Origin of the sequence: Mammaliicoccus sciuri, from assembly GCF_002901825.1 — a bacterium.
Classification (GTDB): domain Bacteria; phylum Bacillota; class Bacilli; order Staphylococcales; family Staphylococcaceae; genus Mammaliicoccus; species Mammaliicoccus sciuri.
The window spans coordinates 325,755-383,425 of record NZ_PPQD01000034.1 but is presented as its reverse complement, the minus strand read 5'-3'; the positions used below and the strand labels follow the sequence as shown (position 1 = coordinate 383,425).

Here is a 57,671-nt window from a genome sequence, read left to right as displayed (position 1 = left end):
ACGATTCGTTCTTTATTTCCTTTACCAAAGACTCTAATAAATCCCATCGTTAAATTGACGTCTTCTACATTTAATTGAATCAATTCACTTACACGAACGCCCGTGCCATATAAGAGTTCAAGCATCGTACGGTCTCGTTCATCTCTAGGATTTGTAATATGTGTAAATGTTAATAGTTGATTCACTTCATCTTCACTCAATACATCTGGAAGTTTTTGTTCGTATTTAGGTGTTTCAATCAATATTGTTGGGTCTTTAACGGCGTATTTTTCTCTAATCGCAAATTGATGAAAGCTTCTAATCGTCGCTGCCAATCTCGCAATTGTTTTAGCTGACTTACCTTCTTGTTTAAGATGTGCAAAATATTTTTGTATCACTATACGATCAATGTTGTCTATATGGCTAATTTTATGTTCTGTTATGTATTGGTTATATTGTTTTAAATCTCTTTGATACGATTGGATTGTATTTTGACTCAAGCCTTTTTCTAATCTAATAAAATCTATAAACTCATTTATGATTTGTTCCATGAATTCACCTCATTGTTGTCATTATTTTACCATAAAAAAAGACATCACTAAAATCAGTATAAAACTTCATTTAGTAACGTCCATTATAGATTTATTCTTCGTGACATCTATGACAAATACCATGAAAAGTTAATCGATGGTCTAAAATTTTAAAGTTAAATTCTTTTTCAACTCGACGTTCTACGTCTTCTAATAAATCTTCTTCGATTTCATCAACTGCACCACATTCCATACATACCATATGGTGGTGGAAATGTTTTGCCCCTTCTTTTCTTAAATCGAATCTAGCAACACCATCGCCAAAGTTAATTTTGTCGACTACTTTTAATTCTGCTAAAAGTTCTAATGTACGATACACTGTTGCGAGACCAATCTCAGGTGCCTTATCTTTAACTTTTAGGTAAACATCCTCTGCACTTAAGTGATCGGCTTCATTCTCAAGTAATACTCTAACTGTCGCTTCTCTTTGCGGAGTTAGTTTGTAGGAAGCTTTGTGTAATTGTTCTTTCACACGTTGTATGCGTTCTTCCAACTTGACACCTTCTTTCTAAAAAATAATCATTATCAATTAGTAATGTATTCGTATACTAAAATACCAATAATCTTCTCAAAAAGCAAGAAAAAATATCTTTTTATTTAGAATGATTATAATTTAATAATAAGTATTGGAAGGCAATCATTGTTTTGGCATCTTCAATTTTATGTTCTGATAATAATGACTGTATTTGATTGATTGAAATTTTAGTTAAATTTAAGAATTCATCTTCATCTAAATTTACTTTTCCTTCTTTTAAATCTTTAGCGATATAAATACTTACTTTTTCATTACAGAACCCTGGGCATCCATAAACTTCACCAATAAGTTCGAGTTTATCTGCGACGTATCCTGTTTCTTCTTCTAATTCTCTAAGTGCAGCTGACTCACGTTCCTCACCTATTTCTAATTTGCCAGCCGGAATTTCGATTAATGTCTTTTCCATTGCCTTTCTATATTGTTCCACCACTAATACTTCGTTTTCTGGTGTTATAGCTAATACAGATACTGCACCATTATGTAATACGACTTCGCGTTCACTCGTTTGACCATCTGGAAGTGATACTTGATGTTTTTCTAGCTTAATAATACGACCATCATATATCGTTTCTTTCGAAATCGTTTCTTCAGTTAGTTTCATTATAAGTGTGCCTCTTTTCATTAAAATAATTTATCTGGTAAACTTAATAAATAAAGTGTAGCGAAAGGAGCTTCAATATGCAAAAAAATACATTGAAAAGTGGCATTGAAATTTCAGAAGTCGGATTAGGTTGTATGAGTTTAGGAACAGATATTAACCATGCAGAAACAATTGTTGATGAAGCAATCAAACAAGGTATAACATATTTTGATACTGCTGATTTATATGATTACGGTGAGAATGAAAAAATCGTAGGTCAACTTTTGAAAAAATATCAAAATCAACATGATATCGTCATTGGATCAAAAGTCGGTAATCATTTTGATAAAGATAAACAAGAACACTTTTGGGATCCTTCTAAAGAACACATTATGAAAAGCATTAAAGAATCGTTACAAAGATTGGATCTTGAACAATTAGATTTATATATGTTACATGGCGGTACTATTGAAGATAATAAAGATGAAACGATAGAAGCATTCGAAAGATTAAAAGAACAAGGTCTCATAAAAGCATATGGCATTTCGTCAATCAGACCCAATGTAATCGATTATTACTTAAAAAACAGTCATATTGAAACGATTATGATGCAGTTTAGTATTTTAGATAATCGTCCTGAAAATCTATTAGAAAAAATTAATGATCATGGTGTCAAAATATTAGCAAGAGGTCCTGTTTCTAAAGGTTTATTAACACATAAATCAAACGAAGTGTTAGATCGTAAATTTAAAGACGGATTGTTAGAATACAATTATAACGATTTGTCCGATACCATTTCTCAACTAAATAAAGAATATGATGACTTATCTAGTGTTACATTCAATTATTTGAAATCATTTGATGCACTTGGCTCTATTATTACGGGTGCAAGTTCACCAGAGCAATTGGCAGAAAGTATTCAAAGTTATAATGGAACATTATCAGAAGCTCAAATTAAGCACGCCCGTTCAATCGTTAAAAATATTGAATACACAAATCACTTACAATAAAAGAAAAGAGTCTGGGAGAGTATAAATTTTCCAGACTCTTATTCTATCTTTTTACTTAAAAAACTTTGTTTAAATAATTTTTCAAATGTACGAGGTGCTAATTGATAAAATCTCAATCCTAAATCCATCCATTTCGGTTCGTTTATTTCTATTTTTCTTTTAATCATACTTTTAACAATTTGTTCGCTCAAATCTTCAACATTAAGTTGTATTTGAGATGCGAGCTTTTCAAAGTGACCTGAAGGATCTGCTTTAGCATGAAATTGTGATTTGAAAGGTCCCGGATTTACTGTGAGTACATGTAAATCTTCCCGTTCAAGTCTGAATGCATTTGTAAAACTACTCAAAGCTGCTTTTGACGCTGCATAATGGCTACCATATGGCGTTGTCACTTTAGAAGAAATCGATGATATATTAACGATTGATGCCCCTCTTTTTAAATAAGGTAATATACGGTTCAAAAGAATAATTAAATTGACGAGATTTGTATGATAAATGTCTTTAATTTCATTACTTGTATGCGCCTCGTTAGATTTAAAGTAACCTAACCCAGCGTTATTAATAATCCCGTCATACATGTTGTTATGTGAAAGACTATATTGTTCGACTTGCGCCGTGTCATTCATATCTAATATAAAGACTTCTTTAATATTTTTATATTTAGTAATTAAATGATTGGCCTTATCCTCATTTCTTACAATTATGGAAACAAAAGCACCATGATTATTCATTGATTGTATCAAGCTCTCCCCTAGTGAACCTGTGGCACCAGTTAATAAATAATGTTTACCGATCATTTAACTCACCCTTTATTCATTGTTATGTATAATGTATCATAACACTTCAAAAAAACTAAATACGATACAAGCAATTTTGACATAAGATTATATTTCTTTATAATTAAAATGAATTCATATGGAAGTGAGTGATTTTATTATGAAAATTGTGTTTTATGGATCTGGTAATATGGCAAACGCGATATTCACTGGAATTGTTAACAGTAAGTCGATTGAACCTGAAAATATTTATTTAACAAATAAGTCGAATCAAGAAGCATTGGAAAATTATCATGAAACTTTAGGCGTAAGCTATAGTTATGATGATGAAGAATTGTTAAAAGATGCAGATTATGTATTCTTAAGTACAAAACCTTATGATTTCTTAAAGTTAGCTGAACGGATTAGACCTTTTATAACGAGTGATAATAAATTCATTTCAATTATGGCTGGTTTACCGATTAGTTATATTAGAGATAATTTACAAGTTGATAATCCAATTGCTAGAATTATGCCAAATACGAATGCGCACGTTGGTCATTCAGTAACGGGTATCAGCTTCTCTACAAACTTCGATCCTAATTCTAAGCAAGAAGTATTGATGCTTATTGAAGCTTTCGGTACAGCATTAGAAGTTAAAGAAGACCACTTACATCAAGTGACAGCTATCACAGGTAGTGGACCAGCATTCTTATACCATGTATTTGAACAATATGTAAATGCAGGTACTAAATTAGGTATTGAGCAATCTCAAGTTGAAGAATCCATTAAAGAACTGATTATTGGTACTGGTAAAATGATTGAACGTTCTGATTTAAAAATGGATCAATTAAGAAAAAATATTACGTCTAAAGGTGGTACAACGCAAGCAGGATTAAATGCGTTAAGCAACCATGATATAGAAGCTATTTTCTTAGATTGTTTAAACGCAGCTGTTAAGAGAAGTATCGAACTAGCAGAAGCGGATGAAGATTAATTGAATATTCTTTTAAAAAACATCTCATCTTATATATATTTTAAGATGAGATGTTTTTCTATATTTGGAATTGATCATAATCTTTTACAAATTTAAAGTCATGATTAACTGCTGACTGTAATGATGATTCAACTGATTGAATATCTTCTAATTCATATCGATTAGATAAATGTGTGAATAGACCTTTTTTTACATGAACATCAGACATTAATTGAAAGACATCTTCAATATGGCTATGATAATATGAATTTGCTAAATTTTTATCGCCTTCGATATATGTTGTTTCATGAACAATAACGTCTGCATCTTGTGCAAGGATATGTTCATTTTGGCATGGCATCGTATCACCAAAGATTGTAATCACTTTACCCTTTTTCTTAGGACCTTTGAAATCTTTAGACTGATAAGTTTGATTTTCATATTCAAAAGTTTCATTTGCTTTCACTTCTTGATATTTGGGACCAGGCTCTATGCCGATAGCTTTAAGTTTTTCAACATCTAGCTTTCCTTCAATATCAGGTGCTGTGATTCGATAACCGACAGATAATATACCATGTTTTAAAGGTAAAGCTTTAATATGAAAGCCATCGATATTAAGTTCTGTTTCAGTGTTGAATTCATTTACAGTTATCGGATAATTTAAATTTGATTGAGAAATTTCTAATGCCGTTTGTATAAACTTGGCTATACCTTTAGGACCGATTATTGTTAAAGGTTTATCTTTACCACCTTGGAAGGAACGACTTGTTAATAATCCAGGTAATCCAAATATATGATCACCATGTAAGTGCGTAATAAATATATGACTTATTTTGCCAAGTTTAATGCCAGTATGTAATATTCTATGTTGCGTTGCTTCACCAACATCAAACAACCATAGTTGATTTACGTGAGGTAGGCAATTAAAGGCAATTGATTGTGTATTTCTTTCTTTAGTCGGTAATCCGGCACTTGTGCCTAAAAATGTGAGTTCCATCGTCTTCCTCCTTACGTTATTATTATAACATGTATCGTACAATGATTTATAAAAATACATAAAAATGATGTTGATTATACAACTTACTGAATAAATTGAAAATTTAAAAGTTCAAATTGAAGAATATCAATCACTAACATGTTATAATAATTAATATTGTAAATTGTGAAAAAGTTAGAGAATCGAGGTAAATAAATGACAACCGAAACTAGAAATATTCCATGCTTAATTACAATATTTGGGGCTACAGGTGATTTAAGTCACCGTAAATTATTCCCATCTATTTTTCATTTATATCAACAAAATCAATTAGACGAACATATCGCAATAATCGGTGTTGGTCGAAGGGATTGGACTAATGAAAAGTTCAGAAGTGAAATTAAAGCTTCAGTAGAGAAACATGTACAGAATACAGAAAAGTTAGATGAATTTATGGAACATGTGTTTTACCAATCGCACGATGTTAGTGACCCTTCTAGTTATGAAGAATTATTAGCTTTTTCAAATGAGTTAAACGAACAATATCAATTAGAAGGTAATCGATTATTTTATTTAGCAATGGCACCTCAATTCTTTGGTACTGTTACAGATTTCTTAAAGTCTTCAGGTTTAACAGATACTGACGGTTTCAAACGCTTAATTATTGAAAAACCTTTCGGCACAGATTTAGCATCTGCCGAAGAATTAAATGAACAAATTAGACGTTCATTTAAAGAAGAAGAAATTTACAGAATCGACCATTATTTAGGTAAAGATATGGTACAGAACATCGAAGTGTTAAGATTTGCCAATGCGATGTTCGAACCATTATGGAATAATAAATATATTTCTAATATTCAAGTAACATCATCTGAAATATTAGGTGTAGAAGATCGAGGCGGATACTATGAAAATAGTGGCGCATTAAAAGATATGTTCCAAAACCATATGTTACAAATGGTTGCATTATTAGCAATGGAACCACCTATTAGTTTAAACAGTGAAGATGTTAGAAATGAAAAAGTAAAAGTATTGCGTTCAATTAGAGCTTTAGATGAGTCAGAAGTCAAACAGAACTTTGTTAGAGGGCAATATGATAAAGGCAAAATTGAAGGTGAAGAAGTTAAAAGCTATAGAGAAGAAGATAAAGTAGCAGATGACTCTAATACCCCTACTTTCGTCGCAGGTAAATTAATGATAGATAATTTCAGATGGGCTGGCGTACCATTCTTTATTCGAACTGGTAAAAGAATGAAGAAAAAAGGTATTCAAGTAGTTGTTGAATTCAAAGAAGTACCAATGAATTTATATTACCAACGTGATTCAGAATTAGAATCTAATTTACTTGTTATAAATATTCAACCTAATGAAGGACTTTCACTACACTTAAATGCTAAAAAACAAGTTCAAGGTATAGAAACAGAACCTGTACAATTATCATACGCAATGAGTGCACAAGATAAAATGAACACAGTTGATGCATATGAGAACTTAATCTTCGATTGCCTTAAAGGTGATTCAACAAACTTTACACATTCGGAAGAATTAAAAGCGACATGGAAATATGTAGATGTGATACAAAATGTGTGGGACAATGATAAAGCACCGTTCCCTAATTATAGAGCTGGCACTAATGGACCGATTAAGAGTCAATTATTATTGTCAATTGATGGATTTAAATGGTGGGACGATATTAACTAATCTTTCTGCCAACAGGAGTGACTGAACATTGGAAGTAATTAAAGATTTACAAAGAGCAATTGTGTACATTGAAGATCATCTATTAAGCGATATCGATTTACAAACTTTGAGTGATCACGTTGAAAAGTCCCCTTTTCACTTGAATCAATCTTTTACAATGGTTATTGGTATGACGCCTATTGAATATCAACTTGCTAGAAGAATGACTGAAGCGGCATTTGATATTTTAAGTGGTCAAACACGTATTTTAGATATTGCCTTAAAGTATGGATACAGAGATGCACATGCATTCGCTCATGATTTTAATGCATATCATGGCATAAGTCCGCTACAAACGAAGACACATCAATCTATGCTTAAAATTAAAAAAAGAGTCTCTATTAAATTAACTTCTACAGAAACAGAACCGTTAAATTATTCGTTACAATACAAAGATGATTTAAAGTTAGTTGGTAAAAATCACCATTATCATTCAAATGAATTAGATAATCATTTTTTAATACCTGACTTATTAGAAATGTTATTAGAGAATAATTACATAGAAGACTTTATTAAATATAATGATGTTAAACCTAACCAACTATTTGTTGTTCGAAGACCACTAGTAGATGGACTTGAAGTTTTTGTAGGCGTACCTAGCGAAAGATATCCAGGTCATTTAGATAATTATTATTTACCTGGACATCATTTCGCGACGTTTAATTTACAAGGTGAATTAGATTTTGTAGTGAGTGAAGCTTGGCACCATATTGAAAATCAATGGCAACTTAAAATGCCTTATTTACATGATGATTTTTATGTTGAGGTTTATCCTCTTGATGTTAATTTTGATCAAGAAACTTCTAAAGTCCAACTTTGGATACCTATTGATCATAAAAGTATGAATTAAAAAACACCCCACTATCTTATTTAGATAACGGGGTGTTTCGTTATATCAAATTATTTAGTCCATTCAGTATGGAAAATACCTTCTTTATCTTTACGTTCATAAGTATGCGCACCAAAGTAATCACGTTGTGCTTGAATTAAGTTGGCAGGTAAATCTTCTGAACGGTAACTATCAAAGTAATTGATTGCTGAAGAGAAACCAGGTGTTGCAATTCCTGCTTTGATTGCAGTTGCTGATACTTCTCTTAATGAACCTTGATATTTTGCAATGATGTCGTTGAAATAAGGATCTAATAATAAGTTTGTTAATGATGAATCATTATCGTAAGCGTCTTTGATTTTTTGTAAGAATTGTGCACGGATGATACAACCCTCTCTCCAAATCATAGCTAACTCACCTAATTTTAAGTTCCAGTTATTTGTTTCACTAGCAGTTTTCATTTGAGCAAATCCTTGTGCATAACTACATATTTTACTCATATAAAGAGCTTGTCTGATTTGCTCTAAGAACGCTTCTTTATCACCAGTAAACTCAGTTACTTCTGGACTAAACGCTGTGCTTGCTTTAACTCTTTCATCTTTAAATGAAGAAATAAATCTAGCAAATACGGATTCAGTAATAATTGTTAATGGAATACCTAATTCTAAAGCATTAATTGAAGTCCATTTACCAGTACCTTTTTGTCCAGCTTTATCCATAATTTTTTCAACTAATGGTGTACCATCTTCGTCTAATTTATTAAAGATTTCGCCAGTGATTTCAATTAAGTAACTTTCTAATTCGCCAGCATTCCATGATTTGAACGTTTCAGCAATATCTTTATGATCCATGTGTAATACACGTTTCATTAAGTCATAACTTTCAGCGATTAATTGCATATCTGCGTATTCAATACCGTTATGCACCATTTTTACATAGTGGCCAGCACCATCTGGACCAACATATGTTACGCATGGAGAACCATCGCTTGCTTTAGCAGAAATGCTTTCTAAAATTGGTGCTACCAATTCATAAGCTTCTTTCTGACCACCAGGCATAATTGAAGGACCAGTTAATGCACCTTCTTCCCCACCTGAAACACCTGTTCCAATGAAGTTTATTCCACTTTCATCTAAGTATTGGTTTCTACGAATCGTGTCTAAATAGTTAGTATTTCCGCCATCGATAAGGATGTCGCCTTTATCTAATAATGGTAATAAGCTATCGATTGTTTTATCTGTTGCTTCACCAGCTTTTACCATAAGTAAAATTTTTCTTGGTTTTTCTAATGAATCTACAAACTCTTCAATTGAATAGTTTGGATGTATATTTTTACCTTGTGATTCTTCAACCATTTGGTCGACTTTCTCTTTTGAACGGTTATACACTGAAACTGAGTAACCACGTGATTCAATATTCCAAGCTAAGTTTTTACCCATTACAGCTAAACCAACTACACCTATTTGTTGTGTCATGAAATTAACCTCACTTTTTTTCATTTTCTAGTACATTTTAACATAGTTTGAATACGTTTTTCGTCTATAAAGTCTTTAATTTCAAATGAATACGTTTACATACTGAATTTTTATGCAAGTTCAGCAATTGCAACGATTTGTTCTGTAATTTTTTGTAATTCTTCAACTGGCATACGTTCATTTGTTGTATGAATATATTCATATCCAACACCTAAAATAACAGTAGGTATACCAAATCCACTAATTACATTTCCGTCAGATCCGCCACCTAGTTTAACAAGGTCTGCTTTACGTCCAATTTTTTCAGAAGATTTAACAGCTAATTGAACAACATCGTCTTCTTCAGTTAAGTTAAAGCTTGGGTACATAATTTGTACATTAACTTCAGCAGAACATCCGAATTCTTCAGCAGTTTTCTCGAATGCTTCTTTCATATGTGTGACTTGTTGGTTCATTTTTTCGTCATCTAAAGATCTAGCTTCTGCTAAAATATATACATGATCACTTACGATATTTGTTGCTGTTCCACCTTCGAATCTACCGATATTAGCAGTCGTTTCTTCATCGATACGTCCCAAGTTCATATGACTAACAGCTTTAGCAGCGATATTAATAGCAGAAACACCTTTTTCAGGTTCTAATCCAGCGTGTGCTGTTTTACCTTTAATAATTGCCTCTATTTTAGCTTGTGTTGGAGCCGCTACAACAGTTGTACCTACTTTACCAGGCGCATCAATAGCAAAACCATATTTCGCTTGAATATCATCTGGATTTAAAGCTTTAGCACCAACTAAACCAGATTCTTCACCTACTGTAATGATAAACTCGATATCACCATGTTGAATATTGTTATCTTTAATAACTTGAATAGCTTCTAATATGGCAGCTAAACCAGCTTTATCATCAGAACCTAAGATTGTTTCACCTTTAGAATAAATGTAACCATCTTCACGTAATTCAGGTTCAATATTATTACCAGGCGTAACAGTATCCATATGGCTTGTAAAATAAATCGGTGTCTTGCTAGTATCTTCACCTTTTAATTTACAAATTAAATTACCAGCACCATAACCAGTCTCACTTTGAGAGTCATCCTCTTTAACATCTAAACCTAAATCCGTAAACTTTTGCTTTAATAAGTCAGCAATCTTTCTTTCATTTTTAGATTCAGAATCTACCTTTACAAGTTCTATAAAAGTATTCAATAATCTTTCTTCATTAATCATGATTGTCCCTCTTTTCATTTATTTAAATATCTCATAATCTAGTGTATAATAGTTGATAAATATATACAAAACTAATGTTTAAAGAGAGGGTTATCATGCAAAATAAGAATATACGTAAAATCATAATCATCGTAATGTTAGTAGCAATCGTAGCTGCACTTGTATTATCAGGTATCTTACCATTCCTATTAAATTAATAATATAATTTAAAAGCGCTAGCTCATGATGAGTAGCGCTTTTTTTGGGTAAGCTATACTAGAAAATGAGGTATGTCATGGCTTAAGTCTACCATTAAGCCAAGAGTTCGGTTATTTCGTGGCTTAAGTCCTTCGTTAAGCCAAGAGTTTGGGTATATCGTGGCTTAAGTCTACCATTAAGCCAAGAGATTGGTCATTTCGTGGCTTAAGTCTGCTATTAAGCCAAGAGATTGAGGATTTCATGGCTTAAGTCCTTCATTAAACCATGAGTTTCATTAGTTCATAGTTTAGATTTCAAACATTAACTCACGTCTCCCCCACTATATACACAAAAAAACGCAATGCTGAATAGCATTGCGTTTTTACTTCTTAAGGCTACCGAATTGTGATTTGATTAGTAAGTACTCTTCTACTTCGTTTAATAGTTGAAATAGTGCTGCTATACTTTCTAATTCTTGTTGTGTTTTTGGTAGCTCTATAGACTGTAATTTTATTTTAATGTCATATAGATTATGCAATCTCATAAGTGAGTAATCATTGCCTTGTACGTTTTGTGATACTTCTAATAACAATTGACTACATAAATGATGTGCGTGTTGACTGTGTTGCATTGATTCAATTAAATTTTTCATTCTTTTTAATAAAGTCAATTGTTCTTCTCTCATATCAAAGTAATGATAATAAGAATTTTCATTTCTCACAAAATGATTTTTAACTTCTCTAAATGCTAATGATTTAGCTTTTCTAATATTTTCTGAAACTATATCAAATGACGGTACATTAATTTTCTTATTTGGATCTTGTAAACATTGACTATAAATAAAGGTTATTAATATAAAGTCGTCTTCTATTTTGCGCTTATAGTTGTTGAGTTTGTAATCTAAACTTGGCATAAACATATTCATTATTAAGGCGATGCCTATACCAATTATAAGTAATAAGATTTCATTTATGACGACATTCATATCGATTGTTTTAGCCATATACAAATGTAGTATAATAACACAGCTTGTTACGATACCTTCTTGTACACCAATCATGACTGTTACAGGTATAAATAAAAGTACCATAATACCAAGTATAATGGGTGTGCTTCCAAAATAAGTGAAAAATAATGAACCTATCAAAATTGCAATAAAACATGCTACAAATCTATATATTGCAGCTTCAAATGATTTTACTCTTGTATCCTTAATACATAATACAACAAGAATAGCACTGGATGCATAGTTGTCTAAGCCGATTAACCTAGAAAGGATGACAGCTAATGTCATCCCTAGGGCAGTTTTTAATGTTCTATATCCTATTCTGTACGGTTTTATTTGCATAAGAAATGAACCGTTCCTTTACACTTCTTCGCAATACTCTTCGAATAGTGCTTGAATGTTTGTAATAACACTCATTGGATCGTGACCTTCGATTTCATGTCTTTCAATCATTTTGACAATTTTGCCATCTTTTAGAAAAGCAAATGATGGACTTGATGGTGGATAACCTTCGAAGTAATCACGTGCTGTTTCTGTTGCTTCTTTGTCTTGACCAGCAAATACAGTTACTAATTGATCTGGTAATTTATCATAGTGTAACGCATGTTGTGCTGCTGGTCTTGCGATACCGCCTGCACATCCACAAACTGAATTAACCATAACAAATGTTGTACCTGGTTTGTTGAAAGTTTCTTTAACTTCATCTTTAGTTGTTAATTGTTTGTATCCAGCTGCTTCTATTTCATTTCTCGCAGAATTGACTACGTCATTCATATATAAATTGAAATCCATTTCCATAAAAAAAGCCTCCTGTAATAATAGATAAGTCTATTTTACAGGAGATTTAAGGGTAAAACAATGAGAAGCTTTTATTAATATATAGATGTATTCTCGATTGTCATACTTTGTAATCTTTCTTTTACATATTTTAAGAATTCACCGGCCATTAAACCATCTAATATTCTATGATCAATTGATAATGATAAATTAACCATATCACGAATACCAATCATATCATTGACAACTACAGGTCGTTTCACAATGGATTCTACTTGTAAAATAGCTGCTTGTGGATGATTGATAATACCCATTGATGATACAGAGCCAAATGAACCCGTGTTATTGACTGTAAATGTACCACCTTGCATATCTTGAGAAGTTAATTTATGCTGTCTTCCTCTAGTTGCTAGATCATTAATTTCACGAGCGATACCTTTGATTGATTTATCATCAGCATTTTTAATAACAGGTACATATAATTTATCTTCACTTGCTACTGCGATTGAAATATTAATATCTTTATGAATTTTAATTTCATCGCCAGCCCAAGTGCTATTTAACATCGGATATTTTTTCAATCCTTCTGCAACAGCTTTTACGAAAAATGCGAAGAATGTTAAGTTATATCCTTCGTTTTGTTTAAAAGATGATTTATGATGTTGTCTTGTTTTAACAAGATCTGTAGCATCAACTTCGACCATCATCCAAGCATGTGGAATTTCATGAACACTTTGTAACATTTTATTAGCAATTGCTCTTCTAACTCCATTAACAGGAATTGAATCTCCAGGTAATGAAGTCGTTTCTGGTTCTGGTTGAACTGTGTTTTCAGTGATTGCTTCAGATGTTGCATCTACTTGTTTAGATGGTGTGTTTTCAGTTGAGACACCATTTTCGATAGCATTTAAAATATCTTTTTTAGTGACTCTTCCTAAATTGCCAGTACCTTTAACTTTATTTAAATCAATATTATTTTCACTTGCTAATTTAAAGACAACAGGTGAATATTGACCGTTATTCATTGGACCTTCTTGTGGTTCATTAGATACAGGTTTTTCAGCTTTTACAGGTTGATCTTCTTTAGATACTTCTGATTCAGTTTGTTCATCAGTACTATTATTGTTATCCTCTGATGTTTCACCTACTACGTCCATTCTACAAATGATTGTACCAACATCAACTGTTTCGCCAGCTTCTACAACAATTTCTTTAATTGTTCCATTAAATGTTGAAGGCACTTCAGCTGTTACTTTATCTGTAATCACTTCGCACAGTGCATCGTACTCTTCAATTGTGTCGCCTGGTTGAACGAGCCATTGTTCGATTGTACCTTCATGAACACTTTCTCCAAGTTTCGGCATCTTTACGTCCATAATTTAACCTCCTAAAATTCAGCTAATGTTCTCATTTTTTCTTCTATTTTTACAGGATTCATCATAAAGAAATCTTCCATTGGTGGTGAAAATGGCATAGCTGGTACGTCTGGACCTGCAAGTCTTGCAATTGGTGCATCTAAATCAAATAAGCAATTTTCAGCTATTATGGCAGATACTTCACTCATGACACTACCTTCTAGATTATCTTCAGTTACAACCAATACTTTGCCAGTCTTTTTCGCACAATTAATAATTGTTTCTTTATCTAGTGGATATAATGAACGTAAATCTACTATTTCTGCATCTATACCTTCAGTTGATAATATTTCAGCTGCTTGAAGTGCGTAATTTACACATAATCCATAAGTGAATACTGTAATATCTGAACCTTCTCGTTTAACATCTGCTTTATCAATTGGTACAGTATAATATTCTTCAGGTACTTCTTCTTTTAATAATCTATATGCTTTTTTATGCTCGAAATATAATACAGGATCATTATCTTCAATTGCCGCAAGAAGTAAACCTTTAGCATCATATGGCGTTGATGGAATAACCACTCTTAAGCCTGGTGTTGAACAGAATATACTCTCAATACTTTGAGAATGATATAATGCGCCATGAATTCCGCCACCAAATGGACTTCTAATTGTTAAAGGACAATCCCAGTCATTATTAGAACGGTATCTTATTTTAGCTGCTTCATTGATGATTTGGTTTGTTGCTGGAACGATATACTCTGCAAATTGAATTTCAGATACCGGTCTTTTACCCATCATAGCAGCACCAATTGAAGCACCAACGATATTTGATTCTGCTAACGGTGAATCGATCACGCGTCCTTCACCATATTTGTTGTATAAATTTTTAGTTGCGCCAAATACGCCGCCTTTTAGACCAACATCTTCGCCGATAACAAATACATTATTGTCTTTTTCCATCGCTTGGTCCATTGCTTGATTAATCGCGTCAAGATAGGATAACTTAGGCATTCTTTTCGCCTCCTTGATCATATACATGTGTTAAAGCTTCTTCCGGTAATGGATAAGGTGCTTTTTCTGCATTTTTAGTAGCAGTATTGATTTCTTGTTTAATTTCTTCTTCAACTTGGCTGAACCACTCGTCGTTTGTCACTTGATGTTCAACTAAATATTCTTTGAATTTAATCATACAATCATTATCTTTTTCTTCTTTCATCTCATCTGCTGGACGATAAGTATCGTTATCGTCTGAAGAATGAGGTGTTAATCTACTACATAATGCTTCAATTAATGTAGGTCCTTCACCATTAATTGCACGTTCTCTTGCACGTTTAACTGCTTCATAAACAGCTATAGGATCATTACCATCAACTTGTTCACCAAATGCACCGTAACCTGCAGCTCTAGATGATAAATCATCTGTAGCGTACTGTAAGTGAGTTGGTACGGAAATGGCATATTTATTGTTTTCAATAATACAAATAAATGGCAATTTATGAACACCAGCGAAGTTCATTGCTTCATGGAAGTCACCTTGGCTTGTACTTCCTTCACCTAAAGTAGCTAGTGCAATCGCTTCTTTGCCATCCATTTTAAGCGATAAACTTGCACCAACTGCATGTAATACTTGAGTTGTTACACAAGAACCTTGCGTTAAAATAGATAACTCCTTTTTACTAAAGTGAGATGGCATTTGCTTACCACCACTTGAAGTATCACCTTGTTTAGCAAATGCAGCTAACATAGATTCTTCTGCAGAAATACCACGTGCTGTAACTAAAGCTAAATCTCTATAGTAAGGTGCTAATACGTCTTCGTCTTTTAGTGCATAATATGTGCCAATCTGCGTTGCTTCTTGACCTTGACAACTAATGACAAACGGTAGTTTACCTGCTCGATTGAGTAGCCACATTCTTTCGTCAATTTTTCTACCTAATAACATCCATTTATAAATTTCTTTTAAGTCTTCATGCGTTAATCCGACAGTCTTATAATCTAACATCTAATCTCTCCTCTTTAGACGTGAATAGCACGATTCTCAGATTTTAACCCTAGTTCCATGAGCACTTCTCCAATTGAAGGATGTGCATGTACAGTAGTTGCTAGTTCTTCAGTAGAGCCATTCATAAATGTAAATAGAGCTGCTTCATTAATTAATTCAGTCACTTTTGCACCAATCATATGAATGCCAAGCACTTTTTCATTGTCTATATCTTTGATTAAAATACATTCACCAAGTCCATTATTTTCGATGACGGATTTTCCAATTGCTTTAAATGGCACTTTAAATTTTTTGAAATTAATATTTTGTGCTTTAGCATCTTGTTCAGTCATCCCTATCGAAGCAATTTCAGGATTTGTATATATACATCTCGGAACTGTTAAATAATCTAACATAATAGGATTTTGATCAAACATATGCTCTACTGCAATTGTGCCTTCTTTAGTTGCAACGTGTGCTAACTGATAATTACCGATGACATCTCCAACCGCATAAATATGTTTATCATCAGTTTGATAAACATCATTTGTTTGAATATAGCCTTTATTATCGGTCTTTATTTTTGTGTTGTTCAAACCTAAATCTTCAGTATTCGGTGTTCTACCAACAGCGACTAATACTTTTTCAAAAGTTTGTTGCTCATTTTGAAGTGTTACATCTACGTGTTGATCATGTATGCTGACATCTTGTTCAGATAAAGGACAATTCTCATGAATGTTTATACCATTTTCTTCAAAGCTACGTTTAATCGTCTTACTGATTTCACGTTGTTCGTTAGGGATAATAGATTGCCCTGCTTCAACAACTGTTACTTTTACACCTAAATCATTTAATAAAGATGCAAATTCAAGTCCTATAACACCGCCACCGATAATTAACATGCTTTTAGGCAATGTTTCTAATTGCATCATATCATCACTTGAAATGACGGTTTGATGGTTAAACTTTAAGAATGGTAATTCAATTGGTCTTGATCCTGTTGAAATTAATACATTTTGATTAACGAGTAGTTCCGATTCGCCATTTTCAAATTCAACAGATACAGTTCCAGCTTGAGGCGAGAACAATGAAGGCCCTAGAATTCTGCCATTACCTTCATAAATGTCAATTTTGTATTTTTTCATCAAACTTTGTACACCATTGTACATCGTAGAAACTGTTTCATCTTTCTTAGCAACAACATCCGACATTTCAAAATCAGCTGAAGCAGTTTTAATACCATATTCGTTTGAATGTTGTATGTATCTTAAAATTTCTGCAGTTTTTAAATATGATTTTGTAGGTATACAACCTTTATGTAAACAAGTTCCACCTAACTTAAATTTCTCTACAATTGCGACTTTTTTTCCTAGTTGTGAAGCACGAATTGCTGATACATAGCCCGCCGTACCGCCACCTAGAATGACTAAATCATATTCTTTAGACATAGTATTACTCCTTATTCATATGACTTGGTACTAATTTTACCGTGTAAGAGGTCCATTACGCCAATATTTAAGGCGTGCATTTCTTTTTCTCCTTCATATATAGTAACATTTTGTAGCCAAGATACATATTGTTTTACTTTATTTGTGATATATTTTGAATAACTTAACCCACCAGTTATGATAATTTGATCGATTTGACCTTCTAAAACGATCGCGCAAGAACCTATAGATTTAGCAATTTGATAACACATGGCATCTAAGACTAGTTTAGCAGTTTTATCGCCATTTTCCATCATTTGTTCTACTTTTAAACAATCATTTGTACCAAAATATGATAATAACCCAGATTTTTTACTTAATTCATTATTAGCTTCTTTAGCATTTAAATCGTGATCAATAACCCATTTAATTAACGCATCATTTGGTATTGAACCAGCTCTTTCAGGACTAAATGGCCCCTCACCTAATAAGCCGTCATTAACTTCGATGACTCTTCCTTTTCTATGAGCACCTACACTTATACCACCACCGAGATGTGCAACGATAACATTAATATCTTCATATGCTTTGCCAATATTAGTTGCATATTGTTTAGCGACAGATTTCTGGTTTAATGCATGGAAGATGCTGCGTCTTTCAATACCTTTTATACCAGTAATTCTAGCTTCAGGTATTAATTCATCTACAACGACAGGATCAACAATATATGCTTGTATATTTAATTCTTTAGCAAATGTATAGCCGATAATACCACTTAAATTTGAGGCATGAAATCCATACTTAAAAGATTTCAAATCTTGATACATGATGTTATTAACAAGATATGTTCCACCCTGTATAGGCTTTAAAACACCACCCCTACAAGCAATAGCATCTATTGCTTGTAGTGAGATATGATGTTGGTTTAATGAGTTCTTGATACTTTCAAGTCGAAATGGGACTTGTTCAATTAATGTAAGATTAGTTTGTTCGATATCATGCCTAATAACATCTTCAAATAACATATCATAGTTATCAAATACAGCAACTTTAGATGATGTGCTTCCTAAATTAAGTACAAGAATTTTTTTCATTATTTTTTACCTCTAGAAATGATAGATCTTTCAGTTTTTAAGAAATTACTTCTTACATTTTTAAGTTGTTCAATACGTTCTTCAGCTAAAATTTCAGCTGCACGTGCAGAAGTAATTTGATCTCTTTTACTAATTTCAAATACTTTATCCATTTGGTCATAGATTTTCTCAATGTTTGAAATAGCGCGTACTTCATTGTATCCATCTAATTCATCAGCAACATTGATAACACCACCAGAGTTAGCAACGAAGTCAGGCGCATATACAATACCTTTATCTTCTAATTGAGAACCGTGTAAATCTATGTCTTGTAATTGATTGTTTGCACTACCACATACAACTTTAACTTTTAAGCGTGCGATAGTATCATCATTTAATACGCCACCTAAAGCACAAGGTGCAAAGATATCAGCATCTACATCATAAATATCATTAATACCTACACTTTGAGCGTTGAAGTCATTTACAACTCTATCAACTGCTTCTTGGTTAATATCCGTTACAACTAATTGAGCACCTGCTTCATGTAAATAACGACATAGTTCGTAAGCAACGTGTCCAACACCTTGAACGGCAACTGTTTTCCCGTTTAAATCATCTGTTCCAAATGCTTCTTTAGCTGCACGTTTCATAGAAACAAATACACCTAATGAAGTTTTAGGACTTGGGTTACCACTAGATTGGTGACTTTCAGATAAACCAACTACGTAATCAGTCTCTTCAAAGATAATATCCATATCGTCTTCAGTCGTTCCAACATCTTCAGCAGTAATATAACGACCATTTAAACTTTCTACATATCTACCTAAAGCTCTAAATAAAGCTTCTGATTTATCTTTTTTAGGATCGCCGATAATAACTGTTTTACCGCCACCTAAGTTTAAACCAGCTGCAGCATTTTTATATGTCATACCTCTTGATAAGCGTAATGCGTCATTAATAGCTTCTTCTTCACTTTCATATGGCCACATTCTACAACCACCAAGTGCTGGTCCTAATGTTGTATCATGAATCGCAATGATTGCTTTTAATCCTGAACTTTTATCGTGACAAAATACTATTTGCTCATAGTCATATTTTTCTATCGTTTCGAATAACATAATAATCCCCTTTTCACTTTTTATATAATAACTTCATTTCTAATTTTACATGAAATGTTTTATTTATCAAATAAATTGACGAAAAATGATAGCGCTTACAAAAAGTAAAAATTTTTAGAAAATTCAATCTTTATTGATATAAAAGCATTGTAAGCTCTTTCAATACTTTGAAATAAAGAGTATAGTTATTAATTTGTTATTATAATATACTAAATAAGCATTAACGCACTACAAATAGAATGAAATTTATCTTGTGATGAATCTGATCTAGAAGTTAAAATTATGGGTATTTTTGCTCCAATTATAACAGATGCTACATCAGCGTTCGATAAATAAACGAGTGATTTATATAAAATATTGCCACTTTCAATTTGAGGGACGATTAAACCATCAACGTTACCTGATATTTTTGAATCTATTTTTTTAATAATGGATGCCTTTTTATTAATTGCAGCATCAAATGCAATTGGACCTTCTATTTCAAGGTCTAGTTTTTCTTGATTAAAATAAGACACGACTTCATGCGCATCAACCGATGACTGCATTTTCGGATTCACATTTTCAATTGCAGAAAGTACGCCTATTTTGGGCGAGTCGATACCAATTTTTTTGAGTGAATATACCAAATTCGATGTAATTTCAATTTTTTGTTCGATAGTTGGTGCAATGTTCATCGCAACATCTGATACGGTTAACATCTTGTGATACTCCGGTATATTAAATATTGCGATATGGCTCATTCTATAGTTAGTCTTCAAATTATATTTATCTTTTAATACTTCTTTCAACAATTCTGATGTTGAAATTAATCCTTTCATTATTAAGTCTGCTTTTCCATCTGCTACAGCTTGTACACATTGAGATACAGTATGTTCTTCGTTAAGTGTTTGAATAATTTCTACTCTATTTAATTCTTCATGCGTTAAATTAAATGATCTAATCAGCTCATCTTGTGGTCGTTCATCAAACAACATGAATGTAGCTTTTGTATGTTTAATCGCTTTAACAATTGCTTTAATGACACCTTCATCATTTGATTTACATACAGCAATTGTCGCCGATATATTTTGACCGTTTTTTATCATATCTTTAAAAAGCATTTAATCCCCTCCTATTACTATCATAATCAAATTGTACCGTTTATTCCATTTTTTCAATGTTTACTTTTACTCATTATCTCATATATAATATAAGTTATTAATTAATAGGAGTTTTAACTTATGCAAAAGTATATTGCATTACTTATTTTGGTTATACCAGGTATTATTGCAGGACTAGGTATTAAATGGATGAGAGATGCTGTTTTTGGACAACTCGTTTCACAATTACATTTTATTTGGTTGCAGTTTTTATTAGGCTTTATATTCTTTGTATTTGGTGTAGTGTTCATTGGGGGGTATATACTACATCGTGAAAAGAAAAATAAACGTGCACAAGAACATTTTATGAAGAAACAAAACGCCAAAAAAAGAGACTAGGAAAGCCTAGTCTCTTTTTTTAAACTTTTCATATAGATGTAATAAAAATTCACCGTTTGTAGGTCGTACATACAATTTTTCACTATTATACCAATAGGACTTTAATTCTTTATCCCAAGCTAATTTAATAGCATGCCGTATAGACCTTTCAACATTATTCGCTTGTATATTATAATTTTGAGAAATTAAAGGATAAAGTTCTTTAGTTAATGGCATCTTACGGTTATATTGAAGCATAAGATGTACACCATACTTAATATATTCATATCCGTTTAAATTTGATGAAAATCCAATCTTTTCAAGTAATAAATCTAAAGCGTCCATTTCTTCAATATTAGAATCTGTTGTTGTTATTACACGTTGTATTGTGTCTAATAAGACATCAAACTCAACAGGTTTAATTAAGAAGTAATATACTCCTAATGAAACAGATTCTTTTAAGACATCATCACTAACAAAAGCACTCATACAAACCACTTTAAATTGCTTATTTTGTTTTATATATTTTTTAAGCAAAGTCATGCCATCAATGTGTGGCAAGATTAAGTCTAATAGAAGAACATCGAAAACTTCTCCATTTAAAATGTCGAGTGCTTCTTTACCGTTGTATCCAATATTAACAATTTCAATATCGTGTTCTTTTAAATATTGTGCCATTTCACTAACATACGCTTTCGAGTCTTCTATTATTGCAACCTTAATTACCATGCTTAACACCCTAACGAATCATTCTATTTTTAATTTTTGTTTTGTATAATCATTTCTTTAGCGTGTTGTCGAGTTAATTCAGTAACTTCAACACCTGATATCATTCTTGCTATTTCATCTATTTTATCTTTACCATCTAATTGTTTTATAGAAGTCGTTGTTCTATCATTTACCGTTTCTTTAGCAATATACAAATGATTATCACTAATTGCAGCGACTTGAGGTAAATGTGAAATACATATCACTTGAAGTGTTTGCGCAATCTGATGCATTTTTTCAGCCATTTTTTGAGCGACTCTTCCAGATACACCTGTATCTACTTCATCAAATAAAATTGCTGTTTGTCCTTTTGAAGAAACAAATATACTTTTCAACGCAAGCATTATTCTCGATAGTTCACCACCAGAAGCTATTTTATTTAAACTTTTTAATGGTTCGCCTTTATTTGGACTAATTAAGAATTCTACTTCTTCTAAGCCATATTGAGTAGGCTTCGTTTTAGTGAATGTAATTTCTATATTCGCATCTTGCATATGCAAATTCTGTACTTCTTCAACTAATCTATCTCTAAGATCCAACGCAACTTGTCTTCTTTTAGTAGATAGTGCTTCTCCGTATTTTAGAACGTTTGTATAAAGATCGTTAATTTCTTCACGTAATTGAGAAGTACTTTGTTCGTAGTTCTCAATTTTATATATTTCATCATCAATTTTATCTCTATATTTGATTAATTCAGGTATGCTTTTACCATATTTACGATTGAGGTCAGTGAGTACATTTAATCTAGACTCGTACTCATTTAGTAAAGATTCATCAAAGTCATTAGATGTTAGTTCATTATATAGTTCATGTTTGTAATCTTCTAAAGTGTAATACATTTGATCTAATTCTTCACTAAAAGCAGTATATTTATCCGGAATAATATCGTTTATATGTTGAATTTCTTGATTAAGTTCATAAATTTTATCTGTAATGTTTTCTTCACTACTCAATAACATATGGGCTTTATTAAGACTTTCATTTATTTTTTCATGATTTTGAAGTTTTTTAATTTCTTGATTTAAAAACTCAATTTCATCTTCTTTTAAATTCGCGTCATGTAATTCATCACGTTGGAATTTTATTAAATCTAATCTTTGTAATAATGCTTGGTCTTGAGATTCTAACTTTTCAAGTTCTTGTTTTTTCAAACGATAAGATTGAAAAATTTCTTCATATTGATCAATTTCAGATTGATATGTGCCATCAGCATAATTATCTAACAATGATAAATGATATTTAGGTTTAAGTAATATTTGCGTTTCATGTTGACCATGTATATCAAGTAATTCTTGCATGACAATTTTTAAATCAGATAGTGTTACATTCTGATTGTTCAATTTACAAATGCTTTTTCCTGAAGAAAATATTTCTCTTTTTACAAACAAGAAATCTTCGTCAAAATCGATATCTAACTCACTTAAGATTTTATTGACATTAGGTACATTATCGATATCAAACACGCCTTCAATTGTCGCCTTCTGTTCGCCATGTCTAACAAAACTTTGTGAGGCTCTTGCACCTACTAACTGACCAATAGCATCTATAATAATAGATTTACCAGCACCAGTTTCACCGCTTAAAACAGTCAGTCCACCTGAAAAATTAATTTCTAAAGATTCAATTATAGCAAATTGTTTAATTGTAAGAGCTTGTAACATTGTATATTAAATCTCCTTTAAAGCATATTAAAAATTCTATCTGTAATAACTTCAGCTGCCTCAGTATCTTTACAAATAATTAAGCATGTGTCATCACCGCATATCGTACCAATGACTTCTGTCCAATCTATTTGGTCAATAATTGCACCAATTGATTGCGCATTACCTGGTAATGTTTTAAGAACTAATAAATTATCTGCTCCATCAATCTTTACAAATGAATCCATTAAATATCTACCTAATTTATCAATCGGGTGATATTTACGATCTCTAGGTAAACTATAGATATATTGACCAGAAGGTGCTGGAACTTTAATTAATTGAAGCTCTTTAATATCACGAGATATTGTAGCTTGTGTGATATTCAAATCATATTCATTTAGTCTTTTGACTAATTCTTCTTGTGTTTCAATTTGTTCGTTAGAAATTATTTCTCTTATCTTAATCTGACGCATTGTTTTGTTCGCCATTACATACACCTCTGTTAATGAATATTTATACACTTATAATAGCATAAAATTGATAAAAATAGTAATGTAAGCGCTATAAACAATTTAAATGACGCTTTAGATATACTAAAGCGTCTTTTTCAACATAATTATTCATATATTTATCAATTACTTAATTAACGATTTGACAGTAGACATGATATTTGATTTAGAGATACCAATATCTTCTAATAATAAACCTACATCACCATGCTCAATGTATGTGTCATTTATGCCTATTCTTCTTACATTATTATGATAATCATTGTCTTTCATAAAAGTAGCTATTTGACTTCCTAAACCACCAGTCAACATGGCTTCTTCAACTGTAATAATCGGTTTCGACGCTTTACCGAGGTTATGCAGCATTTCAAAATCCATAGGTTTTATAAACCGAGCATTAACAATATTGATATGGATGTCTTCTTTTAATAATTCGTCTGCTACATCTGTTACAAGTGAGACTGTTGGTCCATAACTAATAATCGTTAAATCATCACCGTTTCTTTCAACATTCCAAGATCCTAATTTTATTAATTCACTATCTTTAGTATCATCCAGTAACGGAGCATTACCTCTCGGATACCTGATTGCCATTGGACCATGTTTAGTTTCAAAAGCAGTTTTGATCATATTTTTCGCTTCATTACCATCTTTAGGCATCATGATTGTAAAGTTAGGAAATTGACTTAAAAAGCCAACATCAAATACACCTTGATGAGTTTCTCCATCTGCCCCAACAAGTCCTGCTCGATCAACACCAAACAATACGTTTAAGTTTTGACGGTCTACATCGTGTAACAATTGATCATATGCACGTTGCATAAATGTTGAATAGATTGCGACATATGGTTTCATGCCTTGTGTTGCAAGTCCTGCTGCCATCGTAACTGCATGCTGTTCGGCAATACCTACATCAAAAAATTGTTCAGGTAACGTTTGTTGAAATTTAGTTAATTTTGATCCAACAGGCATAGCTGGCGTGATTGCAACAATTCGTTTGTCTTGTTGCGCATATGCTAATACTTCATCACTCATTAATGCACTCCATGCCGGCCCTTCAGCACTTCCTTTTATCACTTCACCAGTCTCAAGCTTATATGGTCCTAAACCATGCCAAGTCCCAATTATATCTTTCTCAGCAGGTTTATAACCTTTACCTTTTTTAGTCACAACGTGTATGAGAACAGGTTTGTCCATTTGTTTTGAAACTGTTATAGCTTCATCTAATGCTTTAAAATTATGGCCATCTACAGGTCCAATATATTTAATGCCAAGTTCTTCAAAGAAGATGCCATCTACGACTAAATATTTTAAACTGTCTTTAATTTTATCAGCAGAGTCTTTTAACAAATCTCTACCAGGTAATCTATTAATTAAACTTTCAGCATCAAATTTAAAGCGATTATAATTTTGGTTAGATCGAATTCTCGCAAACATATTATGCATTGCACCAACATTTGGTGCGATACTCATTTCGTTATCATTTAAAATAATCGTTAAATTCGTTTTGTCATGTCCTATGTGGTTTAATGCTTCTAGTGCCATACCACCTGTCAAAGCGCCATCACCAATTACAGGTACAACATGATGATCTTGTCCTAATATATCTCTTGCTTTTGCCATCCCCACAGCAGCAGATAAAGAAGTTGAACTATGTCCAGCTTCCCATACATCATGTTCTGATTCTTTCATTTTAGGAAAACCACATAATCCTTTATATTGTCGTAAAGAACTAAATTCATGGCCTCTACCGGTTAATATTTTATGAATGTATGTTTGATGTCCAACATCCCATAATATCTTATCTACAGGGCTATTAAAATGTTTATGTAGACTCAATGTTAATTCAACCACACCTAAATTTGCCCCTATGTGTCCGCCAGTTACCGAACATGTTTCTATTAAAAATTTTCTAATGTCACTACTCAGTTGTTCAAGTTCTTGATGAGATAAATCTTTGAGGAAGGATGGGTTTTTTATTTTTGAAACATCCATTTTTTAACCACCTTTAGCCCGATTCTTGTGACCAGTCATCTACATTATAAAAATAGATTAATTTTCTCTATTTGCAAATAATTTTGTGAGAGACTTAAGTTCTTCAGTGTTATATTGATCTTCTAATTGTTCAAGTAAATATAACGCTTGATTCACATGTTGTTCTAAAGCAACCTTAGTATTGGTCTTACCTAATAGAGACACATAAGTGCTCTTCTGATTCGCGACATCACTGCCAACTGACTTACCTATTTTATCGAAATCCCCTTCAATATCTAGCAAATCATCTTTAATTTGGAATATTAATCCTAATTCTTGGCTAAATGAATCTAGTAATAAAAATGTCTTACTATTAACTTTAGCGATTGTACAGGCTGCAACGACAGAAAAACGTATCAGTGCTCCAGTTTTGTATCTATGGATTTTGCGTAATGTATCAAGTGAAATTTCTTTATTTTCACTTTCCATATCTAATACTTGTCCACCTACCATACCTTGATGACCGGCTGACTCAGAAAGCAATCTAATCAATTTGACTTTTTCGTCAGCTTCTATATATGTATCTTTAGTAATCAGTTCAAAAGCCTTTGTTAATAATGCATCACCAGCTAAGATTGCAGTCGCATCACCATAGATTTTATGATTCGTTTTCATCCCGCGTCTATAATCATCGTTATCCATAGCTGGTAAATCATCATGTATAAGGGAATATGTATGTATCATTTCAAGTGCTTTTGCAGTTTCCATTCCTTTATTAATATCAGTCTTTAACATCGATAACGTCATTAATAATAGTACAGGACGAATACGCTTTCCACCTGCTAATAAAGAATATCGCATACTTTCTTCTAATTGTGTATTTACAACTGAATCTAGTTTCGTTTGTTTAAGTGATTCAGTGAACTTGTCTACATAACTATTCATGATTTGACTCATCTGAATCACCTTCCTTTTGAACAAGTTTGTTTACTTTATCTTCAGCTGCTTTGAGTTTCGTTTCACATTTACTACTTAATTCAATGCCTCTTTGATAAAGTTCAATTGATTCCTCAAGAGAAATATTTTCTTCGTCTAATTTACCGACGACTTTTTCTAATTCTTCCATCATTTCTTCAAAAGTTTGTTCTTTAGCCACATTTGTCACCTAATTTCCTTAACATTAGCATTTATTTTACCATCTTTTAAATTGATTGTAATATCATCGTCAATTTTTAAATCATTTTTGCTTGTAATGATTTTATCATCTTTTTCGATGATTGAATAACCTCTTAACATAATTTGAGTCGGACTTAACGCATCTAGTTGCGCTAACTTGCTTGTCAGCACTTGTTTTTTTTGACTTATAATACGATTAACGAGCTGTGTTTGAAGCATGTTTAAACGATTAAAGTCTTGTCTAAATTGAAAAGTCTTATTATAAATTGGTGTGATTCGCAATTTATTCTGTAAGATATCTAGCTTATGATTATTACGCGTAACAGTTTGTTCTAAATTTCTAGATAATTGTTTTTGTAATTCATCTAACTTCTGAGTTTCTTGATCATATAGCAACGAAGGCGTCTTCAATTTATAATATGATGAAAGTTGTTTTAATTTATGTTTATCTTGTTGAATAGTTTGCGTGATATGTTTTGTTAAATACTGTCTAGCATTTGAAATAAGTTGATACAGCGCATTAATATCTGGTGTCGCAATGACTGCGGCTTGAGTCGGTGTTGCAGCTCTTACATCACTGACAAAATCACTTAATGTCGTATCTGTTTCATGACCAACTGCTGAAATAACAGGCGTCTTACAATGATAAATGGCTTCTACAACTTCTCTTTCATTGAAGCTCCATAAATCTTCAATAGATCCACCACCACGACCAACGATAATAACATCAACGCCCATGGAATCAGCTTCTTTAATATTGTTAATGATATTATCCTTAGCTCCTTTACCTTGAACTAAAGTGCTCATTAACACTTGTTCTGCAAGTGGATAACGCTTATCTAAAGTAGAACATATATCTCTTATCGCAGCGCCAGTCGATGCTGTCAACACAGCAATTTTCTTAGGATATTTAGGTATGCTTAATTTATGCTCTTGGTCAAAGTAACCTTTTTCTGCTAATTCTTTTTTCAGTGCCTCAAATTTTTCATATAGAAGACCCACACCATCTAATTGCATAGATTGAACATAAATTTGGTAAGCACCTCTTGATTCATAAACCCCTATTCTACCTTCAACAAGTACTTGGTCACCTTCTTTAGGATTAAACGACAATTGATTTGCGCTCGATTTAAACATCATAGCACTGAGCACACCTTTATCGTCTTTTAATGCAAAATAAAGATGACCACTTGAATGTCTTTTAAAGTTTGATATTTCACCTTTAATAAAGACATTAAGTAGATGTGGATCTTGATCAAATTTATATTTGATATATTTAGTTATTGCTGTAACTGATAAATACTTATCCATTTATATCACTCTTTAACTTTTTGATAAACTGCTTAATACACCATTAATAAATTTATAGTGATCATCATCACTGTATACTTTCGCAATTTCTACTGCTTCATTAAATATAACTTTCTCTGGTGTATCTGTATATTTCAATTCATAAGTAGCCATTCTTAAAATAATTCTATCAGTTTTAAGTAAACGGTCTAATGTCCAGTTTTTTAAATGTGGACTTACAATTTCATCTAGTTCGTCTTTTTTCTCTACAACTTCTTTAACAAAGTTTTTGACATATAAATATTGTTCACCTTTAAAGTCTTCTACTAAATATTGAATCGCTTCTTCTACTGTTAAATCAGTTTTGTTATTTTCTAATTGATATAGTGATTTAAAGACAATCTCTCTTAGTTCTGTTCTTTTCATATTCTTCTCCTTCAAAGAATAAGAGGATGCACGCATCCTCTTAATTAATCATTTTATTATTGGAAATGTATATTAACGATATGTACATTAACTTCTTTTGGTGTTAATGCCGTCATCGTATTTAATGCTTGTTTAATTTCTGATTGAACTTTACGTGCTGTTTCAGAAATTTTTGTACCGTAGTCAAATGTACAGTAGACATTAATGTAGATGCCGTCTTCTTTAATATCGACTTTAATACCTTTACCAAAATTCTTTTTCCCGAATTTTTCTAAGGAATTCTTATTAAAAACGGATTGCATATGAGATACACCTTTAATGTCAGTAGTCGCAATGCTCGCAATGACCTCAATAACTTCTGGCGCAATCTCTATTTTACCTAAAGAAGGCTTTTTATTTTCAATTGTTTTAGCCATTTGAATCCCTCCCTATTTGTCTTCATTATTTATAATATCATGAATCTCTAGGAAATTGGTATTAAAATCACCTGATTCAAATACATCATTTTCTAACAATCTTAAATGGAATGGGATCGTTGTATCTATGCCAGCAACTAAAAATTCTGATAAAGCTCTTTTACCGATTTGAATTGCATCTGTTCTATCTTTACCATGAACAATAAGCTTCGCAACCATTGAATCATAATAAGGCGGAATCGTATATCCTGTATAACATGCTGAATCAATACGCACGCCAAATCCACCTGGTGTTAAATATTGATTAATTTTCCCTGGTGATGGCATGAAATTCTTAAATGGACTTTCTGCGTTGATTCTAAATTCAATCGCATGTCCACTCAAGTCAACTTCTTCTTGTGTAACTGGTAATGATTCACCACTTGCCACTTTAAGTTGAAGTTTAACTAAATCCATTCCAGTAACCATCTCAGTAACAGGATGTTCTACTTGAATACGCGTATTCATTTCCATGAAATAGAACGTTTCAGCATCTAAATCATAAATAAATTCAATTGTACCAGCATTTTCATAATTAACGGCTTTAGCTGCTCTAATAGCCGCTTCACCCATTTCTTTACGCATTTCTTCAGAAAGGACTGGTGAAGGAGATTCTTCTACTAACTTTTGCATACGTCTTTGGATCGTACAATCACGTTCACCAAGATGTATAACATTACCTTCTGAATCACCCATTACTTGAATTTCAATATGTCTAAAGTTTTCGATGAACTTTTCTAAATATAAACCTTTGTTACCAAATGCTGTTTCAGCTTCTTGCTGTGTCATTCTAAATCCTGTTACAAGCTCTTCTTCATTACGTGCAATTCGGATACCTTTACCGCCACCACCGGCAGTAGCTTTAATAATAACAGGATAGCCGATTTTCTTCGCACATTTCTTTGCAATTCTTACTGTATCTACTAAACCATCACTACCAGGAACAACAGGTACGTTAGCTTTGATCATTTCTTCTTTCGCAACGTCTTTAATACCCATCTTCTGGATAGATTGATAACTAGGTCCAATAAATTTAATTTGGCATGCTTCACACATTTCTGCAAAATCACTATTCTCGGCTAAGAAACCATAACCAGGATGGATACCGTCACAACCTGTTGATTTTGCAATTGAAATAATATTAGGAACGTGAAGGTATGAATCTTTAGATTGTGTCGGTCCAACACAATAAGCTTCATCTGCTATTTGAGTATGTAATGCATCTTTATCAGCTTCTGAATAAATTGCGACCGTTTGTATGTCTAACTCTCTACAAGCTCTAATGATTCTTACTGCAATTTCCCCTCTATTTGCAATTAATACTTTTTTCATATTACTTCACCTTGAATAACGGTTGGCCATACTCTACCATTTGTCCGTCTTCAACTAATATTTCAGTGATTTCACCAGAAACTTCTGCTTGAATTTCATTAAATAGTTTCATTGCTTCTAAAATACATACAGTTGTATCAGCTTCTACACGTGAACCTACTTGAACGTATGGACCTTCATCAGGAGATGGTGATTTATAGAATGTACCAACCATTGGCGCATTAATCGTCAAACCACTTGGCGCTTCTTGTTCAACATTTTGTTGTGGTGCTGATTGAGTTGCTTGTTGTGGTTGTTCTGCTACGACATTTGTTGCACCTTGGCTATAAATAATTTCTTGTTTAATATCTTTTTTTAAAGTTAGTTTAAAATCTTTATCATTAATATCAATTTCAGTTAAAGAAGAATTATCTAACACATCAACTAGTTCTTTAATTTGTTTTAAGTTCATTTGAAAAACTCCTTTTAAATTCTAATACGTTACACTTCATACATTTTACTTTAGTGGTCATACCAATTCAAGAGATTTTAATATTTAATTATAAATGTAAATAAGAAACATTCCTAATGTAACTAAAATGATTGAGGCCAGGACACAAGTTACTGTCCCAGCCTCATTTTAATGTTTAATATTAACCTCTTGATACGTAGCTTCCGTCAGTAGTATTAATGACAAGTAAATCACCTTCATTAACAAATAACGGTACGTTTAAACTATAACCTGTTTCAACTGTAGCTTGTTTAGTTGCACCAGTTGCTGTATCACCTTTAATACCAGGTTCAGTTTCTGTTACTTGAAGTGTAACTGTATTTGGTAATTCAATACCAATTGTTTCACCTTCATAAGATTGGATTTGAACTTCCATGTTTTCTTTAATAAATTTAAGTTCATATTCTAGTTTATCACCAGGTAACTCTAGTTGATCGTAAGTTTCGTTATCCATGAACACATGGCTATCACCATTAGCATATAGATATTGCATACGACGATTATCGATTTGAGCTTTTTCAACTTTTTCACCGGCTCTAAAAGTTTTCTCTTGGATTGCACCAGTTCTTAAGTTTCTTAATTTAGAACGAACGAATGCCGCACCTTTACCTGGTTTCACATGTTGGAAGTCCATAACTTTCCAAATGCCATTATCAACTTTAATTGTTAAACCTGTTTTAAAATCATTAACTGAAATCATTCATTTTCCTCCTATTTATACCTTCTTATAAAATAATAAGGTCTTTTGAAGATTTAGTAAAGCGCTGTAAGCCATTTTTTGTAACTAATACGTCATCTTCTATTCTAACGCCACCTAAACCATCTACATATATACCTGGTTCTAAAGTGATACACATATTTTCTTCAAGAACGATATCTGATTTTTGAGATAATGCTGGGCCTTCGTGTACTTCTAATCCAATGCCATGTCCTAAAGAATGGCCAAATTGTTCACCATAGCCATAACTTTTAATAATATCTCTTGCAATCGTATCTGCTTCTTTACCAGTCATACCTGGTTTAATTTGTTCTAACGCTGCTAATTGTGCCTCTAAAACAATATTATATATTTTCTTCATTTCTTCTTTTGGTTCACCAATTGCAAATGTTCTCGTAACATCACTAACGTATCCTTCATATAATGCTCCGAAGTCTAATGTAATCATATCTCCTTCTTCGATAACTTTATTACTTGCTACACCATGAGGTAATGCACCACGGTGCCCTGAAGCAACAATCGTATCGAATGATGAGCATGTTGCACCTTTGCTTCTCATAAACATTTCCATTTCATTGTTCACTTCATTTTCAGTCATGCCAGGTTTAACCCATTTTAAAATGTGTTCATATGTTTCATCTACAATGTCAGCTGCTTTCTGAATTTGTTTAATTTCAAATTCATCTTTAACCATTCTGATTGTTTCGATAACACTTTCAATAGAAGAAAGTTCAACTGCATCTGTATTTAGTGCTTGATATTCATTATAAGTAATTAAATGTGATTCGACGCCAACATTTTTATACTGACCTTCTTTAATCAGGTCATTAATCTTACTTAACATTGGTCCTTCTTGATTAATAACTTCAAAATCTTGAGCTTGATCGTTCGCTTGTTGAATATATCTAAAGTCTGTAATTAAAAGGGATTTGTCTTGTGTAATTAACAGACTACCACTTGTCCCAGTAAATCCAGAAAGATATCTTCTATTATACGGTGATAGAATTACAACTGCTTCTAGACCTTTTTCATTCATGACTTCTCTTAATTTATTAATTTTCATATTTATCCCCTTTCTATTTGTACAATAAATCTATATACATTAAAATAATATCATACATATCGAAATTTTTTCACAGTAAAACATTGGGAGTAAATAAACATGAGAAAAACAATTATAACAATCATGGCAAGTACAGTTGTCTTATCTGCGTGTGGAAATGATAAAATTCAACAACTTGAAGAAAAGAAGTCTTCATTAAAAAGTGATAATCGAAAATTAAAAAAAGAAGTATTAGACTTAGAAGATAAAAACAAAACATATAAACAAAAAGAAAATAGTGTCAAAAGCAAAATTAAACAAAATGAAAAAGAATCGTCGAGTCTGTTTACAACTCAATATTTAAAGTCATCTACAAAATTTGTAAATGAAACAAAATCTAACATTACAAGTTATAACAAAATCAAGAAAAATGTAACATCTAAATTCGATGATGAACATACTAAAAATGAATTAGAAAATATTTATCACAATCAAGAAAACATTACAGATAGATATAAAGATGAAATGAAAGGTAAATCTATTCCTAAAGATTATAAAACGCTTCATAAAAGTATGTTAAAACTATCAACAAGTATTGAAAAAGTGTTTAAAGATTTAAATGATGCTTACAATAAGAAGGATAAAAAAGGTATCCAAAAAGCAATTCAAGAGCTTAATGGTTTAGATAAAGAGATAGGTCAAATTGAGTGAGATTATACATAAAATGTGCTATATTAAATAGACTAATAATTTAAGGTGAGATTTTATGAAAAATGTTTTATTCTATTTAATTATTGCTATAGCAGTTTTTGGATTAATTATGAATCTTGATTTCTTTATTATGGGCTTCATTCGTATGATTGTCTCATTAATCATATTCGGATTAATCATCTATCTAATTTACTATTTCTTCTTTTTAACGCCAGATCAACGTAAATATAAAAAAGCAATGCGTAAACAAAAGCGTAGAAATAGATAAAAAAAGAGACTTCAATAGTCTCTTTTTTTACTTTCTATAAGTCCAATCTTCTGATTTATATTTTTCTTCTAATTGTTTAATTTCAGCAAGCTGCTCTTCGGTAAATTCAAGTGGTTTATATTCTATATCTAAACCTTTCTTAAATCCTTCATAAAATGCTGTTTCCATTTCTTCTAGAGTGATGAATTTATCTGATAAATCATTTATAGCAACTGCTTTATTTGTAAATGCTGCTTTCATTTTATCTTTTAGTCGATCGTTTCTATATATAAACATATCAAACAATTCATCGACATCTATATCTTGTAAAATTGAGCCATGTTGTAAGATAACGCCTTTTTGACGTGTTTGAGCGCTTCCTGCTATTTTTCTATCTTCTACAACAAGTTCATACCAACTTGGTGCATCAAAACAAACTGAACTACGTGGTGTCTTAAGTTTATCTCTTTCTTCTTTTGTCTTTGGAATTGAAAAGTATGCGTCGAATCCTAATGATTTAAAACCTTCTAACAATCCCTCTGAGATTACTCTATAAGCTTCAGTTACCGTTTTAGGCATATTTGGATGCGATTCTGGAACGATGACACTATAAGTTAATTCTTTATCGTGTAAGACACCTCTACCCCCTGTAGCACGTCTTACAAGTCCAAAACCTTTTTCTTTTACTTTTTCAATATCAATTTCTTTAGTTAGTTTTTGAAAATATCCAATTGATAACGTAGCTGGATCCCAAGTGTAAAATCTAATTACAGGATCGATTTCTCCTCTACTCACAAAATTCATAAGTGCTTCATCAACTGCCATATTATAATATGGATTATTCGATTTCGTGTTTAAAAAGTGCCAAGTTTCTTTCACAATTAAAACTCCTATTCAATTAATTCTTATGTACTTTTCTATTTTAGCAAAAATATTTTGATAAATCTCACAAGAAATCTTATAATAAGGGTATCGACTTGAATTGGGAGGAATCAGACCATGAATTATTGGTATATCGCGCTCATAGTCCTAGTCTTGATTATCATTTATATGGCAATTAACTATTCATTAAATAAGCGCGCAGTAAAAGAATTAGATCAAAATGAATTCCATAAGGGATTAAGAAAGGCACAAGTTATAGACTTGCGTGAAAAGGCTGATTTTGACTATGGTCATATTATCGGGGCAAGAAATATACCGATGAGTGTATTTCGTACAAGATATCAAGGTTTACGTAAAGACCAACCTATATATTTTTGCGACGCAAATGGCGTAGCAAGTTATAGAGCTGCTAGAATGATGAAGAAAAAAGGTTACACTGAACTATTCATGCTTAAAGGCGGCTATAAAAAATGGACTGGTAAAGTTAAATCTAAATAATATTAAAGCGTCTTGATCGTTAAATGCGACCAAGACGCTTTTTATTATGCTTTTTCTTCTTTTAGTAATTCAAATTTAAGTACTGGTTTTCTTGCTGCTTGTGTTTCATCTAATCGACCAATGACAGTTGTATGTGGTGCTTCTAATACAACTTCTGGTGATTCTTCTGCCTCTTTAGCAATTTGAATAAGTGTATCACAGAATGCATCTAATGTTTCTTTAGATTCTGTTTCTGTTGGCTCAATCATCATACATTCTTCCACGTTGATTGGGAAGTATATTGTTGGTGGATGGAAGTTGAAGTCTAAGAGACGTTTAGCAATATCCAATGTTCTTACACCAAGTTTTTTCTGTCTTGAACCACTGATTACGAATTCATGTTTACAGTGTTGTGTATATGGCGTATCAAAATGATCTTGTAATCTTCTCAACATATAGTTAGCGTTCAATACAGCTGTTTCTGATACTGCTTTTAATCCATCTGGACCCATCGTTCTAATATAAGTATAAGCTCTTAAATAGATACCGAAATTACCGAAGAATGGTTTAACTCTTCCGATAGATTGTGGCATATCATGTTCGAATTTAAATGTATCATTTTCTTTAACTACTGTTGGTTTTGGTAAAAATGGTACTAAATCTGCTTTAACACCTACTGGTCCTGAACCAGGTCCACCACCTCCGTGAGGTCCTGTGAATGTTTTGTGTAAGTTTAAGTGAACAGCGTCAAATCCCATATCACCAGGTCTAACTTTACTCATAATCGCATTCAAGTTAGCACCATCGTAATACAATTTCCCGCCTGCTTGATGTACGATTTCTCTAATTTCTAAAATATCTTCTTCGAATAATCCTAATGTGTTAGGGTTTGTTAACATGATAGCAGCTGTATCGTCCCCAACTACACGTTTTAAGTCTTCGATATCAACTAATCCTTTTTCATTAGATTTTACAGTTACTGTATCGAAACCTGCTACTTTTGCAGAAGCTGGATTTGTACCGTGAGCTGAGTCTGGTACGATAACTTTCGTTCTATTGAAATCGCCATTTGCTTCATGGAAAGCTTTAATCATTAATAAAGCAGTCCATTCACCGTGAGCACCTGCTGCAGGTTGAAGTGTTACTTCATCCATACCTGTAATTTCTTTTAAATGCTCTTGTAAATCATAAATAATTTCGAGTGACCCTTGTACAGTAGAAACATCTTGTAATGGGTGTGCGTTTGCAAAGCCAGACATTCTAGCGACTTTTTCATTAATTTTAGGATTGTATTTCATTGTACATGAACCTAAAGGATAGAATCCTGTATCTACACCATGGTTTTTATTAGATAATTCAGTGTAGTGACGCATTAAATCTAATTCACTAACTTCTGGTAATTCTGCTTTTTGTTTTCTTGTAAATTTATCTCCTAAAAGATCTTGTACATCTTGTGTTTCAACATCTTTTTCAGGTAAAGAATATGCAAATCTATCTTTTCTAGATCTTTCAAATATTAATTCACTTGATGGTTTACGCACTGTATTCACCTACTTTTTTGATAAATGTATCGATTTCTTCTTTTGTTCTTAATTCTGTTACTGCAATTAACATATGATTGTTGAATGCTTCGTCTATGAAACCTAAGTCAAATCCACCAATAATACCTTCTTCAAGTAATTCAGCGTTGATTTCACTTATCGGTTTGTTAAATTTAACAACAAATTCGTTGAATGAAATACCATCTAACACGTCAAATCCAGCTTCTTGCATTTTTTGTTTCATGTAAGTTGTCTTTTCCATGTTAAGTTTAGCCATTTCAAATACACCATTTTTACCTAAAGCACTCATACAAACTGATGCTGCTAATGCATTTAGAGCTTGATTAGAACAAATATTTGATGTCGCTTTATCTCTTCTAATATGTTGTTCACGCGCTTGTAACGTAAGAACAAAGCCTCTATTGCCATCTTCATCTTGTGTTTGACCAACTAAACGTCCTGGTAGTTTTCTCATAAGTTTCTTAGTAGATGCAAAATAACCACAATGAGGTCCACCATATTGTGCTGGAATACCGAATACTTGTGCATCACCAACAACAATGTCAGCACCGAATTCTCCAGGAGGTGTAATTAAACCAAGTGATAAAGGATTGCTTGATACGATAAATAAAGCTTTTTTATCTTCAATTAACTGTTTAATTGCCTCTAAGTCTTCTAAAGAACCAAAGAAGTTAGGATATTGAACACATACTGCCGCAGTATCGTCATCGATAACTGCTTTCAACTTTTCTAAGTCCGTAACAGTACCGTCTAAATCGACTTCAACTACCTCTATATCTTGTGCTTTAGTATAAGTTTTAAGTACTTCAATAGATTGATAATGTACAGATTTAGAAACAATTACTTTTGATTTCTTAGTATGACCTGCTGCAAGAACAGCAGCCTCTGCAAAAGCAGTTCCACCATCATACATAGATGAATTGGCTACATCCATACCAGTTAATTCGCAAATTAAAGTTTGAAATTCAAAAATAGCTTGTAATTCACCTTGTGAAATTTCTGGTTGATAAGGTGTATAAGCAGTATAAAATTCTGAACGAGATATAACATGATCTACAACAGTTGGAATATAGTGATCATAAACACCTGCACCTAAAAATGAGGCATGAGTTTCACTTGTTATATTTTTATTCGCAATTTGAGATAGTTCACGTAATAAAGGCGTTTCAGCTTTCTTTTCTTTAATATTTAACGGTTTATTAAACCTTACAGATTCAGGTATATCCGTAAATAATTCGTCTACAGATTGAATACCAATGACGTCTAACATTTCAGATTTATCTTTTTCAGTTAAAGGTATATAGCGGTGACCCATTTTATTCACTCCTATGATTTAAATGATGATTTCTTAACAACTTTAGCTTTTACTTGTCTTTTTCTAACTTGTATTAAAATTTCTTTATCTAATTCAAATGCACTCTTCTCAATTAATCCCATAGCAATAGATTTACCAGTTGACGGAGACTGTGTTCCAGAAGTTACATAACCAATTTCATTGCCTTCAGTATCTAGAATTGCATAATCTGTTCTCGGTATACCTTTATCTATCATTTCTATACCAATTGATTTTCTTGGCGCACCATTTTCTTTTTGTGCTTTCAAAACATTTTTACCGATAAAGTCATCTTCAATTAATGGTTTAACAGCAAATCCAATGCCAGCTTCATATGGTGTGATTTGCTCAGATAAATCTTGGCCATGTAATGGTAAAGCAGCTTCAAGTCTTAAAGTATCACGTGCGCCAAGACCACATGGAATAACATTTTCGTTTATAAAACCATCCCAAATAGCTTTAGTGTCTGCAGCATCACAATAAACTTCGAATCCATCTTCACCTGTATAACCAGATTGAGATAATATAACTTCTTTCCCGAATAATGTTACATTTTGTTTGAATTCAAACATCTTCATTTCTGATACATCAACACTTACTAATTTTTGAATTAATTCGCGTGCTTCTGGACCTTGTATTGCTAATTGGCCATATTCAGAAGATTTATTTTCAACATTTACATTAAAATTTTTAATTGATTTTAACCATTCGAAATCTTTATCTGTATTACCTGCATTAACAACTAAGAAATAAACTTTGTCGTCTAATTTATAAACAACTAAATCATCAATCACGCCGCCATCGTGGTTACATAGCGTTGTATATTGAGCTTTACTATCCGTTAATAATGTTGAATCATTCGTTAAAGTGTATTGAATAAACTGATCCGCTTCTTCACCTGTAACGATAATTTCACCCATGTGACTCACATCAAAAATACCTACATGATTTCTCACTGCATTGTGTTCCTCTTTAATACTTGAAAATTGGACTGGTAAAGCCCATCCAGAAAAATCAATTACTTTCGCACCTTGATCTATATAAGTTTGATACAAAGGTGTTTGTTTTAAATCTGTCGTCATCATAACTCTCCCCTTCTGAATATGTATAATAAAAAAACAGGGTAGCTTTCGCTACCCTGTTGAAGTGCTCTTCAGGAATGCGTCACAAAGTTATCCTTTTGCCTGAGAGATTCACTCAAATCTGGCTTGCTCCTTCGGCGATGAATATATTATTCATTCTCTCTAACTTTGATCATTCGCAATTATTTTAGCTTATAGTGATTCAATAATTTCACTTGCAACTACTTCTCTAGGTCTGTTAGCATCAATATGCTTGAATGCGATTTCATTATAACTTAATTCTCGTTTTGAATACAAGGCTTTTAATTCATTTAATGACTTTCCATTAGCATTCGGTCTGTTATTATCATGATTAATTCTATTAAATAGAATTTCAACATCACATTTTAGCCAAAAAGTATTGTCATTTTGTTTTAATAATTCTTTACTTAATTCTGATTCTACAATACCGCCACCAGTTGAAATAATCACATCTTGATCAATCCATTTTTTTAAAGCTTCATACTCTAAATCTCTAAAATGTTTTTCACCATATTTTTCAAAAATTTGTGGGATTGGTAATTGAGTTGTTTCAACGATATAAGTATCTATATCTACTAAACTTTTGTCATAATGTTCGCTCAACAAATTTCCGATAGTTGTTTTGCCAACACCCATAAATCCAATTAATACGATTGACATTAAATCTACTCCTCAGTTGTTTCATATCAACTTAAACTTTATTCTATCTCATTATTCAGAAAATAAAAAGCTTAAAATTATTTATTTATCATTATTTTTATTTCACGTATATAGTATTGTTCTAAATTGTGATAAGTATTAAGCTTAAAGCTATATTGTACTAAGTAAAATGACAAAAAGGAACTATAAATAAATAATATTCCAAGTAATAACGGTAAAATAAAACCAGCATCATTAGATATAAATTTCTTCATGTAATTCTTTATCGCCTTTTCTTATAATAATAAATACTTTAAATGTTTCGTTAGATATCTTATCTACTTGAAAAGCATTCACATTATTAACTAGAGTGATATTACCTCGACCATTTATACTTTTTATTATTTTTTCATTTAATAATGTGAATTCTGTAGAACGTGTTTCATTTATGAATTTAATCCTGTTATGAACCTTGTCTAATTTTATAGTACTTTCTTTTATTTCATCGGAGAGTTCTTTTCTGAACATCATCAATTCAAAATGCGTATGATCCATTGCATTATCCTTAAACAAATAAAGACTTTTAATGAGCAATGGAATTAAAGCTAATATAATTAATAAAAATGATAATGACAGTAGCATTTCTATCATGGTAAAGCCTTTATTATTTTTCAATACATATTTTTTCATTTTTCAATTCATCTTTCATACAAACTTTTGTATTAAACTTTAAATATTTATATCTCTTTACATCATATTTTGGTTCGATAGATTTTGATTGCACAGTTTGATAGAGCATTTGATAAAGCTTTATTCTATCGTGTTCACGAGAAATATTTTCATTTAATGTAGTAACTAAAGGTAGTAATGTCCCACTCAATAGCATTATGATAAAAATAGACAACATAAAATCTATAAACACATACCCATCATGTCGTTTCAACAATTCTATATCTCCCTTTCTCGATGCGAAAAATAACATGATACTTTCTTTCATTAAATTCCACTTTTAAAGTGCCAAATTGATTAATATTCCCCTCTCCATCAAAAACTAATGTCGTAAACTCATTATTTTTAGAAATACGACCTTTATAGAGTGAGATAGTTTGAATCTGATTCTTCTCAATTTGATAAAATATTTTATCTGAATTGGGTTTAAACCAAACTAATATAGGTTGCTTTTGAGATAGAGATTTCGTTTCTAAAAACTCTAGCTTCGTTTCAAAATCATCTATGCCATTATTTAATCCACTACTTGCCAATGGGTTTACAGATAAATACATTGTCACCATAAAAATAATACTGATAATGGATAGCACAATAATCATTTCCACCAATGTAAAACCTTTATTATCTTTAATGTGCAACAACTTCACCATTTTCAAGTGTAATTGTCTCACCTGATTTACATGTCAGTTGCTTTTGATTAATATAACCATCACTTACTAAATCATTTATAGAATTTGGTTTAGCGTCGTGCTTCAATGTATAAGCTTCTACTTGACCAGCAACCATTTTCACTTGAGCTTGGCATCCAGTACTTTTTACAGTCTCTGATTGCTTACTTATGTTTGGTATGATGATCACCAATAATATACTTATGATTAAAAGGACAATTAGCATCTCAACCAATGTAAATCCTTCTTTTTTACTTAAAAATTTAAATCTTTTCATTTAATACATTCCTTTCACTTTATACCTTCTACCATTTGCAGCATCGGTAGAATGATAATTAAATATAGCGTTACGATTAACAAGGCTAGAACACCAAATACTACTGGTTGTATCCATTTGAGATGTTTTAAAAAAGTCTTCTCCAGAGTATCTAGCATAAAAAGACTGTAATAATAAAGTTCTAAATCTAATTTAGATTTATTTTCTCCGTGATTAATATAGTGTATGAAATTAGATTCAAAGCACCCTAACTTTTTAATTGAGTTTGGAAATGTCATACCAGAAACTAATGATTGATTGATGGAATGGCCAATATATTTCAAAAAATCATCTTTAGTTTGCAACATATATATTTCAATTATTTTAGTAAGGGTAATACCATTTTGAATAAAAAAGGAAAAATCTCTAGATATACGATATGAGTTATACATCGTAATGTAACGATTGATGATTGGAATTTTCTTGTATATAGCTATTTTACGAGCCATTTCTTTGTCCATAAAATTCATATAACTGATGAGATAAACGAGGAATAAAATGAGGACTAAAGTAAAAATAGTTGTTGGTAAATATGAAAATATTGTCGTGATAATACGTAACGAAGTGGATATTTCTATATTCATTGAAGCATAAATTTCTGTGAATTGAGGAATAATGGTTTGATTCACAACAGCAAGTAACATAAAAAAGATGCTGAATAATAAAGCGGGATATTGAATTGTTTTTATAAATCTTTGTTTAACTTGTTCAATCTTTTTTAAATATAGGATAGAGTGTTCTAATGTTTCATTCAAATTACCATATTGTTCACCAAAGTATATTTGGGTAATAATGACTTGGGGATAATTAAACAGTTTAAGTATTTCATGTAATTGTCCAGTCTCTATAACAATTTCACAAGCAGTCGTGTTTAAATTGTGCTTTTTAAGTTGTATGAATTGATCAGACAGTAATTGAATAGCTTCTAGTAATGTGAAACCTTGTTTTAACATATCTAACAGTCGTGTTAAGTATAATACTTGGTCTTTCTTTAATACATTTTTCTTACGTTTCATAATCATTCTCCATATAGTTAATAATGTCATCTTTAAAAATATAAGACATATTTAAAGTTCTTGTTTCATCATTTTTCTTCACAAGACGTTGGTTTGTAATACATGAAATACCTTGTTTAATTTGTTCGACTGATACACCTAGTTCTATTAGTCGATGGATTGCCCCAATTGTATCACTCGCGTGCATTGTTGAAAGTACTAAATGACCACTTAAACTAGCTTGAATAACTTGCTTAGCAGTAACATCGTCTCTTATCTCTCCAATCATAATAACGTCAGGATCACATCTTAAAATGGCTTTAAAGGATTGTTGATAAGTTATGTTAGCTTTTTCATTGACTGAAACTTGAACGATGCCATTTAACGTTTGTTCTACAGGGTCTTCAATCGTAATAATATGTTTGTTCTTTTCTCTCTTTAAAGCGTACATCAATTCATACATTAATGTCGTCTTACCTGATCCAGTTGGACCCGTAAATAGAAATAGCCCTTCTGATTGATACATTCTATTTTGTAAAACGTTATATGATTGATGCTCTGATTTCACTTGTGATTGATTAAAATGTTGAGGGGTAATTCTAATGGAACAAGATTCTATTCCTAAACTGATAGGTATCGTAGAAATTCTTAAGTAGTAATGAATGTCATGTTCATATAAATATTGACCGCTTTGTGCTTTATTACGTTCACTTACATCAAGATGAGCGATAAATTTCATATAAATGAGTAGCCTACTATACAATTTAAAGTCTAGATCTAAATCATAAGGTGTATTATCACCATTTATCCTCATTTGAACAAAGACTTTATCATCATTTAAAGGTACAAAGTGAATATCACTCGCATTTGAATTGACAGCATCGTTAATAATTGACTTAAATAATTTCTCCATAATCTCCTCCTAATATATATAAACGCTTCCAATTACCTAAATTACTTGTTTAATGCTTATGAATTTGCGTTAAAATGCTATTTACTTTTGTATAGAGTAACTTTATAATTAAATATGAATAAGAAAGTAAACACAGAGGGGGTTCTTAAGAAGATGGATAAAGTTTATAAAACTCTAGGCTTCTGGACTGCTATTTTTGCTACGATGTTTTATGTCGGTGGTATGGACATGATGGCATATTTCTTCTTAGCACAAACTGGATTTTTCGTATTGTTGGGATACTTAAAATTAACAGAAAGAATGTATATGTATATATTCGCAATTTATTTAGTATTATGTTTTGTTGGATTTACATATTATTCTACATTCTTATTAGAGCCAAGTTTTGGAGCACATCATTAAAAGAAGCATTACACAAACGTGTAATGCTTCTTTTTTAATTAAATCCATTTAAATACGGATTTGTCATTTCTTCATCTGCTATTGTTGTCTCCGGTCCGTGACCTGGGAAAATAGTTGTATTTGAATCTAGTTCTAACAACTTATCTTCTATTGAATTCAATAATGTTTTTGTATCACCTTTATATAAATCCGTTCTGCCAATTCCACCTTTAAATAAAGTATCACCTACTATAGCAAAGTCATCAAATACAAATGATAAACTACCAGGTGAATGACCTGGTGTATGGATCGCTTCAAATTTAAATTCTCCAATCTCATATTCCCCAGGTTCCATTATTTGTGGAACAGTATGTTGAACCACTTGTGGTAATTGATACATTGCAAATTTTTTAGAACCATTTTTCTCTGTATCCGTTAACCATGATTTTTCTTCAGGATGCACATATACTTTCACATCAAATTCATTTGCGACATCATCTACAGCACCTATATGATCAAAATGAGCGTGCGTTAATAATACAGCACTCACCTTTTTATGATATTGTTTAATTTGTTTATTTAAAAACTCGCCATTATCTCCTGGATCTATAACGAGTAATTCGTTTTCACCTTCGAGAATATAACAATTCGTTTCTACAATTCCTAATGAAAAACTATGTACTTGCATTTTATTTCCTCCTCTTTTAAAAAGTATCTCGACAAAACCACATATTAATTATACAATTAATATGATAATAAAAGAAATTTGTATTGGGGGTATTGGAATGCCATTTATCGACACAGGGGAACTATTTGAGTTATTTGGAGTAAAAATCCATATCGGTGTTAATATTTTCTCATTATTAATGCTAGCTGTTTTTATTCTAGCTATATTTGGTTTAATTTCAGCATTCAAAAACAAAAATATTTTGGGCATTCTTTTTGGTGCAATAACTGTAGTATCTTTTGGGTTCTTCTCATTAGCTACAATCTTTACATACGGTTATCCAATTTTACATCATTAAAGAAAAGACGAGTTTACACTCGTCTTTTTTATTTGTTCAAATGTTTATTAACAGAATCTAATTTATCGTTCATTTTTCTAGACTTATCTCTTCTATCATCAATTCGAATATTTGTACAAACTCTGTCTAATCCTTTATTGAATGGACTTTCATGAATTTCTTGTATAATTTCAAGTAAATCTTTTAGATCACCTTCAATAAGTGTATTCATTGGTGTTAATTGATAATCAATTGTACCTGCCTCTTTATGTTTTTCTAAAATTAATTGAATATCTGCAATATATTCACTCACACTAGGTCCTTCTGTTCCTACTGGTATTACGACTACGTCAACTATTGCCATTATTCATTCTCCTTTTCTATTACATATGTCTTAATTAGACCAGCTGCACCGATGATACCTGCGTCGTTTCCTAATTGTGCAACTACGATGTTTGTACCATCTTGTGCAGGTTTAAATGTCATTTTTTCATAATGCTTTTTAATAAATTGGATGAGAATATCGCCGGCTTTACTAACGCCACCACCAATTATAATATATTTAGGATTTGTCATGACGCTAACAACACTTGCAGCATAAGCAATGTAACCAGCTACTTTATCAATGATAAACAAACTGAATTCATCTCCTGATTTTGCAGCATCAAATACGTCTTTAGCTGTTACATTTTTACCTGTAATTAAGTCATGAATACTTGATTTCATATTGATATTTGGATAATAATGATGTACTAAATTAATGACACCTGTAGCTGAAGCAACCGTTTCGAGACAACCCTTCATACCACAGTTACATTGAAATCTTTTCTTTTGATCCACTAAGAAATGACCTATTTCAGCACCTGAACCATTATGACCATGAATTAATTCTCCGTTTGAAACAATGCCACCACCTACACCTGTTCCTAGCGTCATACAAACAACATCACTTTCATTTTGACCAGCACCTTTAAATTTTTCACCTAAAGTTGCGACATTCGCATCATTATCTACGTAAATTGGTCCATCAAAATATTGTTGCATATGTTTTCTAACTTCAATGTTACCAGTCCAATTTAAATTCACAGCACCATTGACAATACCATTTTCAAAATCAATTGGTCCAGGTACACCGATTCCCATACCGATAATGTTTTTAATGTCGATATCTTTTCTATTCAGATGTACAACGAATGAATCATATATATTCTCTAATATGCCTTCACCCGTTTTGTTCGTTGAAATTTCCCATTTTTCTTCGATATTTAGTGAACGATCAAAAATACCTAATTTACATGTCGTACCACCAATATCAGCTGATAAAATATGTGTCATTTTTTCTCAATCCTTCTCTGATTTATAATAAGCCGTGCTTGTAAAAATGTTTCTTTATCAATAAGCATAGATTGATACATAGCTTTTATTTCTTGTTCCATCATTTCTAGTTGATCTTCTTCATCTTTAAAATAAATGATATAACCAAACTTTTTAAGTAATTGTTGTACGTCATATAAATTATTCATAAAATTAACTCCTAAACGCATCAATTTCATCTTTTAATGCTGCATAATGTTCATTCTTTTTATCAAGCTTTATTGCCTTATTAATAAACTTATTCGCTTTATCATAGTCATCTTTTGCTCTATAACCTAAAGCTAATTGGTAATTTAATTTAGCTGAATTAGGAAAAACTTTTAAGCCTCTTTCCCATTCTAGTATTGCTTCATTCAAAGATGTATTATTCGCCACGATTAAGCCACTTAAAATATATGTCTCATCCGACTCGAAGTTCTTCTCTTTAATTTGCTTTACCATTGTTTCTGCTCTATCAAAATCACCGTTATTCATAGCATCTTTCGTTAATTCATCATATATATAATGTTGTTGTCTGTTAAATATGATAACAATCAAAGTGATGATGATGACTATAAAGGCAGCAATATAATAAAGTTTGAATTTATCATGTTCCATCCATTTATACATGATAAACATTAAGATTGCCCCACCAACGAATCCACCTAAATGAGCGAAGTGGTTTACATTATTAATAAACAAAGCTAATAACGAAATAATCACAATACCGATAAATGTTTGTAATACAAATTGTTTATTAATATTTTTACGTGTAAATAAATACACAATAAAAGCACCAATTAATCCGAAAATGGCACCACTTGCACCAATTGAAATGGATTGTGTGTCAATACTAAGCGACACAATACCTGCAAATAAACCTGATATGAAATAAATGGTGAACATTTTAATGGATCCTAATGCACCTTCAATAAGTTTACCGAATATAATGAGTGAAAATACATTCATCATTAAGTGTGTAAAATTCGCGTGTATAAACATGGACGTTAATAAACGGTACCATTCACCGTGTACTATATTGAAATGTACAAGCCCACCGTAATCGACTAAATTAATTTGGCCAAAATGATTAAAAATTAAAATTAAAGACAGCCATACAATTACATTAGCAGCTACTAAAAAGTATGTTACCGGTGAAAACTTAAGCATAAAGCTATCAATAAAGCTCGCATTCAATAATTTATTTTTATATGTCGTAACAGGATTTGTTCTATTACGTTTAATTTGATGCTTCGTTACGAAGTGATGAGATACTTTCTCGAAATCATCAAGCTCATATAAAGCATGATACCTAATTTTAGGGCGTTTAGTATGATTAAATTCAGCGAAATCCATCTCTTTTTCGGTAATATAAAAAACATCTAATTGTTCAAAGCTAAACCCTATACTATCAATTAAGTCACCTAAATGGTCAGTAATTTTTTCTAAGTCAAAATCAACTTCTTGATGTGTAGGCGTCTTATGTATAAACCTTTTGACAATTTTTTTAGATTCATGTGTCAACCATATTTCTGCTTCTTCTTCATCAATCGATATTATTTTATAGCCTTCTGTATAAACTAAATAATATATCGACTTCCACATTTGTTTTGTTTTATCCATCTACTCTTCTCCATATATCATTTGGTGTCAACATCTCATCAACTGGTATATCATGTGATTCAGCATCAAAGTTTCTTATCTGAAAAGGATATAACAAACTTATTGTATGTCCATTATAATGAGATAAATATTTATCATAATACCCTCCACCATAGCCTATACGATAACCAGCTTGATTAAATACAACACCAGGTACAATAATTAAATCAATATCATCACTAATTTCAGTTTCTTCATCAACATATTTAATTCCTTTTTGATCAATTGCAATAGAATTCAAATCATGTAGTCGCTGAAATTCCATTTGTTTCGTTTCGTAATTCGTTTTCGGTACGAACACTTTCTTACCTATATTCAATAGATGTTCAATAATAGGTATCGTATTGACTTCATGGTCCATACTCATAACGATAGCAATTGAATTGGCTTGCTTAAAATTATTATGTTCAAATAATTGTTCCTTTAAATTTAAATCATATTGTTCTTTTTGAGAAATATCTTGATTTCTCATTAAATTCAATATTTCTTTTCTTAAAATTTTCTTGTTTGACATGAATTTAACACTTCCAAATATTGATTAAATTTTTATCAGTTACACATAATATGATAACACAAGAATTATTGTGATAGGTAGTCGTACAACCTTTAAAGGTATTAAAAAAACACATTCCCGTATAATGGAATGTGTTTTTATTCGTTTTATTATTTTGTTTCTCTATGAAGAGTGTGTTTACCGTCACGAGCACAATATTTTTTCATTTCAATACGCTCTGGGTTGTTACGTTTATTCTTTTTAGAGATGTAGTTTCTTTCACCACAATCAGTACATGCTAAAGTTACATTTACGCGCATGATGAACCCTCCTATTCTTATTTCAATTAATATACGACCTTATTATAATACCATCTATGCTTATATAATTCCAGTACTATTTTTCAATAGGTTCATAGTGTTCACCAGTTATATAATAATAGCAACTTTCACATATATTCGTGATATGGTCGCCGATTCGTTCTAAGTATCTTGCAGCAAGATGAGCTTGAGCAGAAATAAATGGATCGTTATCGATTAAATATGTCGTATTACTAATCTCGCGATATAAATCATCAATATCATTGTCACGATCAATAATTTCTTTTATCAACAAGATATCTTTGTCATTAACTGCTGCTTCTAAATCTTTTAGCATTAACATTGCCAATTTACCCATTGTTTTTAATCTCGTTAGTATAAAATAATCTGTTATTTTAACTCTTTTTCTGATTTGAGCAATATTAGTAGAATTGTCAGCCATTCGTTCTAATTCAGAAGCGATTTTTAAACCTGAGATCATAACACGAAGATCTGTCGCTATAGGTTGTTGCTTTGTTATTAGCATAACCACTTTTTCATTAATGTCATATTCCATTTGGTTTATTTTTTTATCGTATTTGATTAAATTACGAGCATTGTTTCTATCTTCATCGCTCAATACAGATATAGATTGTTCTATCATAAAGTATACTTCTTTACCCAACACAAACAAATCATTAATGAGTGAGTTTAATTCATCTTCATATTTTTCTCTAATAACCATATTATCCAAATCTCCCTGAAATATAGTCTTCAGTTTTCTTATCTGTTGGGTTAGAGAATATTTTATCTGTTTGATCGAACTCATTTACATAACCGTTTAGGAAGAACGCTGTTTTATCAGAAATTCTAGCTGCTTGTTGCATGTTATGTGTCACGATAATGATTGAGTATTTAGTTTTTAATTCTTGCACAAGTTCTTCTACTTTTAGTGTTGAAATAGGATCTAGCGCTGAAGTTGGCTCATCCATTAAAATAACATCTGGTTCAATTGCTAAACATCTCGCTATACAAATTCTTTGCTGTTGCCCACCAGATAATCCGTATGCATTCTTATCTAGTCTATCTTTACATTCATCCCAAATAGCTGCACCTTTTAATGAACGTTCAACGATTTCATCTAGTACCTTTTTATCCGTAATACCATGAATTCTTGGTCCATAAGTAATGTTGTCATATATGGATTTTGGGAATGGATTTGGTTTTTGGAAAACCATACCAACATTCGTTCTTAATTCTTCAACACTATACTTTTTGTCGAAAATGTTTTTATCTCTATAAATGATCTCTCCTGATGTTTTAACACTTGGAATTAATTCAATCATTCTATTTAATGTTTTAATATAAGTTGATTTACCACAACCTGATGGCCCAATAATTGCAGTCACTTCATTTTCTGTAATATCTAAATTTATATTTTTAAGCGCATGAAAATCTCCATACCATAAATCTAAATTATTCGTTTTATAAACAATATTTTTATCTTCTACTGCTATTTGTTGATTTGCTGTCATCTCATTTGAAGGTATATTTTGAGATAAATCTCTAATTTTTACGTCTGTCATAATTATGACCCCTCTTCATTTTGATTATTATAATTTTCTTTGATATTTGTTTCTAATATAGATTGCGATTGAGTTCATAAGAATTAAAATTACGAGTAATACGATAATTGCTGCTGACGAAACAAATTGAAATTCTGCCTGTGGCAATTTAGCCCAGTTGTATATTTGCATAGGTAAAGCTTGGAAAGATTCAAATATACTGTTTGGTGTTTTCATCAATATTGCAGGAATACCGATTACAACAAGTGGTGCAGTTTCTCCAAGTGCTCTTGATAGTGCAAGAATCGTCCCTGTTAAAATACCAGGTATTGAAGCCGGTAATACAATATTTTTAATCGTTTGCCATTTAGTACCACCTAATCCTAATGATGCTTCTCTAATAGAAGATGGGACAGCTTTAATTGCTTCCTGACTTGCTACAATAATAATTGGTAATATCATTAACGACATCGTTAATGCTGCAGCAATAACTGTCTTACCTAGTGATAAATTTTCGATACCTGCACCACGTACAAATATTGTTAATCCTAATAAACCAAATACTACTGATGGAACACCTGCTAAATTTGAAATATTGACTCTTATAAATTTCGTAAACCAGTTTTCTTTTGCATATTCAACCATGTAAATAGCAGTACCAACACCTAGTATGATAGATATAGGTGCTATCGTCATCATGAGCCATAGTGTACCGATTAAAGCACCTTTAATACCTGCACGTTCAGGTGATGTAGATGAGAAGTTTGTAAAGAAATCTGTATTTAGATAAGGAATACCTTTTCTAAATATGTCAAATAGCAAAATAGCTAATACGATTAAGCCAATTAATGTACAAACGAAAAATATTGATTTAATGACTTTATTTTTCATTAATCTTGTCGGTAGCTTTTTACGAACGACGGTTTGATCAACTAAATTAACCTCTGACATATTAATACTCCTCTCTAAATCGTTTAGTAATCCATTGTGAAATAATATTCATAATAAATGTGAATATAAACAATGTGAAACCTACAGCATAAATACTGTAATAAATATCAGATCCGTAAGTCGCATCTCCAGTAGCAACTTGGACAATGAATCCAGTCATTGTTTGAATAGATCCTATTAGGCTAAAGCTCGAATCAGGTGTACTACCTGCCGCTAAAGATACAATCATTGTTTCACCTATTGCTCTTGATATCGCTAATACAACAGATGCGATGATACCGGATAAAGCAGCAGGAAATACAATTTTAGTTGCAAGTTCAAACTTAGTTGCACCTAATCCCAGTGCACCTTCTTTAATTGAATCTGGTACCGAACTCATAGCGTCTTCACTCATACTCGTAATCATCGGTATAATCATGACCCCCACGACTAAACCTGGACTAATAGAGTTAAAGCTTCCTAAATCCGGGAATATACCTCTTAAAATTGGTGTTACAAATGTTAAAGCGAAAAATCCGTAAACAATTGTTGGTATACCAGCTAATATTTCAAGAATAGGTTTAATAATTCTTCTTGATCTATCAGAGGCATACTCACTCAAGTATAGTGCTGCACCTAATCCAACTGGAACAGCAAAGATTGTCGCTACCGCTGTAACTTTCAACGTACCTAATATAAGTGCGAAAATACCGTATTTAGGATCAGATGAAAAAGGTGCCCAGTCTTTCGTAAATAAAAATTCAAATGGATTCACTCTTGTGAAAAACGTTGCTGTTTCAGTTACAAGTGTGAATAATATCCCGATTGTTGTAAGTACAGAAACCGAAGCGATTAACAATAAAATAATGGGAACAGCTTTATCCGCAAAGACTTTACCTTTATTATTGTTATTTTGCTTAATCAATTCTTGTACTGAAGTTTGTTGTTTCATAAAAATAACTCCTTCATTTTGAAAAAGGGCGATTACTGACCGCCCTCTGCTTTAATTTATTAATGATTATTTTTTAAATTTTTCTAACGTTTCTTTATCTTCTTTATACTCATCATCTTTCAATGGAACATAACCAGCGTCTTTTGCAGCATCTGCTGAGTTATCAATTACATATTCCATAAATCCATAAAACGCATCATTATCTTCTAGAGATTTATTTTTCGCATATACGAATAACGGTCTACTTAAAGGATAGCTACCATCATTTACTGTTTTATCTGTAGGTTCTATTGCTTTTCCATCATCTTTAATCTTCACTGCTTTAAGTGAATCTTTATTTTCTTGATAGAAGTTATATCCAAAGAATCCGATTGAATCTTTATTATCTTGGACAGATTTAACGATGACATTCGTGTCAGCATTTTTCTCAGATTGTAAATCTTTTTCATCTAATACTTCTTCACTAAAGAAGTCGTAAGTACCATGTGATTGGTCTGGTGAAAATGCTTTGATCTTTTTATCAGGGAATTTTGAATTAACATCTTTCCATGTTTTTGCTTTGCCGCTATAAATTTTTGCTAATTCATCCATACTTAACTCATCAACAAAGTCATTATCTTTGTTAACAGCTACTGTTAAACCATCTTGAGCAACCTTAAACTCAGTGTATTCTATTTTAGCATTTTTTAATTTTTCTTTTTCTTCATCTTTAATATCTCTAGAAGCATTTGAAAAGTCTGTTTCTCCCGCTATGAATTTTTCAAAACCGCCACCAGTTCCTGATACACCAATTGAAACTGAAACATCAGGTTGCTCTGCTGAGAAGTCTTCGTTTATTTTTTCCATAACTGGTGCAACTGTTGATGAACCATCACCTTTAACTTCACCACTTAATTTTTTATCATCTGAAGATTTAGTATCCCCGGAACTAGATTTTTCAGCTGCCCCACCACAAGCTCCTAATAAAAGTACAGAACTTAAAGCTGTTGTTGATCCGATTAATTGCCACTTTTTCATGTTAAATCCTCCTAATTAATATCGCCTTAATCTTTATTACATCTTCACTTTACAATTTCTTTATTAAGTACAAATAAATTGAATGTAAATTTTGTGTTAACTTCCTATGAAAACGGTTTAAAATGTGAAAAATAAAGAGAATGGTTTTTAATAAGGGGACAGTAGTTACAAAACTCGGGAGAACTGTTACTATGGGCTGCCTTAGTTACAAAAGTCGGGAGATTTGTTAATAAGATCCCACATAGTTACAAAACTCAGGAGAACTGTTAATAAGAGCCTCCTTAGTTACAAAACTCGGTAGATTTGTTAATAAGAGCCCATATAGTTACAAAACTCAGGAGAACTGTTAATAAGAGGCTCCTTAGTTACAAAACTCGGTAGATTTGTTAATAAGAGCCCACATAGTTACAAAACTCAGGAGAACTGTTAATAAGAGGCTCCTTAGTTACAAAACTCGGGAGATTTGTAACTAATCATATCTATAAAACGATTTTGTGAAGTGCTGACGCCTGAGGGAATCGTATGAGCGAGGGACTACAGGCTCAAGCCATACCCTAGGCAAACATGCACAAACAAAATCGTAATCTATGTACTTCACTAAATCTCAAACTATTCAAAAATAAATTCACACATAAAAAATAACACCTCATTTCTACTGAATTAATCAGTAAAATGAGATGTTATATTGATTCAATCTTTATATTGAGTTATTTTCTATCTTTAAAATAATAGTTAATAATATCTCTACCTAAATCCCCACCTGGTAACCATGGTTCTGGTACGGGTTGATTTGTATAAGTGATTGAGAATGATAATTCAGGATTCTTAGCAGGTGCATATCCAATATATGTTGAATTTACTTTTGGTTTACCATCTTTGAATACTTCTGCTGTACCTGTTTTACCAGCTGATCGTACGACCGTTTTATTAAAACTTGTATACCCTGTTCCTTCTGGTTTATTAAACGCCATATCGAAACCTTTTTGTACTTGTTTTATTTCTTTATCACTATTATTAACCTTATTCATCACTTCACCTTTAAATGTCTTTTTAATAGGTCCAAGCGAATCTTCATTTGTAGAGTTTCTAATTTCTTTCGCTAAATGTGGTTTCAATCTATACCCATCGTTCGCAATAGTAGCGACATATTGTGATAGTTGTATAGGTGTATAAGTATCAAATTGTCCAATTGCTAAATCAATGTAGTTACCTGGGTTATCTTTAATGGGTTCAATTTGTCCAGCTGATTCATTTGGTAAATCAATACCTGTTTTAACACCTAAACCAACTTGATTTAAACCTTTACGTAATTTAATACCTGCTTGTTCCACATCAGATGGTAGTGACATGCCACTACTATATGGAGATCCAGCTAATAACAATGCTGTCTTATACATAAAGACGTTTGATGAATGCATTAATGCTTCAGCATCAGTAATCGTTTTTCTGCCATTTTGGTTAAAGTATGATCGTTTTGTTAAACCACCACTAAATTTTAATGGTTCATCGACCATTGTATCGCCAACATTTAATACGCCGTTTTGATAACCAGTAAGTAATGTTGCACCTTTAACAGATGAACCAACTGTATATTGACTAGTGAAGTTACCAATATGGTTATCAGTAATCTTACCATTTTTGTCAATATCACGTCCGGCCATTGCTAATACATCACCATTTCTAGGATCTTGGACAACAACCATAACTCTGTCCATATCTGTAGCGCCTTTGCTTCTTAATGATTCAATGTGCTTATCAATATATTCTTCAACTTTTTTCTGTAAGTCTATATCGATAGTTAACACTAAATCGTTACCACGTGAACCTTGTGAAATAACTTCAGAACTTGTTATTTTCCCAGATTTATCAGTGACATATTTCATTTTCTTCTTAGAGCCTTTTAAAATATCTTCATATTGATATTCTAAGTAAGATTTACCGACTCTATCATTTCTAGAATACCCTTTAGCAAGATAGTCATTCACTAACTCTTTAGGTAATCCTTCTTCTTTACTTGAAACATTTCCGAATAAAGTTCTTAACGTGTCACCATAAGGATAACGTCTTTCCCAGTCCATTGTTGTATTAACGCCAGGTAGTTCTGATAAGTGTTGAGATACAGCTGCATACTCATCATTTTTAACACCTTCATTTTTTATAACAACAGGGCTCAGTTGAGATCCAGAATTCATTTCTCTAAATATCGCAAGGATTTGCAAATCCTTTTTTGATAATTTATCTGTATATTTAGATGTTACTTTGTCGTATAACGCTTTATCATAATCATCTTGACTAATATTGCCATCAGAGAATAAAGCTTGTTCATCTTTCATTAACTTATGAACTTCATCTTGATTTCTCAATATCCAAAAATCCTGCTTATCACGTTCTGTAATGTTTGAAGTATCCATCTTCATTAAGTGAGATAGTTTTTCAGCGATTTTCAAAATATCATCTTGGCTTGTTCTTCTATCTCTCGTGTATGTAATTGCCTTTTTAGACTCGTTGTCTACTAAAACTTTACCATTTCTATCATAAATACGGCCTCTTGGCACCGATTCATTAACTGTAATCGATTCTGTACTATCTATCGTTCGCTTGTATTCTCCGCCTTTTACAATTTGTAAATAACCTAACCTCATAATGAGCACAGAGAATAAAATCACGACAACGGCCAATATTAGGCTTACGCGTTTATTCATTAATAGGCGAAATGCTTCTTCTTTTGATTTCTTTTTTACTCGTTTCAACAACTAAACCTACCTTTTTAACTCTATTATAATAATCTCATCATATATTATTATGACTTACATTGCTATTGATATAGGTAAATTTTTATAAAAAAAGAGCGGAGCTGAAATCTCGTTTAAATAAAAAGATTTCATTGCTCCACCCCATTAGGATGATTGTCTTATAAATCAGTCATCCAAATTTAAAGACGAATTATTTTGCAGCTTGGTATAATTCGTTTACTTTATCCCAATTTACAACGTTCCAGAATGCATTAATGTAATCTGGGCGTCTGTTTTGGTAGTTTAAGTAGTAAGCATGTTCCCAAACATCTAAACCTAAAATTGGAAGTTTACCTTCTGAAATTGGGTTATCTTGGTTTGGAGTTGAAACAATCGCTAATTGGCCATTATCTACAACTAACCATGCCCATCCTGAACCAAAACGGCCAGCTGCTGCAGCTGCAAATTCTTCTTTGAATTTGTCTAATGAACCAAATGTAGAACTAATTGCATCTACAACTTCTCCTGAAGGCTCAGAAGCGTTTGGAGTTAATAGTTCCCAGAATAATGAATGATTATAATGTCCGCCACCATTGTTTTGAACTGCAGTACGGATATCATCAGGAACAGAGTTTAAGTTTTTAACAATATCTTCAATAGATTTGCTTTCTAAATCTGTACCTTTCACTGCATCATTTAATTTTGTTACATAAGTGTTATGGTGTTTCGTATGATGAATCTCCATAGTTTCTTTATCGATGTGTGGTTCTAATGCATCATACGCATATGGTAATTTTGGTAATTCAAAAGCCATAAAAAATCATCCTCCTCATTTGTTTTACATACCTATCTTATCAAGATTAAAGTTTTATAACAAATAATTTGTTTAATAAATAATCAAAAAATTTTTAATTCTTATGTATCGCCTTGCAACAGGTGTTTTTTAACATTATTATTAAGTGAAGAAGAGGTGAATTTATGCAGTATATAAATGAGCTTAAAAGGTTATTTAAGCATCCTAGTAAGTATCCAATGTTTAGAATTACGAAGTTAAGGTACATATTCCTTCATATATTATTATTAAGTTTGATATTAATCATACCAAATTCTATTCAATACATACAAATCACTCAGAATTTATCAACGTTAGTCAATGATGAAGTGACAGAGATTCCTGATTTTAAAATAGATCATAACAAAATGATTTTATCCCAAGATAAATCTATCAAATTAAATAATCATCAAACGATAGAATTTACTAAATCTAATGATTTCGCGATGAAAGATCATCATTTAATCGTGTTTAAACCAAATCATATTGAAATATCAAATTATAGTGACTACACAGAAATTAGCTATGGTTCCCTATCCTCTCTTGTTACCGATCAAGATGATTTAATAAAGTTTATTGAAACGATTAATGATTCTAAATATTTTTATTTAAGTTTGATTGTTGTCTTTCTATTATTCATTCAATTCTTAAGCTTATCTATAAAAATTGGAATTCTGGCATTTGCTGGACATTTATTGGGAATTATTTTACGAAGAAAGTCTCGCTTTATGACTTGGTTCAAAATGATGACGTTTGTGATAACGCTTCCGACTTTAGTACTATTATTTGGAATGATTACAGTGATTCCTTTATTAATAATTGCTTCATGGTGTATAATCATTTTAAGCATTGTTATGATTGCTATGTATTTACCTAAAGGAAAAAGATCTGCTAAAGTGTAAAGGTTAGCAAATTTAAACAAAGGAGTCTTATCATGTCAGAAATCATTCATCGCACGAAAACGAGACCTGTTAAAGTTGGGGATTTAACGATTGGTGGTTCA

The 57,671-nt window shown here is 31.8% G+C and carries 66 protein-coding genes and 1 riboswitch (1 of these 67 only partly in view); of the genes, 12 read left to right on the top strand and 54 right to left on the bottom strand.

The window, feature by feature from the left end:
* The 3 genes from xerD to CD035_RS13340 form a co-directional block, all read right to left on the bottom strand.
* Positions 1-530, bottom strand: partial view of a site-specific tyrosine recombinase XerD gene (gene xerD, locus CD035_RS13350; RefSeq protein ID WP_048539758.1) — the 5' portion only. Its footprint begins 385 nt before the window's first position; only the first 530 of its 915 coding nucleotides appear in the window; the start codon lies at positions 528-530; its stop codon lies off the left edge, out of view.
* Positions 531-621: 91 nt separating this feature from the next.
* The gene (fur, locus tag CD035_RS13345) at positions 622-1,062 is read right to left on the bottom strand and encodes a ferric iron uptake transcriptional regulator (RefSeq protein ID WP_025907044.1); all 441 of its coding nucleotides are present in this window, start codon (positions 1,060-1,062) and stop codon (positions 622-624) included.
* A 100-nt stretch (positions 1,063-1,162) separates the two neighbouring features.
* On the bottom strand, positions 1,163-1,705 hold the full coding sequence (locus CD035_RS13340) for an NUDIX hydrolase (RefSeq protein WP_048539757.1): 543 nt from the start codon (positions 1,703-1,705) through the stop codon (positions 1,163-1,165).
* A gap of 77 nt (positions 1,706-1,782) precedes the next feature.
* Here CD035_RS13340 and CD035_RS13335 point away from each other — a divergent pair, with 77 nt between their 5' ends.
* Positions 1,783-2,694 (top strand): aldo/keto reductase, encoded by a 912-nt coding sequence (locus CD035_RS13335; protein WP_048539756.1) that lies wholly within the window; start codon positions 1,783-1,785, stop codon positions 2,692-2,694.
* 38 nt (positions 2,695-2,732) lie between these two features.
* Here the strand turns inward: CD035_RS13335 and CD035_RS13330 are convergent, their stop codons facing one another.
* A complete protein-coding gene (locus tag CD035_RS13330) occupies positions 2,733-3,491 on the bottom strand; it encodes an SDR family NAD(P)-dependent oxidoreductase (protein ID WP_048539755.1) in 759 nt (252 codons plus the stop codon).
* A 139-nt stretch (positions 3,492-3,630) separates the two neighbouring features.
* Here CD035_RS13330 and proC point away from each other — a divergent pair, with 139 nt between their 5' ends.
* The gene (gene proC, locus CD035_RS13325; RefSeq protein WP_048539754.1) at positions 3,631-4,446 is read left to right on the top strand and encodes a pyrroline-5-carboxylate reductase; all 816 of its coding nucleotides are present in this window, start codon (positions 3,631-3,633) and stop codon (positions 4,444-4,446) included.
* A 58-nt stretch (positions 4,447-4,504) separates the two neighbouring features.
* On the opposite strand, the gene rnz is transcribed toward proC, so the two are convergent.
* Positions 4,505-5,422, bottom strand: a complete 918-nt coding sequence (gene rnz / locus CD035_RS13320; protein ID WP_048539753.1) for a ribonuclease Z — start codon at positions 5,420-5,422, stop codon at positions 4,505-4,507.
* Between the two features lie 195 nt (positions 5,423-5,617).
* On the opposite strand from rnz, the gene zwf reads away from it, so the two are divergent.
* Both zwf and CD035_RS13310 read left to right on the top strand, forming a co-directional pair.
* Positions 5,618-7,102, top strand: coding sequence for a glucose-6-phosphate dehydrogenase (gene zwf / locus CD035_RS13315; protein ID WP_048539752.1), 1,485 nt, complete (start codon positions 5,618-5,620; stop codon positions 7,100-7,102).
* 28 nt (positions 7,103-7,130) lie between these two features.
* Positions 7,131-7,991 (top strand): effector binding domain-containing protein, encoded by an 861-nt coding sequence (locus CD035_RS13310; RefSeq protein ID WP_048539751.1) that lies wholly within the window; start codon positions 7,131-7,133, stop codon positions 7,989-7,991.
* 50 nt (positions 7,992-8,041) lie between these two features.
* Here the strand turns inward: CD035_RS13310 and gndA are convergent, their stop codons facing one another.
* Both gndA and CD035_RS13300 read right to left on the bottom strand, forming a co-directional pair.
* Positions 8,042-9,445 carry an NADP-dependent phosphogluconate dehydrogenase gene (gene gndA, locus CD035_RS13305; protein ID WP_048539750.1) on the bottom strand — a complete coding sequence of 468 codons (1,404 nt, stop codon included), beginning with the start codon at positions 9,443-9,445 and terminating at the stop codon, positions 8,042-8,044.
* Positions 9,446-9,555: 110 nt separating this feature from the next.
* Positions 9,556-10,671, bottom strand: a complete 1,116-nt coding sequence (locus tag CD035_RS13300; RefSeq protein ID WP_048539749.1) for a M20/M25/M40 family metallo-hydrolase — start codon at positions 10,669-10,671, stop codon at positions 9,556-9,558.
* A 95-nt stretch (positions 10,672-10,766) separates the two neighbouring features.
* Between CD035_RS13300 and prli42 the strand changes: the two genes are divergently transcribed.
* The gene (gene prli42 / locus CD035_RS13985; protein ID WP_151452370.1) at positions 10,767-10,868 is read left to right on the top strand and encodes a stressosome-associated protein Prli42; all 102 of its coding nucleotides are present in this window, start codon (positions 10,767-10,769) and stop codon (positions 10,866-10,868) included.
* Positions 10,869-11,230: 362 nt separating this feature from the next.
* Here the strand turns inward: prli42 and CD035_RS13295 are convergent, their stop codons facing one another.
* The 9 genes from CD035_RS13295 to CD035_RS13255 all read right to left on the bottom strand — a co-directional run bounded on the left by CD035_RS13295 (position 11,231) and on the right by CD035_RS13255 (position 20,693).
* The gene (locus CD035_RS13295; RefSeq protein WP_048539748.1) at positions 11,231-12,196 is read right to left on the bottom strand and encodes an aromatic acid exporter family protein; all 966 of its coding nucleotides are present in this window, start codon (positions 12,194-12,196) and stop codon (positions 11,231-11,233) included.
* 18 nt (positions 12,197-12,214) lie between these two features.
* Positions 12,215-12,652: a BrxA/BrxB family bacilliredoxin gene (locus CD035_RS13290; RefSeq protein WP_048539747.1), complete on the bottom strand. Its 438-nt coding sequence runs from the start codon at positions 12,650-12,652 to the stop codon at positions 12,215-12,217.
* A 74-nt stretch (positions 12,653-12,726) separates the two neighbouring features.
* A complete protein-coding gene (locus CD035_RS13285; RefSeq protein WP_048539746.1) occupies positions 12,727-14,007 on the bottom strand; it encodes a dihydrolipoamide acetyltransferase family protein in 1,281 nt (426 codons plus the stop codon).
* Between the two features lie 11 nt (positions 14,008-14,018).
* Complete coding sequence (locus CD035_RS13280; RefSeq protein ID WP_048539745.1) at positions 14,019-15,002, bottom strand: alpha-ketoacid dehydrogenase subunit beta; 984 nt, start codon at positions 15,000-15,002, stop codon at positions 14,019-14,021.
* Positions 14,995-15,993 (bottom strand): thiamine pyrophosphate-dependent dehydrogenase E1 component subunit alpha, encoded by a 999-nt coding sequence (locus CD035_RS13275; RefSeq protein ID WP_048539744.1) that lies wholly within the window; start codon positions 15,991-15,993, stop codon positions 14,995-14,997. The genes CD035_RS13280 and CD035_RS13275 overlap by 8 nt, the downstream gene beginning before the upstream one ends.
* A gap of 14 nt (positions 15,994-16,007) precedes the next feature.
* On the bottom strand, positions 16,008-17,420 hold the full coding sequence (lpdA, locus tag CD035_RS13270) for a dihydrolipoyl dehydrogenase (RefSeq protein ID WP_048539743.1): 1,413 nt from the start codon (positions 17,418-17,420) through the stop codon (positions 16,008-16,010).
* Between the two features lie 11 nt (positions 17,421-17,431).
* Positions 17,432-18,493, bottom strand: a complete 1,062-nt coding sequence (gene buk, locus CD035_RS13265) for a butyrate kinase (protein WP_048539742.1) — start codon at positions 18,491-18,493, stop codon at positions 17,432-17,434.
* A complete protein-coding gene (locus tag CD035_RS13260) occupies positions 18,493-19,593 on the bottom strand; it encodes a Glu/Leu/Phe/Val dehydrogenase dimerization domain-containing protein (RefSeq protein WP_048539741.1) in 1,101 nt (366 codons plus the stop codon). The genes buk and CD035_RS13260 overlap by 1 nt, the downstream gene beginning before the upstream one ends.
* Positions 19,594-19,802: 209 nt before the next feature.
* Positions 19,803-20,693, bottom strand: a complete 891-nt coding sequence (locus CD035_RS13255; protein ID WP_048539740.1) for a phosphate acyltransferase — start codon at positions 20,691-20,693, stop codon at positions 19,803-19,805.
* 120 nt (positions 20,694-20,813) lie between these two features.
* Between CD035_RS13255 and CD035_RS13250 the strand changes: the two genes are divergently transcribed.
* Complete coding sequence (locus tag CD035_RS13250; protein ID WP_048539739.1) at positions 20,814-21,071, top strand: DUF2627 family protein; 258 nt, start codon at positions 20,814-20,816, stop codon at positions 21,069-21,071.
* Positions 21,072-21,077: 6 nt separating this feature from the next.
* Here CD035_RS13250 and CD035_RS13245 read toward each other — a convergent pair whose 3' ends face one another.
* From CD035_RS13245 to CD035_RS13185, 13 genes are all read right to left on the bottom strand, one after another.
* A complete protein-coding gene (locus tag CD035_RS13245) occupies positions 21,078-21,779 on the bottom strand; it encodes a response regulator (RefSeq protein WP_103354283.1) in 702 nt (233 codons plus the stop codon).
* A 29-nt stretch (positions 21,780-21,808) separates the two neighbouring features.
* Positions 21,809-23,479, bottom strand: a complete 1,671-nt coding sequence (recN, locus tag CD035_RS13240) for a DNA repair protein RecN (protein ID WP_048539737.1) — start codon at positions 23,477-23,479, stop codon at positions 21,809-21,811.
* 17 nt (positions 23,480-23,496) lie between these two features.
* The gene (ahrC, locus tag CD035_RS13235) at positions 23,497-23,949 is read right to left on the bottom strand and encodes a transcriptional regulator AhrC/ArgR (protein WP_025904936.1); all 453 of its coding nucleotides are present in this window, start codon (positions 23,947-23,949) and stop codon (positions 23,497-23,499) included.
* A gap of 147 nt (positions 23,950-24,096) precedes the next feature.
* Positions 24,097-25,965 (bottom strand): 1-deoxy-D-xylulose-5-phosphate synthase, encoded by a 1,869-nt coding sequence (dxs, locus tag CD035_RS13230; protein ID WP_048539736.1) that lies wholly within the window; start codon positions 25,963-25,965, stop codon positions 24,097-24,099.
* Positions 25,966-26,022: 57 nt separating this feature from the next.
* Positions 26,023-26,901: a polyprenyl synthetase family protein gene (locus CD035_RS13225; protein WP_107610393.1), complete on the bottom strand. Its 879-nt coding sequence runs from the start codon at positions 26,899-26,901 to the stop codon at positions 26,023-26,025.
* The gene (gene xseB / locus CD035_RS13220) at positions 26,882-27,073 is read right to left on the bottom strand and encodes an exodeoxyribonuclease VII small subunit (protein WP_153653573.1); all 192 of its coding nucleotides are present in this window, start codon (positions 27,071-27,073) and stop codon (positions 26,882-26,884) included. The genes CD035_RS13225 and xseB overlap by 20 nt, the downstream gene beginning before the upstream one ends.
* Positions 27,074-27,105: 32 nt before the next feature.
* On the bottom strand, positions 27,106-28,431 hold the full coding sequence (gene xseA / locus CD035_RS13215; RefSeq protein ID WP_048539735.1) for an exodeoxyribonuclease VII large subunit: 1,326 nt from the start codon (positions 28,429-28,431) through the stop codon (positions 27,106-27,108).
* Between the two features lie 12 nt (positions 28,432-28,443).
* Entirely contained in the window at positions 28,444-28,836 is a 393-nt protein-coding gene (nusB, locus tag CD035_RS13210; protein WP_048539734.1) for a transcription antitermination factor NusB, read from the bottom strand.
* Positions 28,837-28,892: 56 nt separating this feature from the next.
* A complete protein-coding gene (locus CD035_RS13205; RefSeq protein WP_025904942.1) occupies positions 28,893-29,252 on the bottom strand; it encodes an Asp23/Gls24 family envelope stress response protein in 360 nt (119 codons plus the stop codon).
* Between the two features lie 12 nt (positions 29,253-29,264).
* Entirely contained in the window at positions 29,265-30,623 is a 1,359-nt protein-coding gene (gene accC / locus CD035_RS13200) for an acetyl-CoA carboxylase biotin carboxylase subunit (protein ID WP_048539733.1), read from the bottom strand.
* 1 nt (position 30,624) lies between these two features.
* Positions 30,625-31,074 (bottom strand): acetyl-CoA carboxylase biotin carboxyl carrier protein, encoded by a 450-nt coding sequence (accB, locus tag CD035_RS13195; protein WP_037588238.1) that lies wholly within the window; start codon positions 31,072-31,074, stop codon positions 30,625-30,627.
* A 181-nt stretch (positions 31,075-31,255) separates the two neighbouring features.
* On the bottom strand, positions 31,256-31,813 hold the full coding sequence (gene efp / locus CD035_RS13190) for an elongation factor P (protein WP_025904945.1): 558 nt from the start codon (positions 31,811-31,813) through the stop codon (positions 31,256-31,258).
* Positions 31,814-31,838: 25 nt separating this feature from the next.
* Positions 31,839-32,894 (bottom strand): M24 family metallopeptidase, encoded by a 1,056-nt coding sequence (locus CD035_RS13185; protein WP_048539732.1) that lies wholly within the window; start codon positions 32,892-32,894, stop codon positions 31,839-31,841.
* Positions 32,895-32,993: 99 nt separating this feature from the next.
* On the opposite strand from CD035_RS13185, the gene CD035_RS13180 reads away from it, so the two are divergent.
* Both CD035_RS13180 and CD035_RS13175 read left to right on the top strand, forming a co-directional pair.
* A complete protein-coding gene (locus CD035_RS13180) occupies positions 32,994-33,584 on the top strand; it encodes a hypothetical protein (RefSeq protein ID WP_048539731.1) in 591 nt (196 codons plus the stop codon).
* Between the two features lie 55 nt (positions 33,585-33,639).
* Positions 33,640-33,852 (top strand): SA1362 family protein, encoded by a 213-nt coding sequence (locus CD035_RS13175; protein ID WP_048539730.1) that lies wholly within the window; start codon positions 33,640-33,642, stop codon positions 33,850-33,852.
* Positions 33,853-33,879: 27 nt separating this feature from the next.
* On the opposite strand, the gene CD035_RS13170 is transcribed toward CD035_RS13175, so the two are convergent.
* Positions 33,880-34,710: a lipoate--protein ligase family protein gene (locus tag CD035_RS13170; protein ID WP_048539729.1), complete on the bottom strand. Its 831-nt coding sequence runs from the start codon at positions 34,708-34,710 to the stop codon at positions 33,880-33,882.
* Positions 34,711-34,830: 120 nt separating this feature from the next.
* Here CD035_RS13170 and CD035_RS13165 point away from each other — a divergent pair, with 120 nt between their 5' ends.
* Positions 34,831-35,211 (top strand): rhodanese-like domain-containing protein, encoded by a 381-nt coding sequence (locus CD035_RS13165; RefSeq protein WP_025904950.1) that lies wholly within the window; start codon positions 34,831-34,833, stop codon positions 35,209-35,211.
* Positions 35,212-35,255: 44 nt separating this feature from the next.
* Here the strand turns inward: CD035_RS13165 and gcvPB are convergent, their stop codons facing one another.
* The 10 genes from gcvPB to comGA form a co-directional block, all read right to left on the bottom strand.
* Positions 35,256-36,731, bottom strand: a complete 1,476-nt coding sequence (gene gcvPB / locus CD035_RS13160; RefSeq protein ID WP_048539728.1) for an aminomethyl-transferring glycine dehydrogenase subunit GcvPB — start codon at positions 36,729-36,731, stop codon at positions 35,256-35,258.
* Entirely contained in the window at positions 36,724-38,067 is a 1,344-nt protein-coding gene (gene gcvPA / locus CD035_RS13155; protein WP_048539727.1) for an aminomethyl-transferring glycine dehydrogenase subunit GcvPA, read from the bottom strand. The genes gcvPB and gcvPA overlap by 8 nt, the downstream gene beginning before the upstream one ends.
* Before the next feature lie 11 nt (positions 38,068-38,078).
* On the bottom strand, positions 38,079-39,167 hold the full coding sequence (gene gcvT / locus CD035_RS13150) for a glycine cleavage system aminomethyltransferase GcvT (RefSeq protein ID WP_048539726.1): 1,089 nt from the start codon (positions 39,165-39,167) through the stop codon (positions 38,079-38,081).
* Positions 39,168-39,247: 80 nt separating this feature from the next.
* Positions 39,248-39,343, bottom strand: a riboswitch (glycine riboswitch).
* A 16-nt stretch (positions 39,344-39,359) separates the two neighbouring features.
* Positions 39,360-39,848 (bottom strand): shikimate kinase, encoded by a 489-nt coding sequence (locus CD035_RS13145; RefSeq protein ID WP_048539725.1) that lies wholly within the window; start codon positions 39,846-39,848, stop codon positions 39,360-39,362.
* Between the two features lie 234 nt (positions 39,849-40,082).
* The gene (locus tag CD035_RS13140) at positions 40,083-40,517 is read right to left on the bottom strand and encodes a competence type IV pilus minor pilin ComGF (RefSeq protein ID WP_048539724.1); all 435 of its coding nucleotides are present in this window, start codon (positions 40,515-40,517) and stop codon (positions 40,083-40,085) included.
* Complete coding sequence (gene comGE / locus CD035_RS13135; RefSeq protein WP_048539723.1) at positions 40,492-40,773, bottom strand: competence type IV pilus minor pilin ComGE; 282 nt, start codon at positions 40,771-40,773, stop codon at positions 40,492-40,494. Before comGE ends, CD035_RS13140 begins: the two co-directional genes overlap by 26 nt.
* Entirely contained in the window at positions 40,757-41,206 is a 450-nt protein-coding gene (comGD, locus tag CD035_RS13130; protein WP_048539818.1) for a competence type IV pilus minor pilin ComGD, read from the bottom strand. The genes comGE and comGD overlap by 17 nt, the downstream gene beginning before the upstream one ends.
* Entirely contained in the window at positions 41,184-41,501 is a 318-nt protein-coding gene (gene comGC / locus CD035_RS13125) for a competence type IV pilus major pilin ComGC (protein ID WP_037588275.1), read from the bottom strand. The genes comGD and comGC overlap by 23 nt, the downstream gene beginning before the upstream one ends.
* A gap of 14 nt (positions 41,502-41,515) precedes the next feature.
* Positions 41,516-42,556 carry a competence type IV pilus assembly protein ComGB gene (comGB, locus tag CD035_RS13120; RefSeq protein ID WP_075577987.1) on the bottom strand — a complete coding sequence of 347 codons (1,041 nt, stop codon included), beginning with the start codon at positions 42,554-42,556 and terminating at the stop codon, positions 41,516-41,518.
* On the bottom strand, positions 42,546-43,448 hold the full coding sequence (gene comGA / locus CD035_RS13115; RefSeq protein WP_048539722.1) for a competence type IV pilus ATPase ComGA: 903 nt from the start codon (positions 43,446-43,448) through the stop codon (positions 42,546-42,548). The genes comGB and comGA overlap by 11 nt, the downstream gene beginning before the upstream one ends.
* Positions 43,449-43,601: 153 nt before the next feature.
* Here comGA and CD035_RS13110 point away from each other — a divergent pair, with 153 nt between their 5' ends.
* The gene (locus CD035_RS13110) at positions 43,602-43,850 is read left to right on the top strand and encodes a DUF2626 family protein (RefSeq protein WP_025904960.1); all 249 of its coding nucleotides are present in this window, start codon (positions 43,602-43,604) and stop codon (positions 43,848-43,850) included.
* Between the two features lie 34 nt (positions 43,851-43,884).
* On the opposite strand, the gene CD035_RS13105 is transcribed toward CD035_RS13110, so the two are convergent.
* A complete protein-coding gene (locus CD035_RS13105; RefSeq protein WP_048539721.1) occupies positions 43,885-44,517 on the bottom strand; it encodes an MBL fold metallo-hydrolase in 633 nt (210 codons plus the stop codon).
* Between the two features lie 97 nt (positions 44,518-44,614).
* Between CD035_RS13105 and CD035_RS13100 the strand changes: the two genes are divergently transcribed.
* Entirely contained in the window at positions 44,615-44,854 is a 240-nt protein-coding gene (locus CD035_RS13100) for a DUF2759 domain-containing protein (protein ID WP_016911885.1), read from the top strand.
* Positions 44,855-44,882: 28 nt separating this feature from the next.
* Here the strand turns inward: CD035_RS13100 and CD035_RS13095 are convergent, their stop codons facing one another.
* The 13 genes from CD035_RS13095 to CD035_RS13035 all read right to left on the bottom strand — a co-directional run bounded on the left by CD035_RS13095 (position 44,883) and on the right by CD035_RS13035 (position 56,650).
* Complete coding sequence (locus CD035_RS13095; RefSeq protein WP_048539720.1) at positions 44,883-45,197, bottom strand: MTH1187 family thiamine-binding protein; 315 nt, start codon at positions 45,195-45,197, stop codon at positions 44,883-44,885.
* On the bottom strand, positions 45,197-46,168 hold the full coding sequence (locus CD035_RS13090) for an ROK family glucokinase (protein ID WP_048539719.1): 972 nt from the start codon (positions 46,166-46,168) through the stop codon (positions 45,197-45,199). The genes CD035_RS13095 and CD035_RS13090 overlap by 1 nt, the downstream gene beginning before the upstream one ends.
* Positions 46,165-46,356: a YqgQ family protein gene (locus CD035_RS13085; protein WP_078099923.1), complete on the bottom strand. Its 192-nt coding sequence runs from the start codon at positions 46,354-46,356 to the stop codon at positions 46,165-46,167. The genes CD035_RS13090 and CD035_RS13085 overlap by 4 nt, the downstream gene beginning before the upstream one ends.
* Before the next feature lie 4 nt (positions 46,357-46,360).
* Positions 46,361-47,809: a rhomboid family protein gene (locus CD035_RS13080; protein ID WP_048539718.1), complete on the bottom strand. Its 1,449-nt coding sequence runs from the start codon at positions 47,807-47,809 to the stop codon at positions 46,361-46,363.
* On the bottom strand, positions 47,802-48,362 hold the full coding sequence (locus CD035_RS13075) for a 5-formyltetrahydrofolate cyclo-ligase (protein WP_048539717.1): 561 nt from the start codon (positions 48,360-48,362) through the stop codon (positions 47,802-47,804). Before CD035_RS13075 ends, CD035_RS13080 begins: the two co-directional genes overlap by 8 nt.
* Positions 48,363-48,511: 149 nt before the next feature.
* On the bottom strand, positions 48,512-48,661 hold the full coding sequence (gene rpmG, locus CD035_RS13070; RefSeq protein ID WP_016911879.1) for a 50S ribosomal protein L33: 150 nt from the start codon (positions 48,659-48,661) through the stop codon (positions 48,512-48,514).
* Positions 48,662-48,737: 76 nt separating this feature from the next.
* Positions 48,738-49,385 (bottom strand): phosphate signaling complex protein PhoU, encoded by a 648-nt coding sequence (gene phoU / locus CD035_RS13065; protein WP_048539716.1) that lies wholly within the window; start codon positions 49,383-49,385, stop codon positions 48,738-48,740.
* Position 49,386: 1 nt separating this feature from the next.
* Positions 49,387-50,175 (bottom strand): phosphate ABC transporter ATP-binding protein PstB, encoded by a 789-nt coding sequence (gene pstB, locus CD035_RS13060; RefSeq protein WP_229412558.1) that lies wholly within the window; start codon positions 50,173-50,175, stop codon positions 49,387-49,389.
* A gap of 78 nt (positions 50,176-50,253) precedes the next feature.
* Entirely contained in the window at positions 50,254-51,156 is a 903-nt protein-coding gene (gene pstA / locus CD035_RS13055) for a phosphate ABC transporter permease PstA (RefSeq protein ID WP_048539714.1), read from the bottom strand.
* A 1-nt stretch (position 51,157) separates the two neighbouring features.
* Complete coding sequence (gene pstC, locus CD035_RS13050; protein WP_048539713.1) at positions 51,158-52,087, bottom strand: phosphate ABC transporter permease subunit PstC; 930 nt, start codon at positions 52,085-52,087, stop codon at positions 51,158-51,160.
* Between the two features lie 66 nt (positions 52,088-52,153).
* The gene (locus CD035_RS13045) at positions 52,154-53,104 is read right to left on the bottom strand and encodes a PstS family phosphate ABC transporter substrate-binding protein (protein ID WP_048539712.1); all 951 of its coding nucleotides are present in this window, start codon (positions 53,102-53,104) and stop codon (positions 52,154-52,156) included.
* 707 nt (positions 53,105-53,811) lie between these two features.
* Positions 53,812-55,857 carry a peptidoglycan D,D-transpeptidase FtsI family protein gene (locus tag CD035_RS13040; RefSeq protein WP_048539711.1) on the bottom strand — a complete coding sequence of 682 codons (2,046 nt, stop codon included), beginning with the start codon at positions 55,855-55,857 and terminating at the stop codon, positions 53,812-53,814.
* Between the two features lie 190 nt (positions 55,858-56,047).
* Positions 56,048-56,650 carry a superoxide dismutase gene (locus CD035_RS13035; RefSeq protein ID WP_048539710.1) on the bottom strand — a complete coding sequence of 201 codons (603 nt, stop codon included), beginning with the start codon at positions 56,648-56,650 and terminating at the stop codon, positions 56,048-56,050.
* A gap of 164 nt (positions 56,651-56,814) precedes the next feature.
* Between CD035_RS13035 and CD035_RS13030 the strand changes: the two genes are divergently transcribed.
* Positions 56,815-57,570 carry a DUF1189 family protein gene (locus tag CD035_RS13030; protein WP_048539709.1) on the top strand — a complete coding sequence of 252 codons (756 nt, stop codon included), beginning with the start codon at positions 56,815-56,817 and terminating at the stop codon, positions 57,568-57,570.
* Positions 57,571-57,671: the final 101 nt, after the last annotated feature.

What these genes read in the sequence shown, in the direction of transcription:
- buk (WP_048539742.1), bottom strand. Translation starts at nt 18,493, where the DNA reads ATGAAAAAAATTCTTGTACTTAATTTAGGAAGCACATCATCTAAAGTT.
- xseA (WP_048539735.1), bottom strand. Translation starts at nt 28,431, where the DNA reads ATGGATAAGTATTTATCAGTTACAGCAATAACTAAATATATCAAATAT.
- gcvPA (WP_048539727.1), bottom strand. Translation starts at nt 38,067, where the DNA reads ATGGGTCACCGCTATATACCTTTAACTGAAAAAGATAAATCTGAAATG.
- zwf (WP_048539752.1), top strand. Translation starts at nt 5,618, where the DNA reads ATGACAACCGAAACTAGAAATATTCCATGCTTAATTACAATATTTGGG.
- CD035_RS13075 (WP_048539717.1), bottom strand. Translation starts at nt 48,362, where the DNA reads ATGTCAAACAAGAAAATTTTAAGAAAAGAAATATTGAATTTAATGAGA.
- CD035_RS13280 (WP_048539745.1), bottom strand. Translation starts at nt 15,002, where the DNA reads ATGCCTAAGTTATCCTATCTTGACGCGATTAATCAAGCAATGGACCAA.
- CD035_RS13105 (WP_048539721.1), bottom strand. Translation starts at nt 44,517, where the DNA reads ATGCAAGTACATAGTTTTTCATTAGGAATTGTAGAAACGAATTGTTAT.
- CD035_RS13225 (WP_107610393.1), bottom strand. Translation starts at nt 26,901, where the DNA reads ATGAGTCAAATCATGAATAGTTATGTAGACAAGTTCACTGAATCACTT.
- CD035_RS13175 (WP_048539730.1), top strand. Translation starts at nt 33,640, where the DNA reads ATGAAAAATGTTTTATTCTATTTAATTATTGCTATAGCAGTTTTTGGA.
- CD035_RS13100 (WP_016911885.1), top strand. Translation starts at nt 44,615, where the DNA reads ATGCCATTTATCGACACAGGGGAACTATTTGAGTTATTTGGAGTAAAA.
- CD035_RS13335 (WP_048539756.1), top strand. Translation starts at nt 1,783, where the DNA reads ATGCAAAAAAATACATTGAAAAGTGGCATTGAAATTTCAGAAGTCGGA.
- gcvT (WP_048539726.1), bottom strand. Translation starts at nt 39,167, where the DNA reads ATGACGACAGATTTAAAACAAACACCTTTGTATCAAACTTATATAGAT.
- pstC (WP_048539713.1), bottom strand. Translation starts at nt 52,087, where the DNA reads ATGAAACAACAAACTTCAGTACAAGAATTGATTAAGCAAAATAACAAT.
- CD035_RS13165 (WP_025904950.1), top strand. Translation starts at nt 34,831, where the DNA reads ATGAATTATTGGTATATCGCGCTCATAGTCCTAGTCTTGATTATCATT.
- CD035_RS13205 (WP_025904942.1), bottom strand. Translation starts at nt 29,252, where the DNA reads ATGGCTAAAACAATTGAAAATAAAAAGCCTTCTTTAGGTAAAATAGAG.
- pstA (WP_048539714.1), bottom strand. Translation starts at nt 51,156, where the DNA reads ATGTCAGAGGTTAATTTAGTTGATCAAACCGTCGTTCGTAAAAAGCTA.
- CD035_RS13045 (WP_048539712.1), bottom strand. Translation starts at nt 53,104, where the DNA reads ATGAAAAAGTGGCAATTAATCGGATCAACAACAGCTTTAAGTTCTGTA.
- CD035_RS13260 (WP_048539741.1), bottom strand. Translation starts at nt 19,593, where the DNA reads ATGTTATTCGAAACGATAGAAAAATATGACTATGAGCAAATAGTATTT.
- CD035_RS13250 (WP_048539739.1), top strand. Translation starts at nt 20,814, where the DNA reads ATGCAAAAGTATATTGCATTACTTATTTTGGTTATACCAGGTATTATT.
- CD035_RS13245 (WP_103354283.1), bottom strand. Translation starts at nt 21,779, where the DNA reads ATGGTAATTAAGGTTGCAATAATAGAAGACTCGAAAGCGTATGTTAGT.
- CD035_RS13255 (WP_048539740.1), bottom strand. Translation starts at nt 20,693, where the DNA reads ATGCTTTTTAAAGATATGATAAAAAACGGTCAAAATATATCGGCGACA.
- efp (WP_025904945.1), bottom strand. Translation starts at nt 31,813, where the DNA reads ATGATTTCAGTTAATGATTTTAAAACAGGTTTAACAATTAAAGTTGAT.
- lpdA (WP_048539743.1), bottom strand. Translation starts at nt 17,420, where the DNA reads ATGTCTAAAGAATATGATTTAGTCATTCTAGGTGGCGGTACGGCGGGC.
- recN (WP_048539737.1), bottom strand. Translation starts at nt 23,479, where the DNA reads ATGTTACAAGCTCTTACAATTAAACAATTTGCTATAATTGAATCTTTA.
- nusB (WP_048539734.1), bottom strand. Translation starts at nt 28,836, where the DNA reads ATGAAAAGAACAGAACTAAGAGAGATTGTCTTTAAATCACTATATCAA.
- xseB (WP_153653573.1), bottom strand. Translation starts at nt 27,073, where the DNA reads ATGATGGAAGAATTAGAAAAAGTCGTCGGTAAATTAGACGAAGAAAAT.
- CD035_RS13145 (WP_048539725.1), bottom strand. Translation starts at nt 39,848, where the DNA reads ATGTCAATCGTATTAATTGGATTTATGGGTGTTGGCAAAACAACTATC.
- comGC (WP_037588275.1), bottom strand. Translation starts at nt 41,501, where the DNA reads ATGAAAAGATTTAAATTTTTAAGTAAAAAAGAAGGATTTACATTGGTT.
- gndA (WP_048539750.1), bottom strand. Translation starts at nt 9,445, where the DNA reads ATGACACAACAAATAGGTGTAGTTGGTTTAGCTGTAATGGGTAAAAAC.
- CD035_RS13030 (WP_048539709.1), top strand. Translation starts at nt 56,815, where the DNA reads ATGCAGTATATAAATGAGCTTAAAAGGTTATTTAAGCATCCTAGTAAG.
- CD035_RS13295 (WP_048539748.1), bottom strand. Translation starts at nt 12,196, where the DNA reads ATGCAAATAAAACCGTACAGAATAGGATATAGAACATTAAAAACTGCC.
- proC (WP_048539754.1), top strand. Translation starts at nt 3,631, where the DNA reads ATGAAAATTGTGTTTTATGGATCTGGTAATATGGCAAACGCGATATTC.
- prli42 (WP_151452370.1), top strand. Translation starts at nt 10,767, where the DNA reads ATGCAAAATAAGAATATACGTAAAATCATAATCATCGTAATGTTAGTA.
- CD035_RS13285 (WP_048539746.1), bottom strand. Translation starts at nt 14,007, where the DNA reads ATGGACGTAAAGATGCCGAAACTTGGAGAAAGTGTTCATGAAGGTACA.
- rnz (WP_048539753.1), bottom strand. Translation starts at nt 5,422, where the DNA reads ATGGAACTCACATTTTTAGGCACAAGTGCCGGATTACCGACTAAAGAA.
- CD035_RS13300 (WP_048539749.1), bottom strand. Translation starts at nt 10,671, where the DNA reads ATGATTAATGAAGAAAGATTATTGAATACTTTTATAGAACTTGTAAAG.
- CD035_RS13110 (WP_025904960.1), top strand. Translation starts at nt 43,602, where the DNA reads ATGGATAAAGTTTATAAAACTCTAGGCTTCTGGACTGCTATTTTTGCT.
- ahrC (WP_025904936.1), bottom strand. Translation starts at nt 23,949, where the DNA reads ATGGCGAACAAAACAATGCGTCAGATTAAGATAAGAGAAATAATTTCT.
- CD035_RS13185 (WP_048539732.1), bottom strand. Translation starts at nt 32,894, where the DNA reads ATGAAAATTAATAAATTAAGAGAAGTCATGAATGAAAAAGGTCTAGAA.
- CD035_RS13085 (WP_078099923.1), bottom strand. Translation starts at nt 46,356, where the DNA reads ATGAATAATTTATATGACGTACAACAATTACTTAAAAAGTTTGGTTAT.
- CD035_RS13330 (WP_048539755.1), bottom strand. Translation starts at nt 3,491, where the DNA reads ATGATCGGTAAACATTATTTATTAACTGGTGCCACAGGTTCACTAGGG.
- CD035_RS13180 (WP_048539731.1), top strand. Translation starts at nt 32,994, where the DNA reads ATGAGAAAAACAATTATAACAATCATGGCAAGTACAGTTGTCTTATCT.
- rpmG (WP_016911879.1), bottom strand. Translation starts at nt 48,661, where the DNA reads ATGCGCGTAAATGTAACTTTAGCATGTACTGATTGTGGTGAAAGAAAC.
- accB (WP_037588238.1), bottom strand. Translation starts at nt 31,074, where the DNA reads ATGAACTTAAAACAAATTAAAGAACTAGTTGATGTGTTAGATAATTCT.
- CD035_RS13080 (WP_048539718.1), bottom strand. Translation starts at nt 47,809, where the DNA reads ATGGATAAAACAAAACAAATGTGGAAGTCGATATATTATTTAGTTTAT.
- CD035_RS13290 (WP_048539747.1), bottom strand. Translation starts at nt 12,652, where the DNA reads ATGGAAATGGATTTCAATTTATATATGAATGACGTAGTCAATTCTGCG.
- phoU (WP_048539716.1), bottom strand. Translation starts at nt 49,385, where the DNA reads ATGGTTATTAGAGAAAAATATGAAGATGAATTAAACTCACTCATTAAT.
- CD035_RS13035 (WP_048539710.1), bottom strand. Translation starts at nt 56,650, where the DNA reads ATGGCTTTTGAATTACCAAAATTACCATATGCGTATGATGCATTAGAA.
- pstB (WP_229412558.1), bottom strand. Translation starts at nt 50,175, where the DNA reads ATGACAGCAAATCAACAAATAGCAGTAGAAGATAAAAATATTGTTTAT.
- comGD (WP_048539818.1), bottom strand. Translation starts at nt 41,206, where the DNA reads ATGGTGAAGTTGTTGCACATTAAAGATAATAAAGGTTTTACATTGGTG.
- comGA (WP_048539722.1), bottom strand. Translation starts at nt 43,448, where the DNA reads ATGGAGAAATTATTTAAGTCAATTATTAACGATGCTGTCAATTCAAAT.
- CD035_RS13340 (WP_048539757.1), bottom strand. Translation starts at nt 1,705, where the DNA reads ATGAAACTAACTGAAGAAACGATTTCGAAAGAAACGATATATGATGGT.
- CD035_RS13275 (WP_048539744.1), bottom strand. Translation starts at nt 15,993, where the DNA reads ATGTTAGATTATAAGACTGTCGGATTAACGCATGAAGACTTAAAAGAA.
- CD035_RS13090 (WP_048539719.1), bottom strand. Translation starts at nt 46,168, where the DNA reads ATGACACATATTTTATCAGCTGATATTGGTGGTACGACATGTAAATTA.
- dxs (WP_048539736.1), bottom strand. Translation starts at nt 25,965, where the DNA reads ATGGATGTTTCAAAAATAAAAAACCCATCCTTCCTCAAAGATTTATCT.
- CD035_RS13095 (WP_048539720.1), bottom strand. Translation starts at nt 45,197, where the DNA reads ATGGCAATAGTTGACGTAGTCGTAATACCAGTAGGAACAGAAGGACCT.
- accC (WP_048539733.1), bottom strand. Translation starts at nt 30,623, where the DNA reads ATGAAAAAAGTATTAATTGCAAATAGAGGGGAAATTGCAGTAAGAATC.
- comGB (WP_075577987.1), bottom strand. Translation starts at nt 42,556, where the DNA reads ATGAAACGTAAGAAAAATGTATTAAAGAAAGACCAAGTATTATACTTA.
- CD035_RS13140 (WP_048539724.1), bottom strand. Translation starts at nt 40,517, where the DNA reads ATGAAAAAATATGTATTGAAAAATAATAAAGGCTTTACCATGATAGAA.